General features: G+C 73.5%; 43 protein-coding genes and 1 pseudogene (1 of these 44 cut by a window edge). 20 read left to right on the top strand and 24 right to left on the bottom strand.

Features of this window, described 5'->3' with window-relative positions; all coding sequences use genetic code 11:
• The 5 genes and pseudogenes from ACIP98_RS08290 to ACIP98_RS08270 all read left to right on the top strand — a co-directional run.
• Positions 1-148: pseudogene (locus ACIP98_RS08290) on the top strand (4-hydroxy-3-methylbut-2-en-1-yl diphosphate synthase); the annotation flags it as partial.
• 34 nt (positions 149-182) lie between these two features.
• Positions 183-2,108 (top strand): 1-deoxy-D-xylulose-5-phosphate synthase, encoded by a 1,926-nt coding sequence (gene dxs / locus ACIP98_RS08285; RefSeq protein ID WP_319657927.1) that lies wholly within the window; start codon positions 183-185, stop codon positions 2,106-2,108.
• Complete coding sequence (locus tag ACIP98_RS08280; RefSeq protein ID WP_319657928.1) at positions 2,089-3,492, top strand: aspartate aminotransferase family protein; 1,404 nt, start codon at positions 2,089-2,091, stop codon at positions 3,490-3,492. Before dxs ends, ACIP98_RS08280 begins: the two co-directional genes overlap by 20 nt.
• 73 nt (positions 3,493-3,565) lie before the next feature.
• On the top strand, positions 3,566-4,183 hold the full coding sequence (locus tag ACIP98_RS08275) for an XRE family transcriptional regulator (RefSeq protein ID WP_319657929.1): 618 nt from the start codon (positions 3,566-3,568) through the stop codon (positions 4,181-4,183).
• Positions 4,184-4,205: 22 nt separating this feature from the next.
• Complete coding sequence (locus ACIP98_RS08270; RefSeq protein WP_319657930.1) at positions 4,206-4,337, top strand: DUF6126 family protein; 132 nt, start codon at positions 4,206-4,208, stop codon at positions 4,335-4,337.
• A 16-nt stretch (positions 4,338-4,353) separates the two neighbouring features.
• Here the strand turns inward: ACIP98_RS08270 and ACIP98_RS08265 are convergent, their stop codons facing one another.
• Positions 4,354-5,178 (bottom strand): tyrosine-protein phosphatase, encoded by an 825-nt coding sequence (locus ACIP98_RS08265; protein WP_401974408.1) that lies wholly within the window; start codon positions 5,176-5,178, stop codon positions 4,354-4,356.
• 280 nt (positions 5,179-5,458) lie between these two features.
• Between ACIP98_RS08265 and ACIP98_RS08260 the strand changes: the two genes are divergently transcribed.
• Positions 5,459-6,250, top strand: a complete 792-nt coding sequence (locus ACIP98_RS08260) for an SGNH/GDSL hydrolase family protein (protein ID WP_319657932.1) — start codon at positions 5,459-5,461, stop codon at positions 6,248-6,250.
• Between the two features lie 31 nt (positions 6,251-6,281).
• Here ACIP98_RS08260 and ACIP98_RS08255 read toward each other — a convergent pair whose 3' ends face one another.
• Positions 6,282-6,740 (bottom strand): ATP-binding protein, encoded by a 459-nt coding sequence (locus ACIP98_RS08255; protein ID WP_401974405.1) that lies wholly within the window; start codon positions 6,738-6,740, stop codon positions 6,282-6,284.
• Between the two features lie 135 nt (positions 6,741-6,875).
• Between ACIP98_RS08255 and ACIP98_RS08250 the strand changes: the two genes are divergently transcribed.
• On the top strand, positions 6,876-7,742 hold the full coding sequence (locus ACIP98_RS08250; RefSeq protein WP_401974403.1) for a helix-turn-helix domain-containing protein: 867 nt from the start codon (positions 6,876-6,878) through the stop codon (positions 7,740-7,742).
• Between the two features lie 222 nt (positions 7,743-7,964).
• A complete protein-coding gene (locus tag ACIP98_RS08245) occupies positions 7,965-8,771 on the top strand; it encodes an SAM-dependent methyltransferase (RefSeq protein ID WP_319657935.1) in 807 nt (268 codons plus the stop codon).
• Between the two features lie 24 nt (positions 8,772-8,795).
• On the opposite strand, the gene ACIP98_RS08240 is transcribed toward ACIP98_RS08245, so the two are convergent.
• The 6 genes from ACIP98_RS08240 to ACIP98_RS08215 are packed head-to-tail and all read right to left on the bottom strand — an operon-like array spanning position 8,796 to position 14,991.
• On the bottom strand, positions 8,796-9,683 hold the full coding sequence (locus ACIP98_RS08240; protein WP_401974399.1) for an STM4011 family radical SAM protein: 888 nt from the start codon (positions 9,681-9,683) through the stop codon (positions 8,796-8,798).
• A gap of 11 nt (positions 9,684-9,694) precedes the next feature.
• A complete protein-coding gene (locus tag ACIP98_RS08235) occupies positions 9,695-11,080 on the bottom strand; it encodes an STM4012 family radical SAM protein (RefSeq protein WP_401974396.1) in 1,386 nt (461 codons plus the stop codon).
• Positions 11,077-11,883, bottom strand: coding sequence for an STM4013/SEN3800 family hydrolase (locus ACIP98_RS08230; RefSeq protein WP_319658343.1), 807 nt, complete (start codon positions 11,881-11,883; stop codon positions 11,077-11,079). Before ACIP98_RS08230 ends, ACIP98_RS08235 begins: the two co-directional genes overlap by 4 nt.
• A 1-nt stretch (position 11,884) precedes the next feature.
• Positions 11,885-13,078: an STM4014 family protein gene (locus ACIP98_RS08225; RefSeq protein ID WP_401974394.1), complete on the bottom strand. Its 1,194-nt coding sequence runs from the start codon at positions 13,076-13,078 to the stop codon at positions 11,885-11,887.
• Positions 13,059-14,024: an STM4015 family protein gene (locus ACIP98_RS08220; protein ID WP_401974391.1), complete on the bottom strand. Its 966-nt coding sequence runs from the start codon at positions 14,022-14,024 to the stop codon at positions 13,059-13,061. The genes ACIP98_RS08225 and ACIP98_RS08220 overlap by 20 nt, the downstream gene beginning before the upstream one ends.
• 7 nt (positions 14,025-14,031) lie before the next feature.
• Positions 14,032-14,991, bottom strand: coding sequence for an STM4015 family protein (locus ACIP98_RS08215; RefSeq protein WP_319657940.1), 960 nt, complete (start codon positions 14,989-14,991; stop codon positions 14,032-14,034).
• A gap of 184 nt (positions 14,992-15,175) precedes the next feature.
• On the opposite strand from ACIP98_RS08215, the gene ACIP98_RS08210 reads away from it, so the two are divergent.
• Both ACIP98_RS08210 and ACIP98_RS08205 read left to right on the top strand, forming a co-directional pair.
• Positions 15,176-15,502 (top strand): hypothetical protein, encoded by a 327-nt coding sequence (locus ACIP98_RS08210; protein ID WP_319657941.1) that lies wholly within the window; start codon positions 15,176-15,178, stop codon positions 15,500-15,502.
• A 22-nt stretch (positions 15,503-15,524) separates the two neighbouring features.
• Positions 15,525-16,589, top strand: coding sequence for a DUF6745 domain-containing protein (locus ACIP98_RS08205; protein WP_401974387.1), 1,065 nt, complete (start codon positions 15,525-15,527; stop codon positions 16,587-16,589).
• On the opposite strand, the gene ACIP98_RS08200 is transcribed toward ACIP98_RS08205, so the two are convergent.
• The 5 genes from ACIP98_RS08200 to wecB all read right to left on the bottom strand — a co-directional run bounded on the left by ACIP98_RS08200 (position 16,565) and on the right by wecB (position 23,556).
• Positions 16,565-17,485 (bottom strand): carbohydrate kinase family protein, encoded by a 921-nt coding sequence (locus ACIP98_RS08200; RefSeq protein WP_401974384.1) that lies wholly within the window; start codon positions 17,483-17,485, stop codon positions 16,565-16,567. The two genes, ACIP98_RS08205 and ACIP98_RS08200, sit on opposite strands and share 25 nt — an antisense overlap.
• 339 nt (positions 17,486-17,824) lie before the next feature.
• Positions 17,825-19,993, bottom strand: a complete 2,169-nt coding sequence (locus tag ACIP98_RS08195; RefSeq protein ID WP_401974381.1) for a glycosyltransferase — start codon at positions 19,991-19,993, stop codon at positions 17,825-17,827.
• Positions 19,990-21,837, bottom strand: coding sequence for a hypothetical protein (locus tag ACIP98_RS08190; protein WP_401974379.1), 1,848 nt, complete (start codon positions 21,835-21,837; stop codon positions 19,990-19,992). Before ACIP98_RS08190 ends, ACIP98_RS08195 begins: the two co-directional genes overlap by 4 nt.
• Positions 21,837-22,478, bottom strand: a complete 642-nt coding sequence (locus ACIP98_RS08185; protein WP_401974376.1) for a class I SAM-dependent methyltransferase — start codon at positions 22,476-22,478, stop codon at positions 21,837-21,839. Before ACIP98_RS08185 ends, ACIP98_RS08190 begins: the two co-directional genes overlap by 1 nt.
• On the bottom strand, positions 22,471-23,556 hold the full coding sequence (gene wecB, locus ACIP98_RS08180; RefSeq protein WP_319657947.1) for a non-hydrolyzing UDP-N-acetylglucosamine 2-epimerase: 1,086 nt from the start codon (positions 23,554-23,556) through the stop codon (positions 22,471-22,473). Before wecB ends, ACIP98_RS08185 begins: the two co-directional genes overlap by 8 nt.
• Before the next feature lie 60 nt (positions 23,557-23,616).
• On the opposite strand from wecB, the gene ACIP98_RS08175 reads away from it, so the two are divergent.
• From ACIP98_RS08175 to ACIP98_RS08165, 3 genes are read left to right on the top strand one after another with little or no spacing between them, the layout of a single operon-like run.
• The gene (locus ACIP98_RS08175; protein ID WP_401974372.1) at positions 23,617-25,050 is read left to right on the top strand and encodes a glycosyltransferase family 4 protein; all 1,434 of its coding nucleotides are present in this window, start codon (positions 23,617-23,619) and stop codon (positions 25,048-25,050) included.
• A gap of 17 nt (positions 25,051-25,067) precedes the next feature.
• Positions 25,068-26,324 (top strand): nucleotide sugar dehydrogenase, encoded by a 1,257-nt coding sequence (locus ACIP98_RS08170; RefSeq protein ID WP_401974370.1) that lies wholly within the window; start codon positions 25,068-25,070, stop codon positions 26,322-26,324.
• The gene (locus ACIP98_RS08165) at positions 26,324-27,478 is read left to right on the top strand and encodes a glycosyltransferase (protein WP_401974368.1); all 1,155 of its coding nucleotides are present in this window, start codon (positions 26,324-26,326) and stop codon (positions 27,476-27,478) included. The genes ACIP98_RS08170 and ACIP98_RS08165 overlap by 1 nt, the downstream gene beginning before the upstream one ends.
• On the opposite strand, the gene ACIP98_RS08160 is transcribed toward ACIP98_RS08165, so the two are convergent.
• The 6 genes from ACIP98_RS08160 to ACIP98_RS08135 form a co-directional block, all read right to left on the bottom strand.
• Positions 27,465-28,886: a hydrolase gene (locus ACIP98_RS08160; protein WP_401974366.1), complete on the bottom strand. Its 1,422-nt coding sequence runs from the start codon at positions 28,884-28,886 to the stop codon at positions 27,465-27,467. The genes ACIP98_RS08165 and ACIP98_RS08160 overlap by 14 nt on opposite strands.
• Before the next feature lie 172 nt (positions 28,887-29,058).
• On the bottom strand, positions 29,059-30,081 hold the full coding sequence (locus ACIP98_RS08155; protein ID WP_401974424.1) for a saccharopine dehydrogenase family protein: 1,023 nt from the start codon (positions 30,079-30,081) through the stop codon (positions 29,059-29,061).
• A 419-nt stretch (positions 30,082-30,500) separates the two neighbouring features.
• On the bottom strand, positions 30,501-30,962 hold the full coding sequence (locus ACIP98_RS08150; RefSeq protein WP_319657952.1) for a hypothetical protein: 462 nt from the start codon (positions 30,960-30,962) through the stop codon (positions 30,501-30,503).
• A gap of 987 nt (positions 30,963-31,949) precedes the next feature.
• Entirely contained in the window at positions 31,950-33,032 is a 1,083-nt protein-coding gene (locus ACIP98_RS08145; protein ID WP_401974364.1) for a maleylacetate reductase, read from the bottom strand.
• On the bottom strand, positions 33,029-33,904 hold the full coding sequence (locus ACIP98_RS08140; protein WP_319657954.1) for an intradiol ring-cleavage dioxygenase: 876 nt from the start codon (positions 33,902-33,904) through the stop codon (positions 33,029-33,031). The genes ACIP98_RS08145 and ACIP98_RS08140 overlap by 4 nt, the downstream gene beginning before the upstream one ends.
• A 13-nt stretch (positions 33,905-33,917) precedes the next feature.
• On the bottom strand, positions 33,918-35,675 hold the full coding sequence (locus ACIP98_RS08135) for an FAD-dependent oxidoreductase (RefSeq protein WP_401974361.1): 1,758 nt from the start codon (positions 35,673-35,675) through the stop codon (positions 33,918-33,920).
• 70 nt (positions 35,676-35,745) lie between these two features.
• On the opposite strand from ACIP98_RS08135, the gene ACIP98_RS08130 reads away from it, so the two are divergent.
• The 3 genes from ACIP98_RS08130 to aroQ are packed head-to-tail and all read left to right on the top strand — an operon-like array spanning position 35,746 to position 38,200.
• On the top strand, positions 35,746-36,894 hold the full coding sequence (locus tag ACIP98_RS08130) for a helix-turn-helix domain-containing protein (RefSeq protein ID WP_401974358.1): 1,149 nt from the start codon (positions 35,746-35,748) through the stop codon (positions 36,892-36,894).
• Positions 36,895-36,954: 60 nt separating this feature from the next.
• Entirely contained in the window at positions 36,955-37,716 is a 762-nt protein-coding gene (locus tag ACIP98_RS08125; protein WP_401974355.1) for a pirin family protein, read from the top strand.
• Between the two features lie 22 nt (positions 37,717-37,738).
• Complete coding sequence (aroQ, locus tag ACIP98_RS08120; RefSeq protein ID WP_319657958.1) at positions 37,739-38,200, top strand: type II 3-dehydroquinate dehydratase; 462 nt, start codon at positions 37,739-37,741, stop codon at positions 38,198-38,200.
• A 26-nt stretch (positions 38,201-38,226) separates the two neighbouring features.
• Here aroQ and grpE read toward each other — a convergent pair whose 3' ends face one another.
• Together grpE and dnaK are read right to left on the bottom strand one after the other, a co-directional pair.
• On the bottom strand, positions 38,227-38,925 hold the full coding sequence (grpE, locus tag ACIP98_RS08115) for a nucleotide exchange factor GrpE (protein WP_401974353.1): 699 nt from the start codon (positions 38,923-38,925) through the stop codon (positions 38,227-38,229).
• On the bottom strand, positions 38,922-40,805 hold the full coding sequence (dnaK, locus tag ACIP98_RS08110) for a molecular chaperone DnaK (RefSeq protein WP_319657960.1): 1,884 nt from the start codon (positions 40,803-40,805) through the stop codon (positions 38,922-38,924). The genes grpE and dnaK overlap by 4 nt, the downstream gene beginning before the upstream one ends.
• 134 nt (positions 40,806-40,939) lie before the next feature.
• On the opposite strand from dnaK, the gene ACIP98_RS08105 reads away from it, so the two are divergent.
• Together ACIP98_RS08105 and ACIP98_RS08100 are read left to right on the top strand one after the other, a co-directional pair.
• Positions 40,940-41,785: an NUDIX domain-containing protein gene (locus ACIP98_RS08105; protein ID WP_401974350.1), complete on the top strand. Its 846-nt coding sequence runs from the start codon at positions 40,940-40,942 to the stop codon at positions 41,783-41,785.
• 27 nt (positions 41,786-41,812) lie between these two features.
• The gene (locus tag ACIP98_RS08100) at positions 41,813-42,331 is read left to right on the top strand and encodes an O-acetyl-ADP-ribose deacetylase (RefSeq protein ID WP_319657963.1); all 519 of its coding nucleotides are present in this window, start codon (positions 41,813-41,815) and stop codon (positions 42,329-42,331) included.
• A gap of 49 nt (positions 42,332-42,380) precedes the next feature.
• On the opposite strand, the gene ACIP98_RS08095 is transcribed toward ACIP98_RS08100, so the two are convergent.
• The 3 genes from ACIP98_RS08095 to ACIP98_RS08085 are packed head-to-tail and all read right to left on the bottom strand — an operon-like array spanning position 42,381 to position 46,060.
• Complete coding sequence (locus ACIP98_RS08095) at positions 42,381-43,916, bottom strand: ATP-dependent DNA ligase (protein WP_319657964.1); 1,536 nt, start codon at positions 43,914-43,916, stop codon at positions 42,381-42,383.
• Positions 43,917-43,964: 48 nt separating this feature from the next.
• Positions 43,965-45,101 carry a site-2 protease family protein gene (locus ACIP98_RS08090; RefSeq protein WP_401974348.1) on the bottom strand — a complete coding sequence of 379 codons (1,137 nt, stop codon included), beginning with the start codon at positions 45,099-45,101 and terminating at the stop codon, positions 43,965-43,967.
• A gap of 14 nt (positions 45,102-45,115) precedes the next feature.
• Positions 45,116-46,060: an AraC family transcriptional regulator gene (locus ACIP98_RS08085; protein WP_401974346.1), complete on the bottom strand. Its 945-nt coding sequence runs from the start codon at positions 46,058-46,060 to the stop codon at positions 45,116-45,118.
• Positions 46,061-46,122: 62 nt separating this feature from the next.
• On the opposite strand from ACIP98_RS08085, the gene ACIP98_RS08080 reads away from it, so the two are divergent.
• On the top strand, positions 46,123-46,998 hold the full coding sequence (locus tag ACIP98_RS08080) for an NmrA family transcriptional regulator (RefSeq protein WP_401974344.1): 876 nt from the start codon (positions 46,123-46,125) through the stop codon (positions 46,996-46,998).
• A 207-nt stretch (positions 46,999-47,205) separates the two neighbouring features.
• Positions 47,206-47,611 carry the start of an NAD(P)/FAD-dependent oxidoreductase gene (locus ACIP98_RS08075; RefSeq protein ID WP_401974342.1) on the top strand. Its footprint extends 983 nt past the window's final position, so 406 of the gene's 1,389 nt are visible here — the first part of the coding sequence; it begins with the start codon at positions 47,206-47,208; its stop codon lies beyond the right edge, outside the window.

Below are 47,611 nucleotides of genomic sequence, written 5' to 3'. Positions count from 1 at the left end.
GGGGCAGATCTTCGTGAAGGGCGAGGTCATCAAGACCGTGCCGGAGTCGAAGATCGTGGAGACCCTCATCGAGGAGGCCATGAAGCTCGCCGAGCGGATGGAGGCCGACGGGGTCCCGTCAGGGGAGCCGCAGATCAGTGTGAGTTGAGCGAACCAACCCCGGAGGGGAGCGAGGTGGGAAAGTGTCGCTGCTCGAAAACATCCGCGGTCCGCGCGATCTGAAGGTCCTCCCGCAGGAGCGGCTGGACGAACTCGCCGTGGAGATCCGCGACTTCCTGGTGCAGGCGGTCGCCAGAACCGGTGGTCACCTGGGGCCCAATCTCGGCGTGGTCGAGCTGACGATCGCGCTGCACCGGGTCTTCGACTCGCCGGCCGACCGGATCCTGTGGGACACGGGTCACCAGTCCTATGTGCACAAGATCCTGACGGGACGTCAGGACTTCTCCAAGCTGCGCGGCAAGGGGGGGCTCTCCGGCTATCCGTCGCGCGCCGAGTCCGAGCACGACGTCATCGAGAACAGCCACGCCTCCACCGTGCTGGGCTGGGCGGACGGGCTCGCCAAGGCCAACCAGGTGCTGGGCCGCCAGGACCACGTCGTGGCCGTGATCGGTGACGGCGCGCTGACCGGCGGCATGGCCTGGGAGGCGCTGAACAACATCGCCGCCGCGAGGGACCGCCCGCTCATCGTCGTCGTCAACGACAACGAGCGCTCCTACGCGCCGACCATCGGAGGCCTCGCCAACCACCTGGCCACGCTGCGCACCACCGACGGCTACGAGCGCTTCCTCGCCTGGGGCAAGCAGGTGCTCAACCAGACCCCCGTCGTCGGCAGGCCGCTCTACGAGTCCCTGCACGGCGCGAAGAAGGGCTTCAAGGACGCCTTCGCGCCCCAGGGCATGTTCGAGGACCTGGGGCTGAAGTATGTCGGCCCCATCGACGGCCACGACGTCGCCGCGGTGGAGTCCGCGCTGCGCCGGGCCCGGCGCTTCAGCGGACCGGTCCTGGTGCACTGCCTCACCGAGAAGGGCCGCGGGTACGCCTTCGCCGAGCGCGACGAGGCCGACCGCTTCCACGCGGTGGGCGCCATGGACCCGTTGACCTGCGAGCCGCTGACCCCGTCGAGCGGGCAGAAGTGGACCTCGGTCTTCGGTGACGAGATGCTGAGGATCGGCGCCGAGCGGCAGGACGTCGTGGCGATCACCGCGGCGATGCTGCAGCCGGTGGGCCTGGAGAAGTTCGCCAAGGCCTTCCCCGAGCGCGTGTACGACGTGGGCATCGCGGAGCAGCATGCCGCGGTGTCGGCCGCGGGCCTGGCCACCGGTGGCCTGCACCCGGTGGTCGCGGTCTACGCGACGTTCCTCAACCGGGCCTTCGACCAGGTGCTGATGGACGTGGCGCTGCACAAGTGCGGGGTCACCTTCGTCCTGGACCGGGCCGGTGTGACGGGCGACGACGGCGCCTCGCACAACGGCATGTGGGACATGTCGATCCTCCAGGTCGTGCCCGGCCTGCGGATCGCCGCCCCGCGCGACGCCGACCAGTTGCGCGCCCAGTTGCGCGAGGCGGTCGACGTGGACGACGCGCCGACCGTCGTCCGCTTCCCGAAGGCGACGGTCGGCGAGGCGCTGCCGGCCATCGACCGGGTCGGCGGCATGGACGTCCTGCACCGCGGTGATCGGCCCGACGTCCTCATGGTGTCCGTCGGCGCGCTGGGGCCCGTCTGCCTGGCCGCGGCCGCCCTGCTGCGCGAGCGCGGCATCGGCGTCACCGTCGTCGACCCCCGCTGGGTCAAGCCGCTGGACGCGGCCCTGCCGGGGCTGGCGGCCGAGCACCGCATGGTGGCCGTCGTCGAGGACAACGGCCGTGCGGGGGGCGTCGGTTCCGCGGTGGCCCAGGCCCTGCGGGACGCCGACACGGATGTGCCGGTGCGTGATTTCGGCATCCCGCAGCAGTTCCTCGCCCACGCCAAGCGCGGCGAACTGCTGGCCGACATCGGGCTGACGCCGGCGGAGATCGCGGGCCGCATCGGCGCGACCCTCGCCCGTATCGGGGCGCACACGGAGCAACGGACCGAGGAGTACACGAGCGATGACACCGCCCGATCCTGAGCCGAAGGGCTTCGACCTGGCGACGCTGCTGGCCGAGCGGGGCGCGGAGCGCTACGACCTGCACGGCCGCTACCTCAACCACCAACTGCCGCGGATGCTGCACACCATCGGCTTCGACAAGGTCTACGAGCGGGCGGAGGGCGCGTACTTCTGGGACGACGAGGGCCAGGACTACCTGGACATGCTCGCCGGGTTCGGGGTGATGGGCCTCGGCCGCCACCACCCCGTCGTCCGCAAGGCCCTGCACGACGTGCTGGACGCCGGGCTGGCCGACCTCACCCGCTTCGACTGCCAGCCGCTGCCCGGCCTGCTCGCCGAGAAGCTGCTGTCGTACACCCCGCACCTGGACCGGGTGTTCTTCGGCAACAGCGGCACGGAGGCGGTGGAGACCGCCCTGAAGTTCGCCCGCTTCGCCACCGGCAGGCCGCGGGTGCTCTACTGCGACCACGCCTTCCACGGGCTGACGACCGGCTCCCTGTCCGTCAACGGCGAGGGCGGCTTCCGCGACGGCTTCGCCCCGCTGCTGCCGGACACGGCGGTCCCGCTGGGCGACCTGGCGGCTCTGGAGCGGGAGCTGGCCCGCGGAGACGTCGCTGCGCTGATCGTCGAGCCCATCCAGGGCAAGGGCGTCCACGCGGCGCCCCCGGGCTACCTGCGGGCCGCGCAGGACCTGCTGCACCGTCACAAGGCCCTGCTGATCGCGGACGAGGTGCAGACCGGCCTCGGCCGCACCGGCGACTTCTTCGCCTACCAGCACGAGGAGGGCGTCGAGCCGGACCTGGTGTGCGTCAGCAAGGCGCTCTCCGGCGGCTACGTGCCGGTGGGCGCCACCCTCGGCAAGGACTGGATCTTCAAGAAGGTCTACTCCTCGATGGACCGGGTACTGGTGCACTCCGCCAGCTTCGGCGCCAACGCGCAGGCGATGGTGGCGGGCCTGGCGACACTGTCCGTGATGGAGGACGAGCAGATCGTCGCCAACGCCCGGGCGGCCGGTGACCTGCTGCGCACGCGGCTGGCCGCCCTGGTGGACCGCTACGAGCTGCTGCACGAGGTCCGCGGCCGCGGCCTGATGATCGGCATCGAGTTCGGCCGCCCGAAGTCGCTCGGCCTGCGCAGCCGCTGGACCATGCTGCAGGCGGCACGCAAGGGGCTGTTCGCGCAGATGGTCGTGGTGCCGCTGCTGCAGCGGCACCGCATCCTCACCCAGGTCTCCGGGGACCACCTGGAGGTGATCAAGCTGATCCCGCCGCTGATCATCGGGGAGCCGGAGGTGGACCGCTTCGTGACCGCCTTCACCGCCGTGATGGACGACGCACACGGCGGCGGTGGCCTGATGTGGGAGTTCGGCAGGACACTGGTGAAGCAGGCGGTCGCCCACCGCTGACCGCCCGCGGGGCTGCTTTTGCCCCGGAGGCAAGTTTTTTGCCTCCGGGGCGAACTGTGTCTATACCTGGAGCATGACCTCGACACCGGGGCAGGACGAGCCCCTGCCGGATGTCGCCCCCCAGCTGCGGGATCTGCGCCGCCGCGGCGGCCTGACCCTCGAAGCGGCCGCCGCCCGTGCGGGGCTGTCGCCCGCCCACCTGTCACGGCTGGAGACCGGGCAGCGGCAGCCGTCGCTGCCCATGCTCCTCGCTCTCGCCCGCACCTACGGCACCACCGTCTCCGAGCTGCTCGGCGAGACCGCCCCGGAACGCGACCCCGTCGTGCGCGCCGGGTCCGTGGAGCCCGCGGACGCCGGCGGCTGGACGTACTGGCAGACCGGCAACCCGGGACGGGCGATGCAGGCCCTGCGCCTGCACGTCCCGCCGGGACCGCAGGACGGCCTGGTGCGGGTGCACCCGGGCGAGGAGTGGCTCTACGTGCTGAAGGGGGAGCTGCGGCTCACCCTCGGCGAGGCCGTGGAGCGGCTCGCGCCCGGTGACAGCGCCCACTTCGACTCGACGACCCCGCACCGCATCGCGGCCGCCTCGCCCGGCGGCGTCGACCTGCTGTTCGTCCACACGCTGCTGCGCAGCCCCGTCGCGGACCTCTGCCTGGGTGACGGCCGGGCACCGCGACCCCATGGCGCCTGACGACCCTATGAGAGGACTCCCTGTGTCCGCCAAGATCTCCGGCTCCGAGAAGGCCCCGATGGGCTTCAAGATCCGTGCCTTCATCTACCTGGTGGGGGTGCACATCATCGCCGCGTTCTTCTTCCTGATCTTCCACCTGGCCGGGGCCAAGTAGGCCCCGGGCGGGCGGCTCAGGCGGGTCCGGCGTCCTCCAGCAGCAGCGCTCGCAGCCGCTCGCGGCGCTCAGGGGTGAGGCCGAGTCCGTCCTCAAGGTAGCGGTCGGCCGATCCCCAGTGCTCCTCGATGGTGTCGAACGCGGCCTCGAGGTACTCCTGGCGGGCGTCGAAGAGCGGGCTCAGCAGCTCCATGACCTCGGGGGTCCCGGCCGGCTCGGCGTGCTCGCCGCGCTGGACGCGGTAGCGGCGGTGCGCCTCGTTGCTCTTGAGGTAGTCCGCCACGATCGCCTCCCGCTCGACGCCCAGGGCCAGCAGGATCACGGCCACCGAGGTGCCCGCGCGGTCCTTGCCCGCGGCGCAGTGCAGCAGCGCGGGCACGGACTCCTCCTCGGCCAGCAGCTCCAGCATGCGGCTGTGCTCGGCGGTGCGGTCCAGCACGATGCGGTGGTAGGCCTGCACCATGCGCTCGGCGGCCCGGCCGTCGCCGAGGGTGCCGCGCAGCGCCTCGATGTCGCCCTCGCGGACGGTGGTCCAGAACTCGGCGCCGTGGGCGGGGTCGCTCAGCGGCATGTTCACGTTGCGCACGCCGGGCAGGTCCACGTCGGGGCCCTCGAGCTTGATGTCGGAGGAGTTCCGGAAGTCGAAGATCGTGTGCAGCCCGAGGGAGGCCAGGAAGGCGGCGTCCCGCTCGGTGGTGTGCGCCAGGTGCCCGCTGCGGAAGAGCCGTCCGTGCCGCACCCGGCGGCCGTCGGTCGTCGGGAGTCCGCCGAGGTCACGGAAGTTGCGCACACCGGTCAGCTCGGGCTCCGACGAGGCGGTCTGCGGCGTCTGCTGGGTCACCGGCGCTCCTTTGCTCACAGGCCGGGCGGTGCTGGTCACCGGCGACCGGACCATTGCTGACCCTACGACACACCGGATCCCTTGCCGTACCGCGCGGTATGTGGCGTCCGGCCCGCGGCCGCCGGCCGCGGGGGAGGCGCTCGCGGGCCGTCCGGCACGACGCCCCGGGGCCCCGCCGTATTCCGCCTGCGGCGGAATTGGCCGGGTGGGATGAATCACCCCGCGTCAGGCCCTGGTTACGGTGGCGTAGGCCATTTGAAGAGGTGAATCATCTGCTGACGTGGCAGACGATTCGACAAGAAACAACAGTGGCGCGATCGGGTCGTACACAGCCGTCGGGGACAGCTTCACGGAAGGTGTGGGCGACCCCGGACCGGACGGAAACCTCATCGGCTGGGCCGACCGGCTCGCCGTCCTCCTCTCCGATCGCCGCCCCGAGCACGACTTCCGGTACGCGAACCTGGCGGTGCGCGGCCGGCTCCTCGACCAGATCGTCGACGAGCAGGTGCCCCGGGCCATCGAACTCCATCCGGACCTGGTGACCTTCTGCGCGGGCGGCAACGACATCCTCCGCCCGGGCAGCGACCCCGACGACGTCGCCGAGCGCTACGAGGCCGCGGTCGCCCGCCTCAGGGCCTCCGTCGGCACCGTCGTGCTCTGCACGGGCTTCGACACCCGCGGCATCCCCGTCCTGCGCCACCTGCGCGGCAAGATCGCCACGTACACCGCCCACGTGCGGGCCATCGCCGACCGCCACGACTGCCCCGTGCTGGACCTGTGGTCGCTCCGCTCGGTGCAGGACCGCCGGGCCTGGGACGCCGACCGGCTGCACCTGTCGCCGGAGGGCCACACCCGCGTGGCGCTGCGCGCCGGGCAGCTGCTCGGACTGGACGTACCGGCCGACCCGGACCAGCCCTGGCCGCCGGAGCCCTTCCGCGCGCCCGCGGAGATCCGCAGGGACAACATCCAGTGGGCACGCGAGTACCTCGTGCCGTGGATCGGGCGGCGGCTGCGCGGCGAGTCCTCGGGCGACCACGTGGAGCCCAAGCGCCCCGACCTGCTGCCGCTCTAGGCCCCCAGCCGGGACCGCCCGGCCGGTGCGTTCACGCGGCGGTCCCGCCGGCGGCGAGTTCGGCCCAGACGACACGGCCCAGGCCGTCGTCCGAGGGCCGGACTCCCCACACCTGCGACAGCGCGCCCACCAGCAGCAGTCCGCGGCCGCCCTCCTCGTCCACGCCCGCCGCACGCGGCCGGGGCGCGGTCGGAGCGCGCCCCTGGTCGGTGACTTCGAGACGCAGCCGTTCGCCGTCGAACCACAGCGCGCAGGCGATGTGCTCGCTGCCCGTGTGCCGAACGGCGTTGGTGAAGAGCTCGGAGACGATCATCTCGGCGTCGTCGCGCAGACCCTCGTCCGCCTCCCACTCCCGCAGCCGCGCCCGCACGCGATGGCGTGCCGCGGCGACCGAGGACCCGTGGGCGGGCAAACGGAACAGGTCGTGACAGCGACGGGCGTCGAGGTCGCCACGGCGCTCTAACCGCAGAGCGTCTGGTGAGGAGGCCACGTCGCTACTATGCGGTTTCGTTCGAACGGTTGGCAAGGTGCGATCTGTAATTTGCAGAACGGCCCTCGCGCACTGTTCGTTTCCGATGACGGCATGACACACTGCTTTCGGTTGAGGGGAGTTGGGGAAGTGGTCGTGACGGACGCGAGGACGGCCGGTGCTCCCACCGTCCTGCGGGTGGTGCTCGGGAAGCGGTTGCAGGACCTCCGCGAGAAGGCGGGCCTCACCTTCGAGGACGCCGGCCGGGCGCTGGACGTCACCCATGCCACCATCCGGCGCATGGAGAAGGCCGAGGTCGGCCTGAAGATCCCCTACGTCGAGAAGCTGCTGCACACCTACGGGGTCCTCGACCCGGCCGAGGTGGAGGCCTTCGTCTCCCTCGCCCGCGAGGCCAACCGCCCCGGCTGGTGGCACCGCTACCGTGATGTGCTGCCCGACTGGTTCAGTGCCTTCGTCAGCATCGAGGGCGAGGCCAGCGTCATCCGCGCCTATGAGCCGCACTACATCCCCGGACTGCTGCAGACCGAGGACTACGCGCGCGAGGTGCTGCGCGCGGGCCGGCCGCGCGCCTCCGCGGAGGAGGTCGAACGGGTGGTCGCGGTGCGCCTGGAGCGGCAGGCACTGCTGACCCGCCCGAACGCGCCGCTGGTGTGGATCATCATCGACGAGACGGTGCTGCGAAGACCGATCGGCGGCCCGGAACTGATGCGCGCCCAGATCACCCGGCTCATCGAGAGCTGCTCGCTGCCCCAGGTGCGGCTGCAGATCATGCGGTTCTCCGACGGCCCCCACCCCGCCATGTACGGGCCGTTCCACATCTTCCGGTTCCAGACCGACGAACTGCCGGACGTCGTCTACTCCGAGAACCTGGTCGGCTCCGTCTACTTCGACGACCGCGACGACGTCTCGGCCTTCCTCGAGGCGCTGGACCGGATGTGCGCCCAGGCCGCCCCGGCCCAGCGGACCGAGGAGATCCTCCGTGACATCCTCCGGCAGACCTGACGTGCGGCCGGACCACGACCGCAGGCCCGGGAGCCGGCGTCCGGAAACCACCTGCCCCAGGGGCACCGGCCGGGGGATGATGTCATGCACACGGAGCACCGGAGCCGGCCGGGCGGTCCCGCACCACCCGGCTCGGCCGCACGCGTCGCGACGCACCCCACCGCACCCCACCGCACCGACCTGGATCCACCCGGACCAGAGGATTCCGAACGGAGCACGGCGTTGACCGACAAGGGCTTCTCCGCGGACGAGATCGACACCAGCAGGCCGCACCCTGCCCGGATGTACGACTACTACCTCGGGGGCAAGGACAACTACGAGGCCGACCGCGAAGCCGCCGAGATGGTCATCCGCATGACCCCGGACGCGCGCCCCAGCGCCCGCGCCAACCGGGACTTCATGCGGCGCGCCGTGCGCCACGCCGCCGGGCAGGGCATCCGGCAGTTCATCGACATCGGCACCGGTATCCCCACCTCGCCCAACACCCACGAGGTCGCCCGCGAGGTCGTCCCCGACGCACGCGTCGCGTACGTCGACAACGACCCGATCGTGGCCGCCCACGCCGGCGCCCGGCTCACCAACACCGGCAACGCGGGCTTCTTCCTCGGCGACGTGCGCGACCCCGACTCGATCCTCGAGCACACGACGCTGCGTAAACTCATCGACTTCGACGAGCCGGTGGCGCTGATGCTCGTCGCCCTCCTGCACTTCGTGCGCGACGAGGAGGACCCCGCGGGCATCGTGCGGACCCTCGGCAAGAACCTCCCGAGCGGCAGCCGGCTGATCCTGTCCCACGGGACCACCGACTTCCACCAGGACGTGGACGCCGACGCCCGCGAGGCGTACAAGAACGCCACCTCCACGCTCACGCTGCGCGGCAAGGCGCAGATCGAGCCCTTCTTCGAGGGGTTCCCGCTGGTCGAGCCGGGCCTCGTGCAGGTTCCCAGCTGGCGGCCGGACAGCCCGCTCCCCGAGACCGGTGAGCACACCCGGATCGCCTTCTGGGGCGGCGTCGGTCACAAGCCCTGACCGGCGCGCCCCGCGGGCCCGCCGTCAGGCGCCGAGCAGGCCCGGGACGGGCGTCGGGCCCGCGTACGGCGGCGCGGCGGGTATCCGCTCCAGGACCCCGCCGGCGAACACGTCGTACAGCGGCAGCGTCTCCAGGTGGACGTAGCCGATGTGGCAGTCGCACGCCGCCAGCGGGCAGGCGCGCGGCCCCAGCGCGGCCCGGTAGGAGCCGTCGTAGAGGTTGCCCAGCTCGGCCCTGACGAAGTGGCAGCGGCGGACCGTGCCCCCGCCGTCCACGGAGATCACCGACTCGCCCGTGCGGCAGGGCAGGCCCGCGCTGCGGTGCGGGTGGCGGCTGTAGGGGAAGAGCGGGTCGAGGGCGGTCCACTCGTCCGCCTCGGCGTCGGTGTAGGTGTGGCCCTCGGCCGCGTTGACCCACAGGTAGACATGGGCCGGAAGGTCCCCGCGCAGCCGGCGGGCGGCCTCCAGGTGCTCCGGCAGGCCGACCACGCCCACGCTGAAGCGGGCGCCCCGGTCCGCCAGTTCGCGGGTCTTGCCGAGGAAGCGGTCGTAGGGCGTCTGCCCGGGGTGGAAGGTGCACCACAGGGCGAGCGTGGACAGGTCGGCGGTGTCCAGCCAGTCGGTGCGGCAGCTCAGGTTGGTCTGGATCGCCACCCGGTCGATGTGCGGCAGCCTGCTCAGTTCCGCGAGAGTGCGCCGGTACCAGGAGCGCACCAGGCCCTCGCCCCACGGCGTGAACAGCAGCGACAGCCGGTCGCCGCGCTGGGCGGCCGCCCAGCCCGCGAAGCGTTCGAGCGCGGCCCGGTCGGCGGTGAGTTCGGCCCGGCTGTCCCGGCGCTTGGCGAAGGGGCAGTACGGGCAGTCGTAGTCGCACGAGGCGAGCGGGCCCCGGTACAGCACCGTCAGATCCATGGTGGACGACCTCACTTCGGCTCGTAACCGGCCATGCGGGCGCGCACGGCCGCGGAGAACAGCGCCGGTCCGAGTGCGTCGGAGTGCGCCAGGCCCTCGGGGGACAGGCGCAGCAGCCCGGGACCGGCGGCCGGGTCCAGCCAGCCGCGACCGGCGAAGCGCTCCAGTTCGGCGGGGAAGTCCTCGCCGGGCGCGGTGCCGAAGCGGGCGCGGTAGTCCGCCACGCGCAGGCCCTCGGCCTGGAGCAGCGACTGCAGGAGGTGGCGGCGCCGGCTCTCCTCGGCGTCCATCGCCCAGCCGAAGTCGGCGTCCTCGAAGTCCTCCTGGGGGCGGGCGGTGTAGTCGTCGACGATCCTGCGTATCTCCTGCATGCCGACGGCGTAGTCGAACGAGTAGTGCAGCGCCGAGGTGTACGAACGGGCGCCGCAGCCGAGGCCGACCATGCCGTCGGTCTGGCAGGCGTAGTCGCCACCCCCGTCGGCCGGCGCGCCGGACCTGCGGAACATGCGCATCGACACCTGCTCGTAGCCGTGCGCGAGGAGGTGGTCGCGGCCGCGGCGGTACAAACGCAGCCGCTGCTCGTCCCACGCGGGGTCGCCGGACCCCGTGCCCGCCTGCCGGCCGAGACCGGTCAACGGGCGTACGTACAGCGGGTAGAGGTACAGCTCCTCGGGGCGCCACGCGAGGGCCGCGTCGAGGGAGCGCTGCCAGGACGCCTCGGTCTGGCCGTCGATGCCGTAGATCAGGTCGATGTTGAGCACCGGGATGCCGGCGTCCCGGACGCGGCCGAGGGCCGCCTCGACGTCGGCGCGGCGCTGTGGACGCACGGCGGCGCGCGCCTCGGCGTCGTCGAAGCTCTGCACGCCCAGGCTCAGCCGCGTCGTGCCGCGGGCCGCCAGTACGGAGAGCCGGTCCGCGGTCGCCGTGGCGGGGGACGCCTCGACGGACAGCGGCACCGCCGTCAGGTCGGCACCGAGGCCGTACTCCGCCAGATCGCACAGTCGCTCCAGCTCGGCGGCCTCCAGAAAGGTGGGAGTGCCCCCGCCGAACGCCGCGTTGGCGAACCGAGCCTCTCCGCCGAGCGCCTCGCGCACGGCACGCGCCTGGCGCTCCATGGCGTCCAGATAGGCCGTGGTCAGGCCGTCCGGGGCACCGATCCGGGTGAAGAGGTTGCAGAATCCGCAGCGCACTTCGCAGAAGGGGATGTGGAAGTAGAGGGAGAGGGCGTCCTTGGGCTCGTCCGCCCACAGGTCGCGCAGCCGGGCGCCGCCGCGGGGCAGCGGGCGGTAGGCCGTCTTGTGCGGGTAGGCGTAGACGTAGTGCTGGTACGGGCGGTCCGGGTCGGGCGCCGGCTGCGCCGCGGATGCCGGGGAGAGGGTCACGTCGGTGCGGGTCATCGGGCCTCGTCGAGGAAGAAGTGGGCGTAGGGGACGGTCCAGACGACTTCGTGGCCGATGCGGTGGCCGGTGTGCCCGTCCTCCCCGTACGCGGTGCCGTGGTCGGAGCAGACGACCGCGAAGCAGCGGCGGCGGCTCGCGGCCGCGGTGAACAGCCGCCCGATGTGCCGGTCCACGTACTCCAGAGCGGCCGCGTGCGAGGCGCGGGTGTCGCCCGACTCCCGGGTGGCGCCGGGCAGGTGGAACCAGTTGGGCTGGTGCAGCGCCGAGACGTTCACGTAGAGGAAGAGCCGCTGCTCGCGCGGCAGCCCGGCCACCACCTTCTCCGCACAGGCCACCTGCGCCTCGAAGGAGGTGGGGGAGGGCACCCCGAACTCCGGTTCCCAGTGGCTCTCCTGGAACATCCCGGGCAGCACCGAGCCCAGCGGCCCCTGCTTGTTGAAGAAGCCGACCCCGCCGACGCACACCGTGCGGTACCCGGCCGCGGCCAGTCCGGACACCAGGTCGGGCGTGTCGTACACGAAGGTGCCGTCCGCGGTGCTCTCGCTGCCCGCGAACCGGGCGGCGAAGAGCCGCGGGTGCGGGCCCGGTACGGCGGGCGTGGGCAGGAAGCCCGCGAACATCGCCTGGTGCGAGGCGTAGGTGAAGCTGCCGGGCGCGTGCCGGCGCTCCCACCGGCCACCGGGCAGCCGGCGCGCCAGGTGCGGTATGCGGCCTGCCGCCGCCAACTCCTGCGCCACGTCGTAACGGAGGGTGTCGAGGACGACCATCAGGAGGTCGTGGCTGCCCACGACCTCGTTCATGTCAGGCGTCGGCCGTGCCGACCGGGTTCTCACGGTCTTGCTCCTTGCGTCGTGCGTGCTCGCGCTCCATCACGGCCGGTACGGCGGCGACCTGCGCGGCGTAGGTGTCCAGGCCCTCGGCTCCGCTGCCGGGCAGCCCGGTCAGCCGCGGCAGCAGGTCCCCGAAGGCGTTGACCTCGCCGACGGCGAAGCGCCGCCAGCCTGTCGCGGGCAGGACGTCGACGCCCACACAGAGGGTGCCGGGGAAACAGGCGGCCGCACGCTCGGCGAGGTGCAGCGCGTCGTCCAGGGCGCCGCCTGCGGCCCGGATGGCCGCGCGGGCCGCGCCGAGGTCGCCGCGGGCGCCGCCGAGGTGGAGGTTGGTCATCGGGTGCCGGCTCGTGCGGACGACGGCGTGTGTGGCGCGGCCCGCGACGACCACCACCCGCAGATCGGCCGCTCGGCCGCCGAGGGAGGCCTTGGGCAGCCACCGCTCGATGTGGAGGCCGTCCGGGGCCAGGGCGTCGACCAGGGCGGCGACCTGCGGTTCGGTCGTGTAGTGCCGTACCCGCAGGGAGTTGAACAACCGCCCGTCCTGCGTGGTCTCCACCGAGGTGGTGGCCCGGACCCGGCCGGGTCCGGCCACGGCGAGCGCCACGACGCCGGAGGCCGACGACCCGTGCGCGGCCTTGACGAAGGCCCGCGGGACACCGGCGTCCCGCAGTCCGTCCCGCAGGTCCGCCCAGCCGTCGACCGCGCCGCTCAGGGCGGGCGGCACCGGAACCCCGGCGGCGGCGAGCCGGGCGTGGCAGCGCCGCTTGTCGAACATCACGGCGACGTCCTCCGGGTCCGCGGACGGTACCGCGCCGGCCCGGCACGCCGCGTCCGCGACCTCCCGCACCGCCGCGGTGAAGCGGCGGTACCACAGCGCCGAGCCCTCGACCCGGGCCGGATCGCCGGCGCCCCGCAGCAGCCGGTCCACGTCGGCGTTCTCGCCGGGGGAGTCGATCCGCACGAACTCGCCCGCCTCGAATCCGTACCCCCCGTCCAGCACCTGGCGCCAGGGCAGCACTCGCGGCGCGGGGTGCCCGGCGGCGCGTACGGCGTCGGCGAAGAGCGTCGTGCGGCGGTTCTCGGGATTGCCGACGACGGCGAAGCGGACCGTGCCCCCGGCCGGCCCGGCGTTCCGCGGAGGGCTACTCGGAGACGGCGACATAGCGCCACTCCTCGTCCCGCCGGCGGTGCGGCGTCCGGGGCTCGGAGAGGTCGACCTCGGTCCCGGTGGCGCCGAAGACGCCGCGCAGGCGCTCGACCACGGCCTCGCTCAGATAGTGGTGGTGCAGGTCGAGCCGCTTGAGGTGGGTGAGGGGCTGGCCGCTCAGCAGTGCCTCGGCCCCGGTGTCGGTGAGGGTGCCCATGGACAGGCTCAGCGACTCCAGCTGCGCCACCACCGGGGCTGAGGCGACGGCGGCGGCGATCTCGTCCTGCAACTCGCTGTTCTGCAAACCGAGATGGCGCAGCGCCGGATACCGCCCGCCGGCGAGCAGCGGCGCCAGGTCGGCGACGGTCGCGTCGCCGCCGTACTCGGACACCCCTAGCCACAGCTCCAGGCGTTCCAGGGCCGGAAGTTCACAGGCACCGACGGCCCGGACGACCTGCCCGGGCAGCCCGCCGGACTCGAAGCGCAGCACGCGCAGCCCCTCGTGCCGCACCGGGCGGAGCGTCAACGGCTCGTCGCCCAGACCCTGGGAGTCGCCGCCCCGCACGCCCAGCTCCTCCAGCAGCGGGAAGCGTTCCAGGACGGGGGTGACGTCGGTCAGCTGGAGCCAGGAGATCTCGCACTCCTCCCCGATGACGTCGGCGAGGAAGAGGGCGCGCAGGGCCGGGAAGCGTGCCGCGTCCGCCAGGAGCAGGTCCAGTGCCGGGCGCAGCTCGGTGTACTCGTCGTGCCACCACGGGCCGATGACGAGGGCCCGCACCCGCTCGGTGTCGACGGCGCCCGTGAAGGCGCGCCACAGGTCGGCGAAGGGCTCCTCGTCGGTCGCGTAGCAGTCCAGCCGCCAGGCCACGTCGCCGGCCGCGGGCAGATCGGCCGCGTCGGTCCCGGGCAGGGTGTGCACGGGCAGCCCGTGCAGGGTCTCCAGGTGTTCGGCGAAGGTCATCGGTGCCTCACTCCGCGACGGCGGTGTAGCGGAAGACGGTGCCGTCCTCGTCCTCGTCCTCGTCACCGGGCTCGGACAGGTCGACCTCGACGCCGGAGGGCTCCAGCGCCGCGCGCACCCGCTCGGCGAACGGGTCGCTCACGAAGTTGTGGTGCAGGTCCAGCCAGCTCAGGTGGGTGAGCGGCTGACCGGCCAGCAGAGCGCCGACGCCCTCGTCGGTGAGCACCCCCAGCGACAGGTCCAGCGACTTGAGCTGGGCGACGACCGGGGCGGCGGCGACCGCGGCGGCGATCTCGTCCTGTATCTCGCTGTTGCGCAGGCCGAGATGGCGCAGCGCGGGCAGACGGCCCCCGGCGAGGATCGGGGCGAGGTCGGCGACCGTGGCGTCGCCGCCGTACTCGTCGACGCCGAGCCACAGCTCCAGGTACTCCAGCGCGGGCAGTTCGCTCGCCGCGACACCGCGGACCACCTCGCCGGGCAGACCCCCGGCCTCGAAGCAGAGCGTGCGCAGGTGCTTGTGGCGGACCGCGGGGAAGCGCAGCCCCGTGCCGCCGCGGACGCCGAACTCCTCCAGCAGCGGGTACGCGTCGAGGACCGGGGTGACGTCGGACTGCTCGATCCAGGAGATCTCGGCCTCCTCCATCTCCAGGTCACCGATGAACACGGCCTGCAGGCCGGTCAGCCGGTCCCGGGCGTCGACGAGCCGCCGCACGACGACGGCGGAGTCGTTGTCGTAGGGCTCGCCCCACGACCCGATCACCAGGGCCCGCACCGACGCGGTGTCCACCGTGTCCAGGAAGCGGTCCCACAAGGCCTCGAAGGCCTCCGGGGCGCTGTCGTTGTAGGGGTCGACGGCCAGCCGCCAGGCCACGGCCCCGGCCTCCGGCAGCTCCCGCCGCGCGTCGGGACCGGGGAATTCGAAGGCCGGCAGGCCGTGCAGTTCCTGCAGGTGCTCGACGTGGGACATGTCGCTGGTCTCCTGACGTGGACGGGCCGGTGCGGTGCGCTCGCGAAGAGTTGTACCAAGCCCCGCCGACAGCGGTGCGCCCGGGCTGTGGACGGCGAAGCGCCGCGAGGGCGTTGTCGGACCCCCCGCGTAGCGTCGTGGACATCGGGTCGGCGAGGCGCGCCGACGGCGAAGGGAGACAGCCATGTACCGGCAGGGGGACGTCCTGATCGTGCCCGTCGCGCAGGCCGCCGTGCCACCGGGCACGGACCGGCTGCCGCGGCAGCCGCGGGACGGGCGGGGCAGGCTCGTGCTCGCGCTCGGCGAGGTCACCGGCCACGCCCACGCGGTCGTCGGGCCGGGCACCCTGGTCCGCGAGCCGGGGCCCTTCGGCGCGGCGTACCTCCATCTCCCCGACGGGGGAAGGGTGGTGCACGAGGAGCACGCCGCCATACCCCTGCCGAAGGGCTGGTACCGGGTGGTGCGGCAGCGCGAGTACGTGCCCGGCGCGGTGCGCGTCGTGGCGGACTGACAAGGACCGGGGAGCGGGAGCGATGACGGTGACGGAGACGGTGGCGGTGGAGACGGAAGCGGCCACCGCGGTGGAGACGACGGCGGTGTGGCGCGAGGTCGCGGCGGCGACGGGCCCGGCCGACCGCGCGGCGGCCGAGGACGGGGTGCGGCTGGCCTACCGGCTCGCGGGTCTGAGCGGGCCGGAGCGCATCGTGTGGGCGGGTTCGCCCCGCGAGGGCGCGGCCCTGGCGGCACGCCTGAAGGAGGAGGGCTCGGCGGGTGCCGGCGTCCGTGAGCGGGTGCGCACCCTGCCGTGGGCCGCCGCACGGGAGCGGGTCTCCGAGCGGATGGGTCCGGCCGGATGGGCGGCGCACTGGGCTGTGACGGGGGCCCCGTTGTGGGACGGCACGGTGCTGCTGACCGAACGGATACGGACCGGGGTGGTGGAGTCCGCCGCCGACCTGCCCGGCGGGGAGCCGGCGATCCGCGCGGCCCTGCTCGACGCGGTCCTCGGCCAGCACGACGCGGCCTGGCTGGCGGCGTTCGACGGCCAGGAGGGCACCGGGGACCTGGCGGGGCTCGGTGCCGTGGCCCGTTCCGCGGGCTGGTGGTGGCCGTACGAGCGGGTCGCCGTCGTCGCCGAACGCCCCCTTCAGCTGCACCGGGACGAGGCCGGCCGCCTCGACCGCGGCGACGGTCCCGCGCTCGCCTTCCCCGACGGCTTCGCCCTGCACGCGTGGCGGGGCATGCCGGTGCCGGCCGCGTTCCTCGACGGGCTGTCGGAGCTGACGCCCCGGCGGATACGCGAGGAGGAGAACGCCGAACTGCGCCGGGTGATGCTGGAGTACTACGGATACGACCGCTACTTGGAGGAGTCCGGCGCGCAGCCGGTGCAGCGCGACACGGCCGGCGTGCTGTGGCGGATCGAGCTGGAGGGGGACGAACCGCTCGTGATGGTCGAGGTCGTCAACTCCACGCCGGAACCGGACGGCACCCACCGCACCTACTGGCTGCGGGTGCCGCCGCGGACCCGGACCGCCCGGGAGGGCGTGGCCTGGACCTTCGGCCTGGAGGAAGCGGACTACGTGCCGGAACGGGAGACCTGAGCGTCCAGGGTCTCCGCGTCGACGAGGGAGAGATTGCCCTCCGCCACGCAGGCGTGCGCGCCGGCGACCGCGCCGAGCCGGGCGCACTCGGCGAAGTCCAGGCCGCGCGCCCGTCCGTACAGGAAGCCGCAGACGAAGGCGTCGCCCGCCCCGTTGGAGTCCTTCACGGGGCCGGGCGGGGGCACGGTGGGGATGTGCCGGGGGGTGCGGCTGCCGTCCCGCTCGAGGAGGTAGGCACCGCCGGCGCCCGCGGTGGCGACGACCGCCGTGGCACGGCCGTCGCGCAGGATGCCGCGCATGACGTCCGCGATGCGCTCACCCGAGCCCGCGGCACTGAGGAACACCAGGTCGGAGCGGCGGGCGAACTCCCGCTGGTGCTCGGCGAGTCCGTCCCAGTCGTGCAGGTCGGTGGAGACGGGCAGGCCCAGCTGCTCGATGTCGTCGTACAGGAAGCGGGTGAAGTGGGAGATCGACAGATGCACGTGCCGGGCGCGCCGCAGGTGCGGGAGGTAGAAGTCGCGGGGCATCCGCAGGTCCGCCGGATCGCGGCCGTCGTAGAAGGACATCCGGCGGCCGGTGCTGTCCACCAGGTTCACCGCCCGGCGGGTGCCCGCCGGGGAGATCAACGGCTCGAAGTCGACATCGCCCTTGGCGAGGCGCTCGCGGACCAGGCCGCCGAGCCAGTCGTCGCCGACGAAGTCGAGGAACTTCACCGTCATCCCGAGCGCGCGGCAGCCGAGTGCCACGTTCCCGCCCGTCTGTCCCGGCCACTCCAGGATCGGCGGCACGCCGAGGGAGTCCGCGGGCGGCACGGGCAGGCTGTCGACCCGCACCACCGTGTCCACTCCCGAACCGCCCACGACGAGCATGTCGTACGGCGACTCATCCGTGGTCATGTCCACCTCCAATAGGCCACCCAGGGCGCCATGTTACGGCTGGGACGGCCGTTCGGTCGTGTGTTCGGCGATCCGTTCGGCGGCCCCTTGGGCCCGCTCCTTCCGCACACGGGTGCAGCGGAGACCCACTCCAGGGCGAGCCGGCCGTGGAGGGAGAGGTCGCCCTCGTCCCCGTCGGTGGACCGTTCCCCTGCGGAGCGTCCGGTGCCCGGCCGGTTCGTCGCGGTCCGGCCGGGCAGGACCCGGCCGTTCGCGATCCGCCTGTTCGATCCGCCTGTTCGTGATCCGGCCGTGCACGGACCGGTCGCCGGGCGGACCGTCACCCGGCGGCCGGACGGCTCAGTGTGCCGTGGCGCCGGTGAGCAGTTCGGTCCACGCGGCACGCACCTTGTCCAGGCCGAAGGACTTCTGCAGCCAGCCGCGCGCGTGCCCGGCCTCGGCCTCCCAGCCGTCCTCGGCCAGGGTGTGGATTGCGTCCGCCATCGCCTCGGGGGAGTCGTGGATCCACCGGCGGTCGTAGATCGCGTCCGCTCCCGGCCAGGGCAGCAGCGCGGGGACGGCCCCGGAGGCCATGCCCTCGGCCGGAGCGAGGTGGAAGCTCTCGTCGTCGCTGGTGGACAGCACGAAGCCGATCCGCCGCAGCCAACTCGCCACGTCCGGGCCGAAACTGTCGAAGACCACGGCGTCCTCCAGCAGCGGGCCCGACTGCACCCGGCGCAGGATCGCGTCGTAGTGCGTGCGCTCCTCCGGCTTGTTCCAGATCCACCAGTAGTCCCACGGCATCTTGGACTTCACCGACAGCTGCCAGCGCGGATCCCGGGCGCGCAGTGCCTCCAGCACGTCCAGCCCGAGGTCGAGCCGCTTGCGGGCGGGCGCGATGCCGATCATGCCGAGGCGGTAGCGGGCGTCGGCGGCCTTGGGGCGGTCCAGCTGGCGGTCGTCGACCCAGTTGGGGATCGTCACGATCTTGGCGTCCGGCCAACCGGTGCGCTCGCGGGTGAGCTCGGTGTAGTGCGGGCTGACGCAGACGACCCGGTCGACGGCGTCGATGTCCACCTGGTCGGGGTAGCCCGCGTACAGCTCGAAGCGGTGCAGCCGCACCAGCAGCCGCGAGCCGCGCCGCTTGTGGCGGCTGTACCAGATGGCCGCGGGGCCGCACCACTCCACGACCACCACGTCCGCCCAGGCGGCGAGTTCACGGCTGGCCGCCACATCGTGCTTGGCCAGCGCCGACCAGGCGTCGATGCGCACCTCGACGCCGGGCAGCGCCTGGAAGTGGTCGAGCAGCCGGGTGAAGAACTTCAGGTCGTGGCTGGCGACCACCACGCGCAGCGGCCGGGTGCGCTTCTCCAGTCCGTCCGGTGTCGCGGGGAAGGCCCGGTCGAGGTGCCCCCGCAGCCGCTCGGCGGCCCGTTCCAGCGAGAAGTGCGCCGCGGCCTCGCGGCAGCGCCGCGCCGCCGTCCGGTACGCCTCCTGGGAGCCGGCGGCGACGGCCACGGCCTCGGCCGCGTCGTCCAGGGTCCCGCGGCCGGGGACGAAGAGCGGGTAGTCGGCGCCGAGCAGGGCCTCGTGCGCGGGGGTGCGGTTCAGCACGACCGGCAGCCCCAGGGTGCCGAACTCCAGAACCTTCGTGGACAGTTCGAGGCTCGCGTCCAGATCCGGATGGCGCCAGCCCAGCCCCACGTCGCAACCCGCAGCGATCCGCATCGCTTCCTGGCGGGGCGTGCCGCCGTGGTGCACCACACCCGTGGTGGTGGTGAGCGCGCGCTCCATGCGGTCGTGGAACTCGGGGTGCAGCGGATCGTCGTGGATCTTGTCGCCGACGGTGTGCAGTTCGGCCCGTACGCCGCGCCCGGCGAGCGCGCGCGGCAGCTCCGTCATCTCCAGGGTGTTCCAGCGCGGCGCGAACTTTCCCGTGTAGACCAGGCGCACGGGGTCACCCGCCGTCTCGTGCTCCGGCACGTCGAAGTCGGGCACCGGCACGCTCGGCGGGTAGAGCACGCACTTGCCGCAGGCCTCCGGCACCCACGCCTCGATGAAGCAGCGCAGTTCCTCGGTCTGGCACAGCAACTGCCGGGAGGCCTCGGCGATCCGGGCCAGGTCCTGGGCAGCCTCGCCGGTCATCTCCGCCGCCGACTGCGGGATGTCCGTCAGGTACGCCCAGATCCTCCCGTCGAAGTCGCCGTCCGCCACGATCTGCGTGACCGCGCGCCGGCCGCGCAGCACCAGCAGGTCGCACGGCTCCTCCTCGTCCAGGGCGCGCAGCTTCCGCGAGGCCTGGACGGGGGAGAGCACGCGGTCCGTCCTCAGGACCGTGACGCCCGGCAGTTCGGCAAGCGGGTCGACCAGCCGCCCGGTGCGCACGGGCGCCTTGAGCACCAGCCGGGTCTCGCACCCGGCCAGCGACAGCGCCTGCACCATCGACTGCGCCCAGACCGCGGAGCCGTCGATGAGATTGAGGTCCACGTCCCCGTAGACCATCGCGCGGATCGTGCGCGTCCCCGTCATCGTGCGTCCTCCCGGCGGATCGTGAAGAGCCGTCCCGCGCCCTCCGGGGCACGCCACAGCGACTTGCGGACGAGAGCGGGCCTGAACCCGTTGACGTGCGGCACGAAGCCCGTGCCGTCGGCGCTGTAGCCCACCGCGTCGGCCCCGGAGCACTCCTGAGCACACATCAGGTCCAGCAGGTGGGCGGCCTCGCGCTCCTCGCCGAGGTCGGTCCAGTCCGCCACCCAGGGCGTGCTCGGCCCGTCGCCGGAGGCCCGTACGGTGACGCCGCCCGCGGTGAGCTCCGCCAGCGCGGTGCCGGGAGTGGGGACCAGCACCTCGGCGGGCCGGTGCAGCTGCGCGAGTACCTGCCCGATGAGCCGGGAGATCTCCGCGCTGTCACGCGGGTCGGCGAGTACCGAGACCCGCCGGGCGTCCAGCGGGTCGGTGGCGCCGGCGATCCGGGCGAGTTGCGACAGCCGGACCCGGGTGGCCCGCGAGGCGAAGATCTCCCGCAGGTCGGCCCGCGCCGTCGTCGCCGGGTCCAGCCGGGCCGGCTGCACTCCGGTGTCGCCGTCGAGGACGGCGTCCCAGGGGAAGCGGGACAGCCCCGGGGCGGCCGACGCGGGGCCGTCCCGCCACAGGACCGTCGGGCGGCCCGCGGCGTGCGCGGTGGCCAGCAGTTCGGCGAGCCGCCGGTCCAGGTCGGGGGCGAGCCCGGTGCCGGTGTGGGCCCAGGGCCCGGGCCCCGTACAGGCGCTGAGCTGGACGACCAGGACGTCCGGGTCGGTGCGTTCGGCGACCAGCGCGGCGTCGTGCGGCAGCGCGCGGTTGACGACCGCGTCGTGGGCGAAGTCGGCGGCCGTGGCCGCGTCGAGCACGCCGGCGACGACGAGGCGGTCCCGGGGCCCCGCGGAGAAGGCGCGGTGCGCGAGGTGCAGCCGGTCGCCGTCGGCCGAGGCGGCCTCCGGCAGCGCGGGGAGGGCCGGGCCGGCCGGACGGGCCGCGACCGGCCGGCCGCCCTTGCTGCGCCCGCGCCACATCCCGTACAGCTCGCGCGGCAGCCGCGCCGAGCCGCGCAGCGGGGAGCGGGCGGCCGAGACGAGCACCTGGCCGACCCGCAGCGAGGTGGAGCCCTGCAGCATGGCGACCCGGGCCTCCAGCACGCCGACCCGCTCCCGGGCCTGGCGCAGCGCCGCGGCGATCTGGTCGCGTTCGCGGACCGCGGCGGCCGCCCGGTCCGCGCCGGTCTCGTCGCGCAGCGTCTCCAGGGCCCGGCTGTCCTGCTCGTGGCGCCGTTCCAGGTCCAGCAGCCGGTCGCGCTGCGCGCGGGAGACGAAGTCGGTGAGGACGTACTCGTCGGCGATCCGCAGCGCGGTGCCGAGGGGGTCACCGCCGTCACTGCCGTCACTGCCGTCGCCGGGCGCCGGGCGGCCCGCGCTGTCGTGGAGCGGCAGCAGGTGCTCGGTGCAGGCGAAGACGGCCCCGCCGTGCAGGTGGACGTAGCCCAGCCCGGCGGCGCGCAGCACCTGGCAGCGGTGGGCGACCAGCCCGTCCAGCAGCCGGTGGTAGGGCAACTCGGTCGTGGGGTGGCCGAGGACGACGAGACCGCGCCCGCCGGGCCGCATCCGCCCCAGTGCGGCCGCGAACGCCGCCTCGTCCCCGTGCCGTGCCGGATCGGGGCCGTACGACAGCAGGAGCAGCCGCCCCTCGCCGACCGGTTCGGGGTCCGCCGGATCGGAGCGGCCGAGCCGGACGCCCTCGGGCAGGTGCAGGTACGGCTCGAGTGGAATGCCGCCGCCGGTCGCGTCGACGACCTCGGTCACGCCGTCCAGGTGCGGGTGAAGCAGATCGAGCAGGCGCATCAAGAGGTCCTCGTGAAGACGTGGAAGCCGACCCTGTTCTCCCGGAAACCGTACGGGGTGAAACCGGTGTGGCGCAGGCCGAGCGGTTCCACGACGGCACGGTACTCGGCCGTGGGCCGGTGCATGATGTAGTCGCCCCGGGGCGTCCGGCGCGGCGCGTCCTCGTCGGAGACGATCAGACGGCCGGTCAGCCGGACCAGGGAGGCGAGATTGACCAGGGACGACTCCCAGAGCGCGTCGTCCATGACGTGGAAGAGCACGTCGACGCCGAGCACTACGTCGTACAGCCACGGGCTGCGCCACGCGTCGAGCTCCGAGACCGCGTAGCGCGGGCCGCCGCCGAGTTCGCGGGCCTGCCCGACGGCCTCGGGGCTGGCGTCGAAGGCGTCGACGCGGTGACCGCAGCGGGCCAGGGCGCGGGAGAACCATCCCTTGCCGCACCCGGCGTCGAGCACGAACAGGGGGTCGGTGCCGCTGCCCGCGTCACCGGTGTGGCGCAGCAGCTCGGCCAGGCGGACGGCGTAGAAGATCTCGTTGCCCGCGCGTTCCAGGCCGATGTGCCCGCTGGAGGCGAGATCGTCGTGGCGCCGGTGGCGTTTCTCCCAGTACTCCCGGGTCCTGTGCGCCGACGGATCAGACATGGTGCTCCAGCCATTCCGTCATGATGCCGGCGATGCGCTCGCCGGACCGGCCGTCCCACAGGGGCGGGCCCTCGGCGGCGGCCGAGCCGCCGTCCAGCGCCTTGAGCAGTGCGGGTACCAGGCTGCCGGGGTCCACCAGCCGGTTGGTGCCATGAGTGACCGTCACCGGGCGCTCGGTGTTGGGACGCAGCGTCAGGCACGGCACACCGAGCACGGTCGACTCCTCCTGCACGCCGCCGGAGTCGGTGATCACGGCGGCGGCGCCGCGCAGCAGCCCCATGAACTCCAGGTACCCCAGCGGCTCCACGATCCGCACGCCGGGTGCCCCCGCGAGGCCCGCCGCCTCCAGGGCGGCGCGCCCGCGCGGGTGCAGCGGGATCACCAGCTCCACGTGCTCGGCCGCGGCGCGCAGCGCCCGTACGGCGGCGCCGGCGGCGGCCGGGTCGTCGACGTTGGCCGGGCGGTGCAGGGTCACCACGCCGTAGCGTTCGGGCAGTCCGTGCGTGGCGCGGGCGGCCGCGGGGTCGAAGCGCGGCAGGTGGGCCATGAGGGTGTCGATCATCGGGTTGCCCACGAAGTGCACCCGTGCCGGGTCCACACCCTCGTTGGCGAGGTGGCCGACCGCCTCGGGACTGGTGACGAAGAGCAGGTCGGCGAGTTGGTCGGTCAGCCGGCGGTTGACCTCCTCCGGCATGGTCATGTCGAAGCTGCGGAGCCCCGACTCGACGTGCGCGACCGGCAGTCCCAGCTTGGCCGCCACCAGCGCGGCCGCGAGCGTGGAGTTGACGTCGCCGTAGACGGTGACGAGCGCGGGGGAGCGGGCGGACAGCTCGTCCTCCAGGGCGACCAGCAGCGCGGCGGTCTGCCGCGCGTGGGTGCCGGAGCCGACGCCGAGGTCCACATCCGGCTCGGGCAGGCCGAGTTCCCTGAAGAAGATGTCCGACATGCGCTCGTCGTAGTGCTGCCCGGTGTGCACCACGGCCTGCGGCTGACCCGCCGCCCGTAGTGCGGCGACCACCGGTGCGGCCTTGACGAAGTTGGGCCTGGCGCCGACAACATGGACTACCGAACCGAGCACGGTGCCTCCCGTGGCTGGAGGTGCTTAGGTGGGGATGTGCGACGTCGTAATCTTCGTGCCTTGATTCTCGCCGCCTCTGTGGCGGTCCGTCATCTGCGGGCCGACCCGGTGCGGGCGGCCGGCCTCGCCCTGCGGCTCGCGCCGGGGCCGGCCCGCCGGCCCGCCGGGTGGGCCCTTGCCCGGTTGCCCGCCCGCGACCCGCACCGGGTCCGCGGCGGCGCGGGTCGTGCCTACGGGCCGAGCGCGGTGGCCGCGCCGGGCGGCGCGCCGGGAACACCCGTACCGGGGCGTGTGCTGCACCTGGTCACCAACTCGCTGCCGTACCGGAATGCCGGTTACACCGTACGCACACATGCCATCGCGCGGGCCCAGCGACAGGCCGGGCTCGATCCGCAGGTGGTCACCCGGCTGGGCTTCCCGGTGGCGCAGGGCGTGTGGGACGGCCGGTCCACGCAGGTGGTCGACGGGGTGCCCTACCACCGGCTGCTGCCCCTGCGGATGCCCGCGACGCCCGGCGCGGTCCTGGCCCGCAACGCGGAGCTGGCCGCCCGGTTGGTCGAACGGCTGCGTCCGGAGGTGCTGCACGCGGCCACCGATCACCCGAACGGCCGAGTCGCCCTGGCCCTGCGTGAATCCTTCGGTATCCCGGTGGTGTACGAGGTGCGCGGCTTCCTGGAGGAGACCTGGCTGACCCAGGGGCCCGGCCGCAGCCCGGACGACGCGTCCTTCCGCGAGCGCCGTGCGCTGGAGACGCACTGCATGCGCTCGGCGGACCTGGTGTTCACCCTCGGCGAGGCGATGAAGGAGGAGATCGTCGCGCGCGGTGTGCCCGCGGAGCGCGTGCGGGTCGTGCCGAACGCGGTGGACGACGTCTTCCTGGAACCGCTGCCCGACGCGGGCCCCTTGCGCGCCCGGCTCGGCATCGGCCCGGACGAACTCGTCGTCGGCACGGTCTCCACGCTCACCCCGCACGAGGGCATCGGCACCCTGCTGCGCGCGGGCGCCGAAATGCGCCGCCGGGGGGTGCCGCTGCGGCTGCTCATCGTCGGCGACGGCCCGCTGCGGCCGGCCCTGGAGCGGCAGGCGGCGGAACTCGGTCTCGGTGACGCCGCGCTGTTCACCGGTCGCGTTCCCTACACGGAAGTTCGGGCGTATCACGCGGTATTGGACGTTTTCGCGGTACCGCGGACGCCCGATCGGGTATGTCAATTGGTAACGCCTCTCAAGCCGGTGGAGGCGATGGCGAGTGGACTTCCCGTCGCTGCCAGTGATCTCAAGGCCATGGGGGAGCTGGTGGAAGACGAGGTGAACGGAAAACTAATTCCATCAGAAGATCCTCACGCCTGGGCAGAAACGCTCGAAGTATTGCTCTATAGTGCAAAACGGCGACGGACGATGGGTGAAAACGCCCATAACCGGGTGGCTCGCGACCGTACGTGGGCACACATCGCCGTGCGGACGCGCGACGCCTACTGCAGTCTTGGGGCCGGATAGCACTCGGGATGGTGCGCATGACGGTGGATCTCGCAGTCGTAGGCCTCGGATACGTGGGGCTGCCGCTCGCCCGCGAAGCCGCGGCGGTGGGACTGAGTGTGGTGGGTCATGACCTCGATCCGCGTGTGGTGGCCGGTCTGAACGCCGGCCATTCCCATGTGGACGACGTCTCCGACGACGACCTCGCGCGCATGCTGGCCGCCGGCTTCATCGCCAGCACCGGGCAGGAGTGCCTGGCGGACGCTCAGACGATCATCATCTGCGTGCCGACCCCGCTGTCCGCCGACGGCGGACCCGACCTGACCGCGGTCACCGGCGCCGGCGAGGCCATCGCGGCGCGCCTGCGGCCCGGGGTGCTGGTGGTCCTGGAGTCGACGACGTACCCGGGGACCACGGACGAGGTCCTGCGGCCCATCCTGGAAGGCTCGGGACTACGTGCCGGACGGGACTTCGCGCTCGCCTTCTCCCCCGAACGGATCGACCCGGGCAACAAGACGTACGGCCTGCGCGACACGCCCAAGATCGTGGGCGGTCACACTCCGGAGTGCGCGGCGCGCGCGGTGGCGTTCTACAGCAAGGTGGTCGACACCGTCGTCCAGGCCAAGGGCACCCGCGAGGCCGAGATGGCCAAGCTGCTGGAGAACACCTACCGCCACGTCAACATCGCGCTCGTCAACGAGCTGGCCGTGCTCTGCCGCGAACTCGACGTCGACATCTGGAACGCCATCGACTGCGCGGCGACCAAGCCCTTCGGCTTCCAGGCCTTCCGGCCCGGCGCCGGGGTCGGCGGCCACTGCATCCCCATCGACCCGAACTACCTGTCGTACAAGATCCGCACCCTCGGCTACGAGTTCCGCTTCGTGGAGCTCGCCCGGGAGATCAACCACCGGATGCCCGAGTACGTGGTGCGCCGTTCGCAGGACCTGCTCAACGACGTGGGCAAGCCGGTGCACGGCTCGCGGGTGCTGCTGCTCGGCGTCACCTACAAACCCGACGTGGCCGACCAGCGGGAGACCCCGGCGGTCCCCGTCGCACGGCTGCTGCGCAAGCTCGGCGCCGACGTGAGCTATGACGACCCGTTCGTCCCCGCCTGGGCGGTCGACGGCGAACCGGTGGCGCCCGCCGGCGACCTGCCCACGGCGCTGCGGGAGCACGACCTGACCATCCTCCTCCAGGATCACAGCGCGTACGACCTGCAGGACGTCGCGCGCCACGCGCGCCTGCTGTTCGACACGCGCGGACGCCTGAACCGGCCCGATGTCGAGGTGCTGTGATGCACGTGCTCGTCGTGACCGTCGTGCACCACCCCGAGGACGCCCGGATACTGCACCGGCAGATCGGGGCGCTCCTGGACCGCGGGCACACCGTCACCTACGCCGCGCCCTTCGGCGCGCGGGGCGTGACACCGCGCCCCGAGGTGGAGGCGGTCGACCTGCCGCGTGCCATGGGACGCGACCGGCGCGCTGCGGTGCGGGCGGCGCGGCGGATGCTCGACGCGCGCGGCCCCGCGGCGGACGTCGTGCTGCTGCACGACCCGGAGCTGCTGCTCGCGCTGCCCGGCGCGCTGCGCCACTGGCGGCGCATCGGCGCCCGGCGGCCCGCCGTGGTGTGGGACGTGCACGAGGACACGGCGGCCGCGATCGCCATGAAGGGCTGGGTGCCGCGCGTGCTGCGGCCGCCGACGCGGCTCGCGGTGCGCGCCGCGGAGCGGATCGCCGAACGGCATCTCCACCTGCTGCTGGCCGAGGACGCCTACCAGGCGCGGTTCCGGCGCATCCACCCCGTCGTGCCGAACCTGGTGACGGTGCCGCCGGGCAGCCCGGTGCCGCCGGGCGACGACCGGGTGGTCTACCTCGGTCAGCTGTCCCGGGCCCGGGGCGCGGAGGAACTCATCGCCATGGCGCGGCTGCTGGCCCCGGAGGTCCGGGTGGAGGTGATCGGGTCCGCCGACGGCGACGTGCGCGCGCTGCTCTCCTCCGCCGACCGCGACGGCGTGCTGCGCTGGCACGGTTTCCTGCCCAACGACGAGGCGCTCGGGCGGCTGCGCGGCGCGCTGGCGGGGATCTCCCTGCTGCGCGACGAGGCCAACTACCGCCACTCCCGTCCGACCAAGGTCGTGGAGTACATGGCCTACGGCATCCCCGTCGTCTGCACCCCCAACCCGCTCGCCGTCGAGCTGGTCGAGGCGCACGACTGCGGGCTGCTCGTGCCGTACGAGGACCCGTCCGCCGCCGCCGAGGCGGTGCGCAGACTGCGCGCGGAGCCCGAGCTGCGCGGCCTGATGGGCGCGCGGGGGCACGCGGCGGCGCTTTCTGGGCTCAACTGGCCCGACCGGGCCGCCGAGTTCGTCGCCGGGCTGGAGGACTGGGCGGCGGCGGCCGCTGCCGCCGCCACCCGGCCCGGTGCCGCGGCGGTCAGCTCACGGTGAGCGCCGTGTCGTCGATGACGAAGGACGTCTGGATCTGCGAGCCCTCGGTGCCGGTGAACTTGACCGTCACCGTCTGGCCCGCGAAGCCGGCGAGGCTGAAACTCTTCAACGTGTAGCCGGAGTTGGCGTTGAGGTTGGAGTAGGTGGCCAGGGTGGTGGAGCCGGCGGCCACGGTGAGCTTGTCGTAGGCCGTGGTCGTGGTGGTCTCGTCGGTGTCCACGTGCAGGTAGAAGCTGAACGTGGCGGTGGTGCACCCCGCGGGGATCGTCACCGTCTGCGCGAGGGTGTCGGTGTGCGCGGAGCCGTAGCCGTCGAGCCACGCCTTGTACGAGCCGGTGCGGGCGGCCTGGTCTGCGGAGTCGGTGATGACGCCGCTGGACGCCGTCCAGGCGGTGCCGCCCGACTCGAAGCCCGGGTTGCCGAGCAGCTGGGCGGCGGCACAGGTGCCGCCTCCGCCTCCGCTGCCGGTCGCGCCCGACAGCCACTCGGTGGCGTTCAGGGCGAGCGCGGCGTTGGTGGCGCCGGAGTCGTTCCAGCCGTCGTAGAGGGTGTTGCCGGAGGCGCCGGTGCCGTCGTCGATGGGCGAGCTGTCGCCCCAGAAGGCGACCCGGCCGCTGCCGAAGGTGCTGGTGGCGAAGAAGGCGCCGGTGGTGCCTGAGTAACCGGTCCGGTAGAGCAGGCCCTTGACGGAGGAGTTGTCGGCGGGCTTGAGGGTCGCGGTGGTGCCGCTGGCGATCAGGCTCTTGGAGACGGTGCCGAAGGAGCCGTGCAGCACGGCGTTGGTGCTGTCGGTGATGGCCTTCGGGTAGTCCGAGGCGATGCTCAGCGTGTCGACGGAGAAGCCGAACGGGTCGGTGCTGTCGACGGAGTTGTTGCTCATCAGGTCGTTGATGACCTCGACCGCGTCCTCACCGTCGTTGTTACGGTCGGCGCCGGTGTGGTCGGAGACGAGGAAGAGGCCGCCGCCGGCCTGCACGAACTTCATCACGGCGGTCTTCTCGGCCGTCGTCAGCAGCACGTTCGGCTCGGGCAGCACGAAGGTGTCGAAGTTCTTCAGGTCGGTGGCGCTGGACGTGCCGTAGGTGATGGAGCCGCCCGAGGGCAGCGTCTTGAGCGCGTACGCGCCGGTCCGCTGCAGGGCCACGCCCCAGGAGGACAGGGCGCCGGTCCAGTCGGTCTCGGCGGACGGGGTGGCGTCCTCGCCGAGCGGGTCGGGCTGGCTGGTGCCGATGACCCAGTCGGCGTTGCCCGCCGTCTCGGCGTGGGCGTTGTCGAACAGCACACGGTGCGGGGTGGCCGCGTGGGCGGTGGTCGGGGTGGCCGCCTGCACAGCGGTGACCGCGAGCAGCGCACCCAGGGCAGCGGCGGACGCGGTGAGTCCGCGGCGGGTCGGGGCAGATCCGAGCATCCTGCATGACCTCCTGTGTGGGGGTGTTCAGAGAGGCGGTGCGGGCGCCAATTCTGCGCGCGTAGATCAAGGGGGGACGTGCGTCAGGGATGGCGAGCGGTTGAACGGTACATGGCAACTCTGTCGCCGGGCAACGCTCGGCCCCCGCGCTGCCGGCGTGACGGGCGAACCGTCAGCCGAAGTGCGGCCCGTTGCGGCGCACGCCGTCCAGTTCCAGGACGAAGTCGGCGCCCAGCGCGGAGGAGGGGGTGTGCGTGCCGCGCGGCAGGTCCGGCAGCCGCGGCATGATCCGCAGCACCGAATCCACCGTCAGGGCATAGCCGTTGGGTGCGGACAGCGCCGCCTGGGCCTCGCTGCCCCGGGGGTCGCGGGCACGCGCCCACACCTGCGAGCGGGTGCGGGCCAGTGCCCGCTCGCCCGGGCCGCGCACGAAGCGGTCGACCCCGGCGCGGGCCGCGCGCCGTACGGGCGCGACCGCCAGCAGGCGTTCCACGAGCGGGGCGGCGGGCAGCCAGGTGTAGGTCGAGATGTTCGGGATGCCCGTCGAGTGGTAGGCCGTGCTCACGTCGCCCCACGCGACGCTCGCCACCGAACGGTCGCCGGTACGGAAGGACGCCGTGACCCGGTGCCACCCGAGCGGCACGTCGCGGATCACGCCGTTGATCCTCGCCCGGCCGCCGGCCCCCTTGTCCAGCGCCTCCAGCGCGGAGCGCGCGGTGCCGGGGCTGGCCCCGCCCCCGGCGACGAACGCCAGGTCCAGGTGCGACGCGCCGGGCAGCGCGGCCGCGACGGTCGCCGCAAGGCAGTCGGTGGGCACGACGTCGAAGCCCGCGCCGGGCAGCAGCGTCACCCCGGCGGCGCGGGCGCGGTCGCCCAGCGCGTGCAACCGCTCCAGCACGTCGATCTCACCGGTGATGTCGAGATAGTGCGTCCCGGCGTCCAGGCACGCCTCCACCATCGGCAGCGCCGTCGTCGAGAAGGGGCCGGCGCAGTGCGCGACCGACGGCACCGCGGCCAGTGCCTCCCGGAGACCGGTCGCGTCGTCGAGGTCCAGCACCCGGTACGGCAGCCCGAGTTCCGCCGCGAGCGGTTCCAGCACGGCGGCGGTGCGCCCGGCCAGCACCGGGCGTTCCCCTCGGGCCACTGCCTCCCGCGCGATCAGGCGTCCGGTGTACCCGGTGGCCCCGTACAGCATCCACGTCACGCGTGCGGCTCCCCTCGAAGCGGCGGTCCGGAGGCCGATGTTACCCGTCGGTCACCGGGAGTGCCGCCCAGGGCCGGGGAGGGCGGGCGGAGGAGGTGGTCCGACGAACCGCTGAAACGACAATGACACGCCCTCGAACGAGGGGGGCGTGCTCACCCGATCCAGTGGCGCGGCGGGGCTGGGACGTACCACCGGCGTACTCGCTGCGTTGCATGGGGGCATGGACAGCACATCCGTCGCCCAAGGGTGCCTTCTCCTCGGCCACACCGACCACCACCGCACCTACGCCGAACTCACCGGCGCGTACTGGCTCGACCCGCCGATCTACTCGGAACTCGTCGCCGACTGGCGTGCCGGGGGGCGGACGGTCCCGCGCCGCACGGCGGTGGACGAGCCGGAGCCGGACGAGGTCAGCGGAGGCACTCGGCGGCGACCGCGGCCTGGAACAGCGCCAGTTCCACCACGGTAGGGGTGTACAGCGTCCCGTTGCCGTCCGGTGGCACGAGCCACCGCAGCGCCCCGCCCCCCGCCGCCCGGTACGGCGGCGGGACCGCGATCCAGGCGCCCGCGCCGGCGTACCGGATGCCCGAGCCCACCCATCTGCTCGCCGGATCCGGTGGCAGGAAGAAGCCCACCCGGTGGGACGCCGCGTCCGCGAGCGTCGGGCCGGGTTCCGCTCCCGGCATGCGCAAGAGGGCGTCCAGGGCGAGCAGTCCGAGATCCTCGGGCACGCTCAGCACGTCCCAGAACCGTCCCGCGGGCAGCAGCGCGGTGCCGCTCTCCCCGTGCTCCCACTCCCGCTTGCACGCCCGCGGGTCCGCCGCGGCGGCGGCCAGCCACTCAGTTGCCTGCTTCGGTGCCGTATTCCTCATGTGCCTTACCTTGGTAGATATTTCTACCTGGCGGAAGGGGTGGCGGGGCCTGGCGTTTGGGGGTCGAAAACACGCGTTTCCCGTACGTGCGTACGCCCCTGTGAGCTGCGGCGCATCGGCAATTGCCCATGCGGACGGGTGAATTCTCGCCAGCAATTCCTAATTCCCCCCGGACCGGGAGGGCGGGCCTTTTCCGGTCCTTCGGAACGTGAGCACGCGAGTGCGGAACTTTCCCGTAGCGCCGGAGGGGGAGACGACGGCTACCGGCGGTGTGTGCGGCCTGCCCGGGGGTGCGTGGGCGGGAGGGGGTGTGCGCCCGCGGGGCTGCTTTCGCGCATCGTGGGTCGGGCCGGGGGTGGGCTGATGCGGGCGTCGGCCGACTGGAGCGGTCGTGGCGGCGACGCGTCGCGGCGGGCGGGGGTGTGGCGTCCGGCGCCGAGTCCGGACCCGGTCGCGGGCGTGGGCTGGCCTGTCGGCTCGGCTGCCGGGCCGTGCGGGCCGCCTGCCGGGAGGAGCGTGGGCGGGGGCGGTGTGCGCGGCTGCTCGCACGTCGTCGGTCGGACGCTGGTTGTCGGACCCCCGGTCATGTGCTGGCGCGTCGCGTCGGCCAGCTCGGGTGGTCGTGGCGTCGATGCGTCGCGGCGGGCGAGGGGTTGGGGCGCCGGCGCCGCGCCCGGACTCGGTCGTGCGTCTCGCGTGTCGGCGTTCCGTGTGTGCCCGCGCGGCAGTTCTCGTGCGCCGTCGGTCGGGCCGGGGGTGGGCTGATGCGCGGCGTCGGCTGGTTGGAGCGGTCGTGGCAGCGACGCGTCGTGGTGGGCGAGGCTGTGGCGCGCGGCCCACGCGCCCGGAACCGGTCGTGCCTGCCGTCGTCGGGGTTGCTTGGGCGGGACGGCCGTGCGCGGCTGCCGAGTTCGGCAAGGGGGGGCGGACCGGTCGCCGCGGCGGCCCCCGCGGGGATGCCGCGGGGGCCGCCGGGGAGGGAGGCGGTCAGAGAGCAGGGGGCGGGGGATCCCCCTCGTAGGCGGCGGTCAGGATCGCGCGTACGTCGTCCGCGAGGGCGGGGCGGGGGTTGGCGTACGGCGCGGCTGTGGCGATCTCCGCGGCGCGGTTGAGGTCCGCCCGGGTGAGCCCGAGATCGGCCAGGGAGCGGGGGGCGCCGAGCCGGCCGCCGAGGTCGTGCAGGGCGGCGGCCGGGTCGTCGGTGGCCAGGGCGCGCCGGAGTGCCGCCGAAGTGGCGGGGGTGGCGGGGGCGTTGAAGGCCAGGACGTACGGCAGCAGCACCGTGTGGGTCTCGGAGTGCGGGAGCCCGAAGCTGCCGCCGAGCACGTGGGCCAGCTTGTGGTGCAGGCCCATCGTGGTGGCGCCCAGGCACGCCCCGCACAGCCACGCCCCGTACAGGGCGTCGGCGCGGGCCCCGGGCGCGGCCGGGTCCTCCACGACGCGGGGGAGCGCGCCGGCCAGGGCCCGTACGCCCTCCTCGGCCATCAGCGAGACGATGGGCGTGGCGTCGGGCGCGTACAGCGCCTCGACGGCGTGGGCCATCGCGTTGACGCCGCTGGTGGCGGACAGCGCGGGCGGCATCGACACGGTCAGTTCCGGGTCGTAGACGACGCTGCGCGGCAGGACGCGCGGGTCGCGGCCGGTTCGCTTGACGCCGTCCTCGGTCAGCCCCCACACCGGGGTCATCTCCGAGCCGGAGTAGGTCGTCGGCACGGCGATCAGCGGCAGGCCGGTGCGCAGCGCGACCGCCTTGCCGAGGCCGACCGCAGAGCCGCCGCCGACCGCGACCAGGCCGTCCGCGTCGACGCCCAGGGCGACTTCGACGGCCTCGTCGGCGACCTCCACCGGCACGTGCATCACCGCGCCCGGGTGGACGCCCGCGCAGGCCGCGCCGAGCGAATCGGCGACGGCCCGCGCGGTGTCCAGGCCGTGCCGCCCGGACACCACCAGCACGCGGCCCAGCCCGAGCCGGTCCGCCTCGCCGGCGACGGCGGTGCCGGCGGAGCCGGCGCGGAAGACCACCCGCATGGGCAGCGACTCGTGGACGAAGTCCAGGTTGCCGGGGCTCATGACGCCCGCAGCACGATGTCGAAGTCGGCCAGCCGGAACGGGGCCGGCACCCCGTACTCCGCCGCGAGCCCGGCGTCGTCGACCTCGGTGAACGTCTGCACCAGGCTCTTCTTGACCGCGAACACCGCGTCCGAGTCCAGGTACGGGCTGTCCTCGACGAAGATGTGCGTGGTCACCGGCTGGAATCCGGCGTGTCCGGCGATGAAGTGGATGTGCGCCGGCCGGTACGGATGCCGCTCGGTCGCGCCCAGCAGTTCGCCGACCGGGCCGTCCGTGGGGATCGGGTAGTGCGCCGGGACGACCGTGCGGAAACGGAAGCGGCCCTCCTCGTCGGTGCTGAACAGACCGCGTCCGTTGCCCTGCGGCTGCGCCCCCGGCTGCTGGACGTCGTAGAAGCCCTGGTCGTCGGCCTGCCACACATCCACCATCGCGCCCGCCAGCGGGGTGCCGTCCGTGGAGAGCACCCGCCCGGTGACGACGCACGCTTCCCCTGTTCCCACCATGTCGATCGAGTCGCCGAAGGCACGCTCGGGGGAGTCGACCATGTGGAACGGGCCGAGCACGGTGGACTCGGTGACCGTTTCACCGGCCGCCCGCGCCGCCTTGCGCTGGTTGATCGTCTCCACGAGCATCGACACGCCGAGGACGTCGGAGAGCAGGATGAACTCCTGCCGCTTGTCGTCGCACTTCTGGCCGGTGCGGGTCAGGAAGTCGACGCCCCACTCCCATTCCTCCATGGTGGGCTCGACCTCGCGGATGAAGTCGTGCAGATGGCGTGTCAGGCTGCCCAGGATCTCGCGCAGCCGCGGATCGGGCGTGCCGGCGAAGCTCTCCACGACCGCGGCGGTGGCGCTCTCTTCGGTGAAGTCCATCAATGGCTCCTTGTCAGTCCCGTCCCAGAATGCGCCGCAGCGCCCCGCCGAGCACGCTGCGCGCCTCGGCCTCGTCGGCCGCCCCGGCCGCCTGCCGGAAGGCGACGTACAGGTCGGGGCGGACCAGCAGCACCCCGGTGTCGCCGGTCTCGCGCAGCCGCGCCCAGTCGCCGTAGGGGTCCTCGTAGTCCTGCCCGGGGCCGATCACCGCGGTCGCGATGTCCAGGCCCAGGTCCGCGCCGACGCTGCGCGCGGCCGCCACCCAGGTGGCGCCGCCGATGCCCGTGAGCAGGGTGAAGCGCCCGCCGCCGCCCAGGTCCAGGGTGGACAGGGTGCGGGTGCCCGCCGTCAGCCAGGCGTGCGGCAGCTTCGCGCCGGGCCGGCTGCTGGGCTGGTGGTGGAGCTCGGGGTCCCGGTCGAAACCGGGGTCGGGGCTGCCGTCGGGGACGACCGCCGCCGAGGAGTAGCGCTGGTTGAGCTCGACGCCGTGGGCGTTGAACTCGTACCGCTTGAAGTCGATCGCTTCGCGGAGCCGCTGCCTGCGCTTCTCGCCGGCGGGCGTGGCGTCCTTGCGGGAGGCCATGTTGGCGACGAGCTGCTCCGGGCTCTGCGGGGTGAGCAGGTCCAGCGCCTCGAAGACCGGGGCGGTCTCCCCGATGGACTTGTTGGCGCGGGTGACGATCTGCCTGCCGACGGGGGCGCGCTCGGCGGTGTAGCTGTCGAGCAGCGAGGGCGCCGCGGTGCCGTCGAGCACCAGCTTCAGCTTCCACGCCAGGTTGTAGGAGTCCTGGATGGAGGTGTTGGAGCCCAGTCCGTTGGACGGCGGGTGCCGGTGCGTGGCGTCGCCCGCGCAGAAGACCCGGCCGTTCGCGTACGTCTCGGCGTACATCTCGTTGACGGTCCAGGACGAGCTGGAGCGGATGGTCACCGGCACGTCGTCGTCGCCGATCAGCTGGCGGACCACCGACAGGGCGTACTCCTCGGTGAGGTCCGGCGGCGCGGCCTCGACGTCGTAGCCCCACACGATCAGCCACTCGTTCCACGGCTTGACGTTGCGCACCAGGCCCGCGCCGATGCCGCCGACCGTGGCCCCGGGGGTCAGCACCCAGTAGAGGGTGCCGGGACGGTGGGCGGTCCAGCGGGACAGGTCGGCGTCGAAGAGGATGTTGATGCTGCCCGCCACCCCCATCTTGCCGCCCATCGGCAGGCCCGCGTCCTCGGCGACCTGGCTGCGGCCGCCGTCGGCGCCGATGAGGTACTTGGCGCGGATGGTGTACTCGCCGCCGCGCAGGGTGTCCTCGACGGTCACGGTCACGCCGTCCGCGTCCTGCACGAAGGACTTGTAGACGGTGCCGTACCGCAGCTTCGTCCCGCGGGCGACGGCGGCGTCGACGAGCACCGGCTCCATGAGGTGCTGCGGCATGTCGCACATGCGGGTCGGGCTGGCGAGCTCGTGCGCGGCCTGGACCAGCGGGTCGTTGCCCCAGGAACGCAGGCGGCCCAGCTCCTCGCCCGCGAGGCTGGTGCAGAAGACCGTGTTGTCCATCAGGGGCTGGGGTGTGGCCTTGGCGATCACCTCCTGCTCGACGCCCAGATCGCGCAGGACCTCCATGGTGCGCTGGTTGGTGATGTGCGCCCGGGGTGTGGCCGACAAGCGGTCGTACCGGGTCACGACGACGTTCGGGACTCCGTAGCTGCTCAGGGCGAGCGCGGCGGTCGCCCCGGCCGGCCCGCTCCCCACGATCAGCACATCGGTTTCGACGGTGTCCATCAAAGCGGCTCCCTGACGGATAATTGAAATGGCAACGAACCGAATGGTTAACCAGCGGGAGGTTTCCGGCGTGTCTCAATCCGATACACCGCACGAGGCACTGCTGCTCGGTGCCTACCTGCGCGAGCGGCCGGAGGCCCGCGCGGTCGTGGCCGCCGACGGCAGGTCGCGGCTCGTGAGCGCCGAAGCCGCCCGGCGGCTCTCCGAAGAAGCCCTCGACCTGCTGGAACGACGGGCCGGTGGCATGGTGCGGGACGGCCGGGCGGAAGGCTGCGAACTGCCTCTGCCGGGCGGCGGCTGGACCGCCCGGCTGCGTGCCGTGCAGGACGCGGGCGAGGTCATCGGCGCCGTGGCGATCCTCACGCCCACCGGTGACGCGGGTGCCCCGCACGCCGCCGTGCCGGACCCGCGGCTGCCAGGGCTCACCGGCGCGTCGCGGTCCTGGCGCTCAGCGCTGGCGCGCGCGGTGGACCTGGGGCGTTCGCCGGGCACCTTGCTGATCGCGGGCGAGCCGGGCACCGGCAAGACCGCCGTTGCCCGCGCGGTGCGCCCGGACGCGGTGGAGCTCGACGCGGCGCAGGCCACCGCGGCGGCGGCGCACGCATGGGTGGAGCAGCTGTCCGCCCTGCGCGCGCCGGTGCCGGTGCTCGTCCGGCACCTGGAGGTGCTGGACGCGGGCGCCGCCGCGCTGCTGGTGTCGCTGCTGGACCGCTTTCCCCGTATGCCCCTGACCGCCACGTCCACCCCCGGGGAGCCGGTGGGGGGGCCGTGCGTGGACCGTCTGCTCGGACGGCTGGCGGCGCGCTCCGTGACGCTGCCGCCGCTGCGTGAGCGCCCCGAGGACGTGCCGGGCCTGCTGGCCGCGCTCAGCCCGCGCCCCGCGCCCGGGTACCCGCCGCTGACCTGGACGGTCGAGGCCAGGCGGGTCCTGGAGCGGCACACCTGGCCGGGCAACGTCGCGGAGCTGGGGCTGATCGTGCGCGAGCTGGCCGACCGGCGCCGGGCGGTCGCCCCGGTCCGTCCCGACGAGCTCCCGGACGCGGTGCGCGGCGCGGCCGGCGGGCGGCGGCTGGGCAGTCTGGAGCGGGCCGAGCGGGACGCGATCCTGGAGGCGCTGCGCACCCACGGGGGGAACAAGGCGCGGGCGGCGCAGGCGCTGGGCATCGCCCGGGCGACCGTCTACCGCAAGCTGCGGAGCTACGGCATCCAGGGAATATAGTTTAGATTTCAACATGTTAGGTTGGCCGTAGGCACGACCCCCGCAGGAGGAGACCCACCCATGACGACCCAGCTGGACGTCCGCCGCGCAGGACAGCGGTTCCACACCCGCGCGGGCTGGCTCGACTCGCACCACTGCTTCTCCTTCAGCCACCACTACGACCCCAAGAACACCCACTTCGGCCTGCTGCTGGTCTCCAACGACGACGTCGTCGCGCCCGGCACCGGCTTCGACACCCACCCGCACCGCGACATGGAGATCGTCACCTGGGTGCTCGACGGCGGCCTCGTCCACCAGGACTCCGAGGGCCACAACGGTGTGATCTACCCGGGCCTCGCCCAGCGCATGAGCGCCGGCACCGGCATCCTGCACAGCGAGAAGAACGACTCGTGGAAGCTCACCGGCGGCCCCGAGCACAAGGACCCCGTCCACTTCGTGCAGATGTGGGTCTTCCCCGACGAGCAGGGCATCAAGCCCGGCTACGAGCAGCTGGACATCAACGACGAACTCGCCCGCGGCGGCTGGGTCACCGTCGCCTCCGGCATGGAACGCGACCGCGACGAGCGCGCCATCTCCATCGCCCAGAAGCACGCCGCCCTGCGGGCCTCGCGCATGGCCGCGGACCAGACGCTCGCGCTGCCGACCGCACCCTTCGCCCACGTGTACGTCGCCAAGGGCGAGGTCGCGCTGGAAGGCGCGGGGCTGCTGTCGAAGGGCGACGCCGTGCGTGTCACCGGGTCCGAGGGCCAGCGGCTGACCGCCGGGGCGCAGGGCGCGGAGGTCCTGGTGTGGGAGATGGACGCCGCCGTCACCTTCGGGTGATCACGTGGTAGACCTGAGGGCCATGACCCGCACTCTCGCCAACGCGCCGATCATGGTCCTCAACGGTCCCAACCTCAACCTGCTCGGGCAGCGGCAGCCGGAGATCTACGGCCCGGAGAGCCTCGCCGACGTCGAGGCGCTCTGCGCGACGACCGCGCAGCGGCACGGAGGCACCGTCGACTGCCGCCAGAGCAACCACGAGGGACAACTCGTCGACTGGATCCACGAGGCACGCGAGGGCCACTGCGGGATCGTCATCAACCCGGGCGCCTACTCGCACACCTCGGTGGCGCTCCTCGACGCGCTGAACACCTGCGACGGGATGCCGGTCGTGGAGGTCCACATCTCCAACATCCACCGGCGCGAGGCCTTCCGGCACCACAGCTACGTCTCGCTGCGCGCCGACGGGGTCATCGTGGGCTGCGGCGTCCAGGGCTACTCCTTCGCCGTGGAACGCGTCGCGGCGCTGCTCGCGGCGGCCTGAGCCGCGGACCCGGCCCCCGCGCCGTGTCAGGCCTCGCCCGGCCGCCAGTCGGGCCACTCGCCGGGATGGTCGGCCCAGTGCACCTGCTGGGGATCGGACACGTCGATGTCGGGGAACACGTCGCGCACCCGCAGCTCGAACTCCTCGCGCTCGAACTGCTGCCAGCCGACACCGCGCAGGTGCACCCGCCGGTAGCGGTGGTCCTCCGCGAGCGGGGCAACGTCCACCTTGTGGGTCGTCTCCATGCCTCCAGGGTGCACCCGCGCCCGCCGCGGCGCAGGTCTGGCCACCACCACCTCGGCGGGGCGCAGCAGGTGCCCGCCGACCCGGTAGCCGGGCCGTACGACCTCGGCGCACACCGGGCCCTCGGACTCCGCTCCTCCGGCGGTGCCCACGGCCTCGTGCCGGACCGGGTCGAAGGGGTCGCCGGGCGTGCCGAAGGACTGCAGGCCCAGCTCGCCGAGCCGGGTCTCCAGCACCTCCGCGACGGCGCCGAAACCCTGCGTCACCTCGCCCAGTTCCCTGGCACGGTCCACCGCGTCCAGCACCGGGAGCAGGCCGCGCAGCACGTTGGCGACGGCGATCTCGCGCACCGCCAGCCGGTCCCGGTGCACGCGCTTGCGGTAGTTGTCGTACTCCGCCTTCAGCCGCTTGAGGTCCGCCGTGCGCTCGGCCAGGCGGGCCCGCAGCGCACCCGCCCCCTCGGGCGGGGCGGCGCCGTTCATGCCGTGCCCCCCTCCCGCTTGTCGTCGTCGACGATCTCGGCGTCCACCACGTCGTCCGTGCCGTCGCCCGCGTCGGACGGCGGCGGTCCGGCCCCCTGGCCGGCCCCCGCGGCGGACGACTCCGCCTGGGCACGGGCGTACATCGCCGTACCGATCTTCTGCGCCGTGGCGCTCAGCCGCTCCGTGGACGTGCGGATGGCCGCGGTGTCGTCGCCCTCGGCCGCCAGCTTCTCCTTCAGGTCCGCGACCGCGGCCTCCGTCTCGGTCCGCAGATCGGCCGGGACCTTGTCGGGGTTGTCGCGCAGCAGTTTCTCGGTCGAGTAGACCAGGCCTTCGGCGGTGTTGCGGGTCTCGGCGGCCTCACGCCGCCGGTGGTCCTCCTCCGCGTACTGCTCGGCCTCGCGCATCATGCGGTCGATGTCGGTCTTCGGCAGCCCGGAGCCGCCGGTGACGGTCATCTTCTGCGTCGTACCGGTACCCAGGTCCTTCGCCGCCACGTGCATGATGCCGTTGGCGTCGATGTCGAAGGAGACCTCGACCTGGGGCACCCCGCGCGGCGCCGGGGGCAGGCCGGTCAGCTCGAACACGCCGAGCTTCTTGTTGTACGCCGCGATCTCGCGCTCGCCCTGGAACACCTGGATCTGCACCGACGGCTGGTTGTCCTCGGCCGTGGTGAAGATCTCCGAGCGCTTGGTCGGGATGGTCGTGTTGCGCTCGATCAGCTTGGTCATGATGCCGCCCTTGGTCTCGATGCCCAGGGACAGCGGGGTGACGTCGAGCAGCAGCACGTCCTTGACCTCGCCCTTGAGCACACCGGCCTGGAGGCTGGCGCCGATGGCCACGACCTCGTCCGGGTTGACGCCCTTGTGCGGGTCCTTGCCCGTCAGGGACTTGACCAGGTCAGTCACCGCCGGCATCCGGGTCGAGCCGCCGACGAGGATCACGTGGTCCACGTCGGAGACGTCGATCCGGGCGTCCTCGACCGCCTGGTGGAAGGGTGACTTGCAGCGCTCCAGCAGGTCCGCGGTCAGTTGCTGGAACTGGGCGCGGGTGAGCTTCTCGTCCAGGTGCAGCGGGCCCTCGGCGGACGCGGTGATGTAGGGCAGGTTGACCGTCGTCTCGGTCGACGACGACAGCTCGATCTTGGCCCGCTCGGCGGCCTCCCGCAGCCGCTGCAGCGCCATCTTGTCCTGCGACAGGTCCAGGCCGTACCCGTTCTTGAAGCGCTCGACGAGATGGTCCACGATGCGCTGGTCCCAGTCGTCGCCGCCCAGTTGCGTGTCGCCGTTGGTGGCCTTGACCTCCACCACGCCCTCGCCGATGTCGAGCAGGGACACGTCGAAGGTGCCGCCGCCCAGGTCGAAGACGAGGATCGTCTGGTCGTTCTCCTTGTCCAGGCCGTAGGCCAGGGCCGCCGCGGTGGGCTCGTTGATGATGCGCAGGACGTTGAGCCCGGCGATCTCGCCGGCCTCCTTGGTCGCGGTGCGCTGCACGTCGTCGAAGTACGCGGGGACCGTGATCACCGCGTCCGTCACGTCCTCGCCGAGGTAGGACTCCGCGTCCCGCTTCAGCTTCTGCAGCACCCGGGCCGAGATCTCCTGTGCGGTGAACCGCTTGCCCTCGATCGCGCCGGAGTCGGGGAACCGCCAGCCGGAGTCCCCCATGTGCCGCTTGACCGAGCGCGCCGTGCGCTCCACGTTGGTCACGGCCTGGCGCTTGGCGATCTCGCCCACGAGGACCTCGCCGCCCTTGCCGAAGGCCACCACCGAGGGCGTGGTCCGCGCTCCCTCGGTGTTGGTGATGACGGTGGGCTCACCGCCCTCCAGTGCGCAGACCACCGAATTGGTGGTGCCGAGGTCAATACCGACCGGACGTGTCATGTCAGTCGCCTCCTCCCCTCCAGGGTGCGACGCCGGGGGGCCGACCACCAGACGGCAGGGGCGGGCGGGCGGGCCGCTCCCGATCCGGAATATTCACGACGCCCACCACGGCGGGCGCTGCTAGCGTCGGCCAGATGTCCTCACTGCACGCAGGAGTGATCCTCTTCCACGACCAACACCTCGCCGTACACGACGACTTGACCCTGCCCCGGGCCCCCGTCCCGCCGCGCGGCGACCCCGCGGCGGCGGCCCGCGAGGCGGCCCGAACCGCCCTCGGCGTCGACGTCCGGATCGACGCCTCACCGTGCCTGGAGGTGCGCGCGGCCGCGGGCACCGAGCTGTACTTCCGGGCCGCGGCCCCGCTCGCCCCGGCAGCCGCCCCGCCCCGGCTGCTCGCCCGGGAAGAGGCCCTGCACCTGCCGCTCGCGCCGTGGACCGCCTGGGAGGCCATCCTGCGCTCCTGGGACGGGCCGCCCTGGTGGCGGGGCCGCCTCGTCCTGGAGGAGCCCCTCGGCCGCCCGCCCAAACGGACCCGCGCCGGGGCGGTGATCATCCGCGACGGCCACATGCTGCTGATCCGCTACCGGCACCGCCGCGGCGACTTCTACGAGATCCCCGGCGGCGGGGTCGAGCCGGGGGAGACCCCCGAGACCGCGGTGGTGCGCGAGCTCGCCGAGGAGACCGGCCTCACCGCCACCGTCGGCCGCGAGATCGCCCGGGTCAACCGGGTCCACCGCGGCTCGCACCCCGGCCACTACTTCCTCGTCGAGGCCAGTGGGACCATCGGCCCGCGCTCCTCCCTCGACCTGGAGAAGGGCGCCGCCCCGGTCTGGGTGCCTGTGGCGGACCTGCGGCACCTGCCCCTGTGGCCCAAGCGGCTGGGCTGGCGCATCGCCCACTGGCACAGCGTGGGCTGGCCGCAGCGGCCCGCCGAGTTCTGCGACTCGCTGCTGGACCTGCGGGTGCCCTGCGACTGGTGATCCGCGCGCGGTGGGAGGATCACCCGCATGGCACACATCATCCTGGTCCAGGGAGACATCACCGAGCAGGCCGTGGACGCCGTCGTCAACGCCGCGAACTCCTCGCTCCTGGGAGGCGGCGGCGTCGACGGCGCCATCCACCGCCGCGGCGGCCCGGAGATCCTGGAGGAGTGCCGCGCGCTGCGCGCGTCCCACTACGGGCGCGGCCTGCCGACGGGGCAGGCCGTCGCCACGACCGCGGGACGGCTGCCCGCCCGCTGGGTGATCCACACCGTCGGCCCGGTGTGGTCCGCCGAGCGGGACCGCTCGGCGGAGCTGGCCTCGTGCTACCGGGAGTCCCTGCGCGTCGCGGAGGAACTGGGCGCCCGCACGGTGGCGTTCCCCGCGGTCTCCACCGGCGTGTACGGGTGGCCGCTGGAGGATGGGGCGCGGATTGCGCTGGGGGCCGTGCGGGGCGCGGGGGCGGGGCGGGTTGAGGAGGTGCGGTTCGTGCTTTTTGATGAGCGGGCGTACGGGGTGTTCGAGGCGGCGTTGGCCGCGGGCTGATCCTGGGCGCGCCCCGCCCGCCCTCCCTCCCCGGACAGCGAGCGCAGCGTTACGCGCGGAGGGCGAGGACCGCGTCCACCGTGTCCGCCTCCGCCGCGGACTTGTCCGCCCTGTAGCGCAGGACACGGGCGAACCGGAGGGTGACCCCGGCCGGGTAGCGGGAGGACCGCTGGAGCCCGTCGAAGGCGATCTCGACGACGAGTTCGGGGCGGACCCGGACGACCCAGCCGTCGTCGCTGACGGCGAGTGCCCGGAGGTGTTCGGTCTGCCAGGCGAGCATCGCGTCGGTGAGGCCCTTGAACGTCTTGCCGAGCATCGCGAACGTGCCGTCGGGACGGCGGGCCCCGAGGTGGAGGTTGGAGAGCTTGCCGGTGCGGCGGCCGTGGCCCCATTCGGCGGCGAGGACCACCAGGTCCAGCGTGTGCACCGGTTTCACCTTGAGCCAGGCGGCGCCGCGCCGTCCCGCGCTGTAGGGGGCGTCGAGGGCTTTGACGACCAGCCCCTCGTGACCGCGTTCCAGGACCTGCGCGGCGAACTCCCGTGCCGCCTCGCGTGTGGCGGGGTCGGCCGGGTCGGTGGCGACCATGCGTTCGACGCGGCGCGGCTCGGGGGCGATGCGGGCCAGTTCGGCATGGCGTTCCGCGGTGGTCAGGTCGAGCAGGTCGCGGCCGTCGACCGACAGCAGGTCGAAGAAGACCGGTGCCACCGGCAGGGCCACCTGGGCGGTCGCGACGTCGAGGCGTGAGCCGACGCGGGAGGAGGTCTCCTGGAAGGGGCGCGGGCGGCCGTCGTCGCCGAAGGAGATGACCTCGCCGTCGAGCACGGCCTCCTCCACCGCCAGCTCCATGGCCGCGGCCACGACTTCGGGCAGCCGGTCGGTGATCTCGTCGAGGGTGCGGGTGTACACGCGGACGTCGGGCCCGGCGCGATGCACCTGGACGCGGATGCCGTCGAGCTTCTCCTCCAGCGCGCAGGGGCCGAGGCGGTCCAGCGCCTCGTCCACGTCCTTGGCGGTCTGCGCGAGCATCGGCTGCACCGGGCGGCCGACCTCCAGCCGGAACGCGGCGAGTGCCTCGGGGCCGTCCGCCAGCAGGGCGCGCGCGACCGTGCCGAGCGAGCCGCCGAGCATCACCGCCCGCCGTACGTCCTCCGGTGGCGCCCCCGCCGCGACCGCGAGCCCTTCCACGGCGAGCGCGTCCAGGGCCCCCTGCCGCAGCTCGCCGCCGATCAGCCCGAGCAGGAAGGTCTGCTCGTCGCGCGTGGCCGCGCCCATGAGCTCCGCGACCAGCCGTTTGCGCTCCGCGGCGGCGCCCTTGCCCGTCACCGCCGCGATCCGGTCGAGCATGGCGTGGACTCCGGCCACGGTCAGCCCTGGCTCGGGCGCCGGCTCGTGGCGCTCGCGCAGGGTGCTCCAGCCGACGCCCGTGCGGCGCTGCGGAAGCCGCCCCGCGATGTAGGTGATCACCACGGGCGCCTCGTCGGGCTCCGCGGCCCTCAGGAGCCGGGCGAGCGCCGCGACCTTCTCCGAACGGGCGGACGTGGCCGCGATCTCCTGGGACGTACGCGCGATCTCCGCGAGCAGCATGGCTCCATCGTCGCCCAGCGGCGGCCCCTGCGCACCAGTCGTGCGCGGTCACGCGGCGCGGCTGCCGCCCGCCATCTGCCGGCGCTGCACCAGCCGCGTGATGTCGCCGCCGGTGACGATGCCGACCGGGCGGCCGCCGTCCACGACCACCACGCGCACGCCTGCGGCGCCGGAGCGCAGGTGGTCCAGGGCGTCGTTGACGAGCTCGTCCGGCGAGCCGGTGGTCACCTGGGACAGCGGGACCGCGACGTCGCGCACCCGGACCTCGGCGCGGCGCTCGGCCGGCACGGAGGTCAGGCGGCGCAGGGACACCAGACCGGACAGCCGCCCGTCGAAGTCGAGCAGCGGCAGGACGGAGTGGCGTGACTGCAGCGCGACCTCGTCGATGAAGCGGTCCACGGCGAGCCAGTCGGAGCCCGTCGCGACCGGCGAGGACATCGCGTCCCCGAGGCGCACCCCGCGCAGTGCCGAGCCGATGACGGCGCGCTGCCGCTCGGCCCCCGCGGTGAGGGCCATGAACAGGCCGACGAGCGCCAGCCACAGGCCGCCGGGCACGCCGCGGGCGAAGGCCAGCCAGCCACCGAGGACCAGGAGCACGCCGACGACCTGCCCGCCCCGGCCGGCCGCGCGGTCGGCGCGGTCGCGGTCCCCGGTCCGCCACCACAGCAGGGCCTGCAGCACCCGCCCGCCGTCCAGCGGCGACGCGGGCAGCAGGTTGAAGGCGCCGAGGAGCAGGTTGGCCCAGCCCAGCCAGATCAGCAGTGCCCCCGGGACGGAGCGGTGGGCGGCCGCCGCCACACCGATGCCGGCGCCGAGCGCGATGCCCCCGATGACGAGGCTGGCCAGCGGCCCGCTGACCGCGACCAGGAAGGCCGCGCGCGCCGACGTGGCACGGTCCATGCGCGTCATGCCGCCCATCGCCCACAAGGTGACGTCCTGCACGGAGATCTGCTTGCGCAGCGCCGTGGCCGCGTGGGCGATCTCGTGGACGAGCAGGCTCGCCATCAGCAGAACCGCGCCCACGGCGGCGGCCAGGGTGTAGACGGTGGGGGACAGCCCGGGGATCCAGGCGGGCAGGGTGTCGTGGCCGAGCCCGTACGCGAGCAGCACGACGAGTACGGGGACGCTCCAGTGCATGCGCAGCGGTACCCCGTACACCCGTCCCATCTGAATCGAGCCGTTCATCCCACTGTCCAGTGTCACTCCGTCCGGGCCGGGGCGGCGCGGTGTTCCCGCGGGCTGATCCCGCGTACCCGCTTGAAGGCCGCGCTGAGCGCGAAGGGACTGCCGTAGCCGACCCGGCGGGCGACCGCGCCGAGGGTCGCGTCGGGCTCGCGCAGCAGGTCCGCGGCGAGCGTGAGACGCCAGCCGGTCAGATAGGCCATCGGGGGTTCTCCGACGAGTTCGCCGAAGCGGCGGGCCAGTGCCGCCCGGGACACACCGGCCTCGGCGGCGAGCCCGGCCACCGTCCAGGGGTGGGCCGGGTTGTTCTGCAGCAGGCGCAGCGCCCGGCCCACCACGGGGTCGGCGAAGGCGCGGTACCAGGCGGGGGCCGACTCACCGCGCCGGGCGAACCACGTACGCAACGCCGAGATCAGCAGCAGGTCCAGCAGCCGGTCCAGGATCGCCTCCTGCCCCGGTTCGTCCTTGACGATCTCCTCGGACAGCAGCGCCGGCAGCGGGCTCTCCCAGTCCCCGGCGGGGAGCACCAGCAGCGGCGGCAGCGCGTCCAGGAGGCGCCGGCCGACCTCGCCGCCCAGCTGGTAGGTGCCGACCAGCATGGCGTCCGCCCCGTCGGCCCGGTTGCCCCAGGTCCTGACCCCCAGCGCCATCGCGTCGGCCAGGTCGTGACCGTCCGCGGACCGGCACACCCCGCCGGGCAGGATCCATGCGTGCGGTGGGGTCGAGGGCCGGTCGGCGACGGTGTACGGGGCCGGGCCGCGCGCGACGGCGAGGTCACCGGGGCCGAGCCGTACCGCCTCGCCGTCCTCGGGCACGATCCACGCCCCGCCGCGCGCGACCGTCATGACGCACAGCGGCACCCGGTCCTCGATCCGTACCGACCACGGCGGTTCCATGACCATGCGCAGCAGGAACGCGCCCCGCGCGCGGGGTCCGTCGAGCAGGCCCGTCAGTGCGTCCATACGGGTCAGCGTAGACGCTCGCGTATGGAGTGGAGCCGATCATCCATGGTCCGTCTCGTTCCATGGTCGGTTCACTAGGGAGCCTGACGCAGACACGCACACCGCTGCCCCAAGGCACCGCGCTCGTCCTCGGCGGCACGGGCAAGACGGGCCGCCACGTCGTCCGGGCGCCGGCCGCCCGCGGCCTCGCCGTACGCACCGCCTCCCGCTCCGGCGAACCGCCCTTCGGCTGGGCGGACCGCGCCACCTGGGCACCCGTGCTCGACGGCGCGACCGTCGCCTACCTGGCCTGTCACCCCGACATCGGCGACTCGGGAGCCGCCGCCACGCTCGGCGCCCTCGCCTCGCCGGCCGCAGCGAGCGGCGTGCGCCGCATCGCGCTGCTGTCCGCCCGCGGCGAGGACCTCGCCCGGCCCGCCGAGGACGCGGTGCGGGGCGCGGGCGCCGACTGCACGGTGATCAGGGCCAGTTGGTTCTGCCAGAACTTCAGCGAGGGCCTGTTCCGCGACGGCGTCCTCGACGGCGGAATCGTCTTCCCGGCCGGAACGGTCGGCGAACCCTTCGTCGACGCCCGGGACATCGCCGATCTCGCCGTCGCGGCGCTCACCGGTGACGGGCACGCCGGCCGCGTCTACGAAGCGACCGGCCCGCGCCTGCTCACCTTCGCCGACGCCGCCGCCGAGATCGGCGCCGCCACCGGCCGCCCCGGCCGCCCCGTCCGCTACACGGCCGTTCCACCGCGCGCGTACGCCCCGCACCTCACCGCCCTCGGGCTGCCGGACGAGACCGTCGGCTTCCTCGTCCAGCTCTTCGGCGACCTGCTCGACGGGCGCAACGCCCTTCTCACCGACGACGTCGAACGGGTCCTCGGCCGCACGCCCCGCGACTTCCGCGACTTCGCCCACGAGGCCGCCGCCGCGGGCGCGTGGCACCACTGACGCTCCCGGGTGTCCGCGGCGCCACGTCCCGACCTTCGAACCCGCCGTGGGACGTGAGGGGTTCGGGCCGGGCGGAGATGGACTCGGCCGCTCCCTGTGGGACGTGCGTGGGGATTCCGTACAAGCCCGAACCCGCACCGGAGTTGACCGGCGTGCCGGAGCCCGCGAGGCTGGGCGCGTCGGCGGTGGACGACCGGGGGAGCGCTCATGGACGGCGGCGAGGGCGACGCGGTGGTCATCGGCGGCGGCCTCGCCGGGATGCTGGTCGTACGGGCGCTGCTCGGCCACGTCCGCAAGGTGACGGTCGTCGAACGCGATCGCTACCCGGACGGCCCGGCCTTCCGGAAGGGCGTGCCGCAGGCCCGGCACCTGCACATCCTGCTGACCGGTGGCCAGGAAGCGCTGGAGGAGCTCCTTCCGGGCAGCGGCGCGGAGCTCGCCGCGGCCGGCGCCCGCCGCCTGGACATGCCGCGTGACCTGCTGACCTGCGGCCTGACCGGATGGCAGATCCGGTTCCACGAGGGCCGGCACTCGCTGATCTCCTGCACGCGCCCACTGCTCGACCACGTCGTCCGCACCCGTGTCCTTGCGGCAGCCGCCGCCTCCGGCACGG

This window comes from Streptomyces sp. NPDC088354 (genome assembly GCF_044753585.1).
In the GTDB taxonomy this organism is placed as follows: domain Bacteria; phylum Actinomycetota; class Actinomycetes; order Streptomycetales; family Streptomycetaceae; genus Actinacidiphila.
The sequence above is the reverse complement of the archived record's forward strand: the minus strand, read 5'-3'. Positions and strand labels throughout refer to the sequence as shown.

Bases quoted from the DNA above. Each gene is read 5' to 3' on its own strand.
- ACIP98_RS08280 (WP_319657928.1), top strand. From the start codon at position 2,089: ATGACACCGCCCGATCCTGAGCCGAAGGGCTTCGACCTGGCGACGCTG.
- ACIP98_RS08275 (WP_319657929.1), top strand. From the start codon at position 3,566: ATGACCTCGACACCGGGGCAGGACGAGCCCCTGCCGGATGTCGCCCCC.
- ACIP98_RS08240 (WP_401974399.1), bottom strand. From the start codon at position 9,683: ATGGATCTGACGGTGCTGTACCGGGGCCCGCTCGCCTCGTGCGACTAC.
- ACIP98_RS08235 (WP_401974396.1), bottom strand. From the start codon at position 11,080: ATGACCCGCACCGACGTGACCCTCTCCCCGGCATCCGCGGCGCAGCCG.
- ACIP98_RS08230 (WP_319658343.1), bottom strand. From the start codon at position 11,883: ATGAACGAGGTCGTGGGCAGCCACGACCTCCTGATGGTCGTCCTCGAC.
- ACIP98_RS08225 (WP_401974394.1), bottom strand. From the start codon at position 13,078: ATGTCGCCGTCTCCGAGTAGCCCTCCGCGGAACGCCGGGCCGGCCGGG.
- ACIP98_RS08220 (WP_401974391.1), bottom strand. From the start codon at position 14,024: ATGACCTTCGCCGAACACCTGGAGACCCTGCACGGGCTGCCCGTGCAC.
- ACIP98_RS08215 (WP_319657940.1), bottom strand. From the start codon at position 14,991: ATGTCCCACGTCGAGCACCTGCAGGAACTGCACGGCCTGCCGGCCTTC.
- ACIP98_RS08210 (WP_319657941.1), top strand. From the start codon at position 15,176: ATGTACCGGCAGGGGGACGTCCTGATCGTGCCCGTCGCGCAGGCCGCC.
- ACIP98_RS08205 (WP_401974387.1), top strand. From the start codon at position 15,525: ATGACGGTGACGGAGACGGTGGCGGTGGAGACGGAAGCGGCCACCGCG.
- ACIP98_RS08200 (WP_401974384.1), bottom strand. From the start codon at position 17,485: ATGACCACGGATGAGTCGCCGTACGACATGCTCGTCGTGGGCGGTTCG.
- ACIP98_RS08195 (WP_401974381.1), bottom strand. From the start codon at position 19,993: ATGACGGGGACGCGCACGATCCGCGCGATGGTCTACGGGGACGTGGAC.
- ACIP98_RS08190 (WP_401974379.1), bottom strand. From the start codon at position 21,837: ATGCGCCTGCTCGATCTGCTTCACCCGCACCTGGACGGCGTGACCGAG.
- ACIP98_RS08185 (WP_401974376.1), bottom strand. From the start codon at position 22,478: ATGTCTGATCCGTCGGCGCACAGGACCCGGGAGTACTGGGAGAAACGC.
- ACIP98_RS08170 (WP_401974370.1), top strand. From the start codon at position 25,068: ATGACGGTGGATCTCGCAGTCGTAGGCCTCGGATACGTGGGGCTGCCG.
- ACIP98_RS08165 (WP_401974368.1), top strand. From the start codon at position 26,324: ATGCACGTGCTCGTCGTGACCGTCGTGCACCACCCCGAGGACGCCCGG.
- ACIP98_RS08160 (WP_401974366.1), bottom strand. From the start codon at position 28,886: ATGCTCGGATCTGCCCCGACCCGCCGCGGACTCACCGCGTCCGCCGCT.
- ACIP98_RS08155 (WP_401974424.1), bottom strand. From the start codon at position 30,081: ATGCTGTACGGGGCCACCGGGTACACCGGACGCCTGATCGCGCGGGAG.
- ACIP98_RS08150 (WP_319657952.1), bottom strand. From the start codon at position 30,962: ATGAGGAATACGGCACCGAAGCAGGCAACTGAGTGGCTGGCCGCCGCC.
- ACIP98_RS08145 (WP_401974364.1), bottom strand. From the start codon at position 33,032: ATGAGCCCCGGCAACCTGGACTTCGTCCACGAGTCGCTGCCCATGCGG.
- ACIP98_RS08140 (WP_319657954.1), bottom strand. From the start codon at position 33,904: ATGGACTTCACCGAAGAGAGCGCCACCGCCGCGGTCGTGGAGAGCTTC.
- ACIP98_RS08135 (WP_401974361.1), bottom strand. From the start codon at position 35,675: ATGGACACCGTCGAAACCGATGTGCTGATCGTGGGGAGCGGGCCGGCC.
- ACIP98_RS08125 (WP_401974355.1), top strand. From the start codon at position 36,955: ATGACGACCCAGCTGGACGTCCGCCGCGCAGGACAGCGGTTCCACACC.
- aroQ (WP_319657958.1), top strand. From the start codon at position 37,739: ATGACCCGCACTCTCGCCAACGCGCCGATCATGGTCCTCAACGGTCCC.
- grpE (WP_401974353.1), bottom strand. From the start codon at position 38,925: ATGAACGGCGCCGCCCCGCCCGAGGGGGCGGGTGCGCTGCGGGCCCGC.
- dnaK (WP_319657960.1), bottom strand. From the start codon at position 40,805: ATGACACGTCCGGTCGGTATTGACCTCGGCACCACCAATTCGGTGGTC.
- ACIP98_RS08105 (WP_401974350.1), top strand. From the start codon at position 40,940: ATGTCCTCACTGCACGCAGGAGTGATCCTCTTCCACGACCAACACCTC.
- ACIP98_RS08100 (WP_319657963.1), top strand. From the start codon at position 41,813: ATGGCACACATCATCCTGGTCCAGGGAGACATCACCGAGCAGGCCGTG.
- ACIP98_RS08095 (WP_319657964.1), bottom strand. From the start codon at position 43,916: ATGCTGCTCGCGGAGATCGCGCGTACGTCCCAGGAGATCGCGGCCACG.
- ACIP98_RS08090 (WP_401974348.1), bottom strand. From the start codon at position 45,101: ATGAACGGCTCGATTCAGATGGGACGGGTGTACGGGGTACCGCTGCGC.
- ACIP98_RS08085 (WP_401974346.1), bottom strand. From the start codon at position 46,060: ATGGACGCACTGACGGGCCTGCTCGACGGACCCCGCGCGCGGGGCGCG.
- ACIP98_RS08080 (WP_401974344.1), top strand. From the start codon at position 46,123: ATGGTCGGTTCACTAGGGAGCCTGACGCAGACACGCACACCGCTGCCC.